The 54,173-nt window shown below is 66.6% G+C and carries 57 protein-coding genes (2 of these 57 only partly in view); 25 read left to right on the plus strand and 32 right to left on the minus strand.

What is annotated here, in order from left to right:
• Both ACM0M4_RS29575 and ACM0M4_RS29580 read left to right on the plus strand, forming a co-directional pair.
• On the plus strand, window positions 1-515 hold the end of the coding sequence (locus tag ACM0M4_RS29575) for a thiamine pyrophosphate-dependent enzyme (RefSeq protein WP_003098265.1). 1,204 nt of this gene lie to the left of the window's left edge; only the last 515 of its 1,719 coding nucleotides appear in the window; the start codon falls outside the window, past its left edge; the stop codon is at window positions 513-515.
• 163 nt (window positions 516-678) lie between these two features.
• Complete coding sequence (locus ACM0M4_RS29580; protein WP_003096508.1) at window positions 679-1,251, plus strand: xanthine phosphoribosyltransferase; 573 nt, start codon at window positions 679-681, stop codon at window positions 1,249-1,251.
• A 7-nt stretch (window positions 1,252-1,258) separates the two neighbouring features.
• On the opposite strand, the gene ACM0M4_RS29585 is transcribed toward ACM0M4_RS29580, so the two are convergent.
• From ACM0M4_RS29585 to ACM0M4_RS29625, 9 genes are all read right to left on the minus strand, one after another.
• Window positions 1,259-3,118 (minus strand): acetyl-CoA hydrolase/transferase C-terminal domain-containing protein, encoded by a 1,860-nt coding sequence (locus tag ACM0M4_RS29585; protein WP_074231240.1) that lies wholly within the window; start codon window positions 3,116-3,118, stop codon window positions 1,259-1,261.
• A 209-nt stretch (window positions 3,119-3,327) separates the two neighbouring features.
• Window positions 3,328-3,756 carry a c-type cytochrome gene (locus ACM0M4_RS29590; RefSeq protein WP_003096511.1) on the minus strand — a complete coding sequence of 143 codons (429 nt, stop codon included), beginning with the start codon at window positions 3,754-3,756 and terminating at the stop codon, window positions 3,328-3,330.
• Between the two features lie 203 nt (window positions 3,757-3,959).
• Window positions 3,960-4,508, minus strand: coding sequence for a cupin domain-containing protein (locus ACM0M4_RS29595; RefSeq protein ID WP_003096513.1), 549 nt, complete (start codon window positions 4,506-4,508; stop codon window positions 3,960-3,962).
• Window positions 4,509-4,658: 150 nt separating this feature from the next.
• A complete protein-coding gene (alr, locus tag ACM0M4_RS29600) occupies window positions 4,659-5,732 on the minus strand; it encodes an alanine racemase (protein ID WP_003096515.1) in 1,074 nt (357 codons plus the stop codon).
• Between the two features lie 90 nt (window positions 5,733-5,822).
• On the minus strand, window positions 5,823-6,176 hold the full coding sequence (locus ACM0M4_RS29605) for a RidA family protein (RefSeq protein WP_003098273.1): 354 nt from the start codon (window positions 6,174-6,176) through the stop codon (window positions 5,823-5,825).
• The gene (gene dadA, locus ACM0M4_RS29610) at window positions 6,151-7,449 is read right to left on the minus strand and encodes a D-amino acid dehydrogenase (RefSeq protein WP_003098274.1); all 1,299 of its coding nucleotides are present in this window, start codon (window positions 7,447-7,449) and stop codon (window positions 6,151-6,153) included. Before dadA ends, ACM0M4_RS29605 begins: the two co-directional genes overlap by 26 nt.
• 356 nt (window positions 7,450-7,805) lie before the next feature.
• Window positions 7,806-8,150, minus strand: a complete 345-nt coding sequence (locus ACM0M4_RS29615; protein WP_003098276.1) for a YdbL family protein — start codon at window positions 8,148-8,150, stop codon at window positions 7,806-7,808.
• A 12-nt stretch (window positions 8,151-8,162) separates the two neighbouring features.
• Window positions 8,163-8,354 carry a YnbE family lipoprotein gene (locus ACM0M4_RS29620; RefSeq protein ID WP_003096523.1) on the minus strand — a complete coding sequence of 64 codons (192 nt, stop codon included), beginning with the start codon at window positions 8,352-8,354 and terminating at the stop codon, window positions 8,163-8,165.
• A gap of 20 nt (window positions 8,355-8,374) precedes the next feature.
• On the minus strand, window positions 8,375-10,942 hold the full coding sequence (locus ACM0M4_RS29625; RefSeq protein WP_004352312.1) for a YdbH domain-containing protein: 2,568 nt from the start codon (window positions 10,940-10,942) through the stop codon (window positions 8,375-8,377).
• 153 nt (window positions 10,943-11,095) lie between these two features.
• Between ACM0M4_RS29625 and dadR the strand changes: the two genes are divergently transcribed.
• The 3 genes from dadR (at window position 11,096) to ACM0M4_RS29640 (ending at window position 14,757) form a co-directional block, all read left to right on the plus strand.
• A complete protein-coding gene (dadR, locus tag ACM0M4_RS29630; RefSeq protein ID WP_003096535.1) occupies window positions 11,096-11,584 on the plus strand; it encodes a transcriptional regulator DadR in 489 nt (162 codons plus the stop codon).
• 178 nt (window positions 11,585-11,762) lie between these two features.
• Window positions 11,763-13,082: an NAD(P)/FAD-dependent oxidoreductase gene (locus ACM0M4_RS29635; RefSeq protein WP_003098280.1), complete on the plus strand. Its 1,320-nt coding sequence runs from the start codon at window positions 11,763-11,765 to the stop codon at window positions 13,080-13,082.
• An 85-nt stretch (window positions 13,083-13,167) separates the two neighbouring features.
• Complete coding sequence (locus ACM0M4_RS29640) at window positions 13,168-14,757, plus strand: phospholipase D family protein (RefSeq protein WP_054375764.1); 1,590 nt, start codon at window positions 13,168-13,170, stop codon at window positions 14,755-14,757.
• A 3-nt stretch (window positions 14,758-14,760) separates the two neighbouring features.
• Here the strand turns inward: ACM0M4_RS29640 and ACM0M4_RS29645 are convergent, their stop codons facing one another.
• Window positions 14,761-15,924 (minus strand): MFS transporter, encoded by a 1,164-nt coding sequence (locus ACM0M4_RS29645; RefSeq protein WP_054375765.1) that lies wholly within the window; start codon window positions 15,922-15,924, stop codon window positions 14,761-14,763.
• Window positions 15,925-16,070: 146 nt separating this feature from the next.
• Window positions 16,071-17,564, minus strand: a complete 1,494-nt coding sequence (locus ACM0M4_RS29650; RefSeq protein WP_003098285.1) for an aldehyde dehydrogenase — start codon at window positions 17,562-17,564, stop codon at window positions 16,071-16,073.
• A gap of 229 nt (window positions 17,565-17,793) precedes the next feature.
• On the opposite strand from ACM0M4_RS29650, the gene ACM0M4_RS29655 reads away from it, so the two are divergent.
• Window positions 17,794-19,128, plus strand: a complete 1,335-nt coding sequence (locus ACM0M4_RS29655) for an aspartate aminotransferase family protein (RefSeq protein WP_004352308.1) — start codon at window positions 17,794-17,796, stop codon at window positions 19,126-19,128.
• A 66-nt stretch (window positions 19,129-19,194) separates the two neighbouring features.
• A complete protein-coding gene (locus ACM0M4_RS29660; protein WP_003096551.1) occupies window positions 19,195-19,557 on the plus strand; it encodes a cupin domain-containing protein in 363 nt (120 codons plus the stop codon).
• A gap of 133 nt (window positions 19,558-19,690) precedes the next feature.
• On the opposite strand, the gene rpmG is transcribed toward ACM0M4_RS29660, so the two are convergent.
• Together rpmG and rpmB are read right to left on the minus strand one after the other, a co-directional pair.
• Window positions 19,691-19,846 (minus strand): 50S ribosomal protein L33, encoded by a 156-nt coding sequence (gene rpmG / locus ACM0M4_RS29665; RefSeq protein ID WP_003096555.1) that lies wholly within the window; start codon window positions 19,844-19,846, stop codon window positions 19,691-19,693.
• An 11-nt stretch (window positions 19,847-19,857) separates the two neighbouring features.
• The gene (gene rpmB / locus ACM0M4_RS29670) at window positions 19,858-20,094 is read right to left on the minus strand and encodes a 50S ribosomal protein L28 (RefSeq protein ID WP_003096556.1); all 237 of its coding nucleotides are present in this window, start codon (window positions 20,092-20,094) and stop codon (window positions 19,858-19,860) included.
• A 354-nt stretch (window positions 20,095-20,448) separates the two neighbouring features.
• Here rpmB and ACM0M4_RS29675 point away from each other — a divergent pair, with 354 nt between their 5' ends.
• Complete coding sequence (locus ACM0M4_RS29675; protein WP_003098288.1) at window positions 20,449-22,029, plus strand: ABC transporter substrate-binding protein; 1,581 nt, start codon at window positions 20,449-20,451, stop codon at window positions 22,027-22,029.
• 25 nt (window positions 22,030-22,054) lie between these two features.
• Window positions 22,055-22,603: a hypothetical protein gene (locus ACM0M4_RS29680; RefSeq protein WP_003098290.1), complete on the plus strand. Its 549-nt coding sequence runs from the start codon at window positions 22,055-22,057 to the stop codon at window positions 22,601-22,603.
• Window positions 22,604-22,619: 16 nt separating this feature from the next.
• On the opposite strand, the gene radC is transcribed toward ACM0M4_RS29680, so the two are convergent.
• Window positions 22,620-23,294 (minus strand): RadC family protein, encoded by a 675-nt coding sequence (gene radC, locus ACM0M4_RS29685; RefSeq protein ID WP_003096559.1) that lies wholly within the window; start codon window positions 23,292-23,294, stop codon window positions 22,620-22,622.
• A gap of 139 nt (window positions 23,295-23,433) precedes the next feature.
• Between radC and coaBC the strand changes: the two genes are divergently transcribed.
• The 4 genes from coaBC to argB are packed head-to-tail and all read left to right on the plus strand — an operon-like array spanning window position 23,434 to window position 28,670.
• Window positions 23,434-24,642, plus strand: a complete 1,209-nt coding sequence (coaBC, locus tag ACM0M4_RS29690) for a bifunctional phosphopantothenoylcysteine decarboxylase/phosphopantothenate--cysteine ligase CoaBC (protein ID WP_003098292.1) — start codon at window positions 23,434-23,436, stop codon at window positions 24,640-24,642.
• Between the two features lie 7 nt (window positions 24,643-24,649).
• Window positions 24,650-25,105, plus strand: a complete 456-nt coding sequence (dut, locus tag ACM0M4_RS29695; RefSeq protein WP_003098293.1) for a dUTP diphosphatase — start codon at window positions 24,650-24,652, stop codon at window positions 25,103-25,105.
• 36 nt (window positions 25,106-25,141) lie between these two features.
• Entirely contained in the window at window positions 25,142-27,748 is a 2,607-nt protein-coding gene (locus ACM0M4_RS29700) for a phosphomannomutase/phosphoglucomutase (protein ID WP_010793641.1), read from the plus strand.
• Window positions 27,749-27,764: 16 nt separating this feature from the next.
• Window positions 27,765-28,670 carry an acetylglutamate kinase gene (argB, locus tag ACM0M4_RS29705; RefSeq protein ID WP_003096572.1) on the plus strand — a complete coding sequence of 302 codons (906 nt, stop codon included), beginning with the start codon at window positions 27,765-27,767 and terminating at the stop codon, window positions 28,668-28,670.
• A 44-nt stretch (window positions 28,671-28,714) separates the two neighbouring features.
• Here the strand turns inward: argB and sphR are convergent, their stop codons facing one another.
• On the minus strand, window positions 28,715-29,785 hold the full coding sequence (gene sphR / locus ACM0M4_RS29710; protein WP_003114360.1) for an AraC family transcriptional regulator SphR: 1,071 nt from the start codon (window positions 29,783-29,785) through the stop codon (window positions 28,715-28,717).
• Window positions 29,786-30,010: 225 nt separating this feature from the next.
• Between sphR and ACM0M4_RS29715 the strand changes: the two genes are divergently transcribed.
• Window positions 30,011-30,961 (plus strand): SphA family protein, encoded by a 951-nt coding sequence (locus ACM0M4_RS29715; protein WP_034024471.1) that lies wholly within the window; start codon window positions 30,011-30,013, stop codon window positions 30,959-30,961.
• A 70-nt stretch (window positions 30,962-31,031) separates the two neighbouring features.
• On the opposite strand, the gene ACM0M4_RS29720 is transcribed toward ACM0M4_RS29715, so the two are convergent.
• The 3 genes from ACM0M4_RS29720 to ACM0M4_RS29730 all read right to left on the minus strand — a co-directional run bounded on the left by ACM0M4_RS29720 (window position 31,032) and on the right by ACM0M4_RS29730 (window position 34,118).
• On the minus strand, window positions 31,032-32,240 hold the full coding sequence (locus ACM0M4_RS29720) for a DSD1 family PLP-dependent enzyme (RefSeq protein WP_012614683.1): 1,209 nt from the start codon (window positions 32,238-32,240) through the stop codon (window positions 31,032-31,034).
• Window positions 32,241-32,322: 82 nt separating this feature from the next.
• Window positions 32,323-33,651 carry a D-arabinono-1,4-lactone oxidase gene (locus tag ACM0M4_RS29725; RefSeq protein ID WP_003098304.1) on the minus strand — a complete coding sequence of 443 codons (1,329 nt, stop codon included), beginning with the start codon at window positions 33,649-33,651 and terminating at the stop codon, window positions 32,323-32,325.
• A gap of 77 nt (window positions 33,652-33,728) precedes the next feature.
• A complete protein-coding gene (locus ACM0M4_RS29730; RefSeq protein WP_115288913.1) occupies window positions 33,729-34,118 on the minus strand; it encodes a c-type cytochrome in 390 nt (129 codons plus the stop codon).
• A 173-nt stretch (window positions 34,119-34,291) separates the two neighbouring features.
• Between ACM0M4_RS29730 and ACM0M4_RS29735 the strand changes: the two genes are divergently transcribed.
• Window positions 34,292-34,756: an acyl-CoA thioesterase gene (locus ACM0M4_RS29735; protein ID WP_044060918.1), complete on the plus strand. Its 465-nt coding sequence runs from the start codon at window positions 34,292-34,294 to the stop codon at window positions 34,754-34,756.
• Here the strand turns inward: ACM0M4_RS29735 and ACM0M4_RS29740 are convergent.
• Both ACM0M4_RS29740 and pyrE read right to left on the minus strand, forming a co-directional pair.
• Window positions 34,736-35,353, minus strand: coding sequence for a hypothetical protein (locus ACM0M4_RS29740; protein WP_003161150.1), 618 nt, complete (start codon window positions 35,351-35,353; stop codon window positions 34,736-34,738). The two genes, ACM0M4_RS29735 and ACM0M4_RS29740, sit on opposite strands and share 21 nt — an antisense overlap.
• A 20-nt stretch (window positions 35,354-35,373) precedes the next feature.
• On the minus strand, window positions 35,374-36,015 hold the full coding sequence (pyrE, locus tag ACM0M4_RS29745) for an orotate phosphoribosyltransferase (protein ID WP_003096586.1): 642 nt from the start codon (window positions 36,013-36,015) through the stop codon (window positions 35,374-35,376).
• Between the two features lie 80 nt (window positions 36,016-36,095).
• Between pyrE and ACM0M4_RS29750 the strand changes: the two genes are divergently transcribed.
• Complete coding sequence (locus tag ACM0M4_RS29750; protein WP_003098313.1) at window positions 36,096-36,875, plus strand: exodeoxyribonuclease III; 780 nt, start codon at window positions 36,096-36,098, stop codon at window positions 36,873-36,875.
• Window positions 36,876-36,933: 58 nt separating this feature from the next.
• On the opposite strand, the gene ACM0M4_RS29755 is transcribed toward ACM0M4_RS29750, so the two are convergent.
• Together ACM0M4_RS29755 and rph are read right to left on the minus strand one after the other, a co-directional pair.
• Complete coding sequence (locus tag ACM0M4_RS29755; protein WP_003096590.1) at window positions 36,934-37,305, minus strand: DUF4870 domain-containing protein; 372 nt, start codon at window positions 37,303-37,305, stop codon at window positions 36,934-36,936.
• Window positions 37,306-37,351: 46 nt separating this feature from the next.
• Window positions 37,352-38,071, minus strand: a complete 720-nt coding sequence (gene rph / locus ACM0M4_RS29760) for a ribonuclease PH (protein ID WP_003096595.1) — start codon at window positions 38,069-38,071, stop codon at window positions 37,352-37,354.
• Window positions 38,072-38,251: 180 nt separating this feature from the next.
• Between rph and ACM0M4_RS29765 the strand changes: the two genes are divergently transcribed.
• The 6 genes from ACM0M4_RS29765 (at window position 38,252) to ACM0M4_RS29790 (ending at window position 43,539) form a co-directional block, all read left to right on the plus strand.
• Window positions 38,252-39,115 (plus strand): YicC/YloC family endoribonuclease, encoded by an 864-nt coding sequence (locus ACM0M4_RS29765; protein ID WP_003098315.1) that lies wholly within the window; start codon window positions 38,252-38,254, stop codon window positions 39,113-39,115.
• A 58-nt stretch (window positions 39,116-39,173) separates the two neighbouring features.
• Complete coding sequence (gene gmk / locus ACM0M4_RS29770) at window positions 39,174-39,785, plus strand: guanylate kinase (protein ID WP_003098317.1); 612 nt, start codon at window positions 39,174-39,176, stop codon at window positions 39,783-39,785.
• A gap of 88 nt (window positions 39,786-39,873) precedes the next feature.
• A complete protein-coding gene (gene rpoZ / locus ACM0M4_RS29775; protein ID WP_003096602.1) occupies window positions 39,874-40,140 on the plus strand; it encodes a DNA-directed RNA polymerase subunit omega in 267 nt (88 codons plus the stop codon).
• Between the two features lie 65 nt (window positions 40,141-40,205).
• On the plus strand, window positions 40,206-42,311 hold the full coding sequence (gene spoT / locus ACM0M4_RS29780) for a bifunctional GTP diphosphokinase/guanosine-3',5'-bis pyrophosphate 3'-pyrophosphohydrolase (RefSeq protein ID WP_003096603.1): 2,106 nt from the start codon (window positions 40,206-40,208) through the stop codon (window positions 42,309-42,311).
• A gap of 61 nt (window positions 42,312-42,372) precedes the next feature.
• Window positions 42,373-42,753 carry a RidA family protein gene (locus tag ACM0M4_RS29785; protein ID WP_003096609.1) on the plus strand — a complete coding sequence of 127 codons (381 nt, stop codon included), beginning with the start codon at window positions 42,373-42,375 and terminating at the stop codon, window positions 42,751-42,753.
• Between the two features lie 54 nt (window positions 42,754-42,807).
• On the plus strand, window positions 42,808-43,539 hold the full coding sequence (locus ACM0M4_RS29790) for a hypothetical protein (RefSeq protein WP_003096611.1): 732 nt from the start codon (window positions 42,808-42,810) through the stop codon (window positions 43,537-43,539).
• Window positions 43,540-43,545: 6 nt separating this feature from the next.
• On the opposite strand, the gene ACM0M4_RS29795 is transcribed toward ACM0M4_RS29790, so the two are convergent.
• From ACM0M4_RS29795 to ACM0M4_RS29805, 3 genes are all read right to left on the minus strand, one after another.
• Window positions 43,546-44,166 (minus strand): LysE family translocator, encoded by a 621-nt coding sequence (locus ACM0M4_RS29795; RefSeq protein WP_031755386.1) that lies wholly within the window; start codon window positions 44,164-44,166, stop codon window positions 43,546-43,548.
• A gap of 66 nt (window positions 44,167-44,232) precedes the next feature.
• Entirely contained in the window at window positions 44,233-45,033 is an 801-nt protein-coding gene (locus tag ACM0M4_RS29800) for an AraC family transcriptional regulator (protein ID WP_003114367.1), read from the minus strand.
• Window positions 45,033-45,884, minus strand: a complete 852-nt coding sequence (locus ACM0M4_RS29805; protein WP_003096618.1) for an SDR family oxidoreductase — start codon at window positions 45,882-45,884, stop codon at window positions 45,033-45,035. The genes ACM0M4_RS29800 and ACM0M4_RS29805 overlap by 1 nt, the downstream gene beginning before the upstream one ends.
• A 137-nt stretch (window positions 45,885-46,021) precedes the next feature.
• Between ACM0M4_RS29805 and oxyR the strand changes: the two genes are divergently transcribed.
• The 3 genes from oxyR (at window position 46,022) to ACM0M4_RS29820 (ending at window position 50,525) form a co-directional block, all read left to right on the plus strand.
• Window positions 46,022-46,954: an oxidative stress transcriptional regulator OxyR gene (gene oxyR / locus ACM0M4_RS29810; protein WP_003096622.1), complete on the plus strand. Its 933-nt coding sequence runs from the start codon at window positions 46,022-46,024 to the stop codon at window positions 46,952-46,954.
• Window positions 46,951-49,026, plus strand: a complete 2,076-nt coding sequence (recG, locus tag ACM0M4_RS29815) for an ATP-dependent DNA helicase RecG (protein ID WP_031755384.1) — start codon at window positions 46,951-46,953, stop codon at window positions 49,024-49,026. The genes oxyR and recG overlap by 4 nt, the downstream gene beginning before the upstream one ends.
• 89 nt (window positions 49,027-49,115) lie before the next feature.
• Window positions 49,116-50,525 (plus strand): HDOD domain-containing protein, encoded by a 1,410-nt coding sequence (locus ACM0M4_RS29820; protein ID WP_003098324.1) that lies wholly within the window; start codon window positions 49,116-49,118, stop codon window positions 50,523-50,525.
• A gap of 71 nt (window positions 50,526-50,596) precedes the next feature.
• Here the strand turns inward: ACM0M4_RS29820 and ACM0M4_RS29825 are convergent, their stop codons facing one another.
• From ACM0M4_RS29825 to glcF, 7 genes are all read right to left on the minus strand, one after another.
• Window positions 50,597-50,989 carry a hypothetical protein gene (locus tag ACM0M4_RS29825; protein WP_003096629.1) on the minus strand — a complete coding sequence of 131 codons (393 nt, stop codon included), beginning with the start codon at window positions 50,987-50,989 and terminating at the stop codon, window positions 50,597-50,599.
• A 135-nt stretch (window positions 50,990-51,124) separates the two neighbouring features.
• Window positions 51,125-51,397, minus strand: a complete 273-nt coding sequence (locus ACM0M4_RS29830) for an HU family DNA-binding protein (protein ID WP_003096630.1) — start codon at window positions 51,395-51,397, stop codon at window positions 51,125-51,127.
• A 201-nt stretch (window positions 51,398-51,598) separates the two neighbouring features.
• A complete protein-coding gene (alkT, locus tag ACM0M4_RS29835; protein ID WP_028681425.1) occupies window positions 51,599-52,753 on the minus strand; it encodes a rubredoxin-NAD(+) reductase AlkT in 1,155 nt (384 codons plus the stop codon).
• Between the two features lie 51 nt (window positions 52,754-52,804).
• A complete protein-coding gene (locus ACM0M4_RS29840; RefSeq protein ID WP_003098329.1) occupies window positions 52,805-52,972 on the minus strand; it encodes a rubredoxin in 168 nt (55 codons plus the stop codon).
• A 183-nt stretch (window positions 52,973-53,155) separates the two neighbouring features.
• Window positions 53,156-53,323: a rubredoxin gene (locus ACM0M4_RS29845; RefSeq protein WP_003098330.1), complete on the minus strand. Its 168-nt coding sequence runs from the start codon at window positions 53,321-53,323 to the stop codon at window positions 53,156-53,158.
• A 133-nt stretch (window positions 53,324-53,456) separates the two neighbouring features.
• The gene (locus ACM0M4_RS29850) at window positions 53,457-53,858 is read right to left on the minus strand and encodes a heme-binding protein (RefSeq protein WP_003098332.1); all 402 of its coding nucleotides are present in this window, start codon (window positions 53,856-53,858) and stop codon (window positions 53,457-53,459) included.
• A 4-nt stretch (window positions 53,859-53,862) separates the two neighbouring features.
• A protein-coding gene (glcF, locus tag ACM0M4_RS29855; protein ID WP_016264032.1) for a glycolate oxidase subunit GlcF crosses the window boundary here: on the minus strand, window positions 53,863-54,173 show its final stretch. Its footprint extends 916 nt past the window's final position; only the last 311 of its 1,227 coding nucleotides appear in the window; its start codon lies beyond the right edge, outside the window — the gene reads right to left on this strand; it ends in the stop codon at window positions 53,863-53,865.

Genomic DNA, 54,173 nt, shown 5'->3' on the forward strand with positions numbered 1-54,173 from the left:
GCCTGGTCCACGGCACCATGGCCAACGCCATGCCCCAGGCGCTGGGGCTGAAGAAGGCCTACCCCGAGCGCCAGGTGATCTCGATCTCCGGCGACGGCGGCCTGGCCATGCTGCTCGGCGACCTGCTGACGGCCATCCAGGAAAAACTGCCGATCAAGGTAGTGGTGCTGAACAATGCCTCGCTGAACTTCGTCGAGCTGGAACAGAAGGTCGAGGGCCTGCTGGACAACTACACCGACCTGCTCAACCCGGACTTCGCCCGTCTCGCCGAAGTGATCGGCTTCCACGGACGCAAGGTGACGCGCTCCGAGGAGCTCGAGGCGGCGGTGCAGGAGTTCCTCGCCCAGCCCGGTCCGGCGCTGCTGGACGTGCATACCAACCCTGCGGAGCTGGTGATGCCGCCGAAGATCGAGTTCGGCCAGGTCGCCGACACCGCGCTCTACGCCGCCAAGGCCGTGCTCAGCGGGCGCTTCAAGGACGTCGAGACGCTACTGGTGAACAACCTGCTGAAATGAGCCGGCAGCGGCGCGGCCCGCCTGCCACGGGGCCGCGCCGGGCAGGCGCGGATTCCTGACCGCTCGATCATGTTCGCTCGTCCGAGAGAACGTCGCGCGCGGCGCCGGCTGGCGGTACAATGCCGCGCTTCATCAGCGACAGCCGCTTCGCAGGAAGCCACCCGTGGACATTCTCAAAGACAAAATCCGCTCGGAAGGCATCGTCCTTTCCGAGCACGTACTCAAGGTCGACGCCTTTCTCAACCACCAGATCGACCCGCAGCTGATGCAGCAGGTCGGTCACGCGTTCGCCATGCGCTTCCGCGACCAGGGCATCACCAAGATCGTCACCATCGAGGCTTCCGGCATCGCCCCGGCGGTCATGGCCGGCCTGGAGCTGGGCGTCCCGGTGATCTTCGCCCGCAAGTACCAGTCGCTGACCCTGAAGGACAACCTGTACATCTCCAAGGTGTTCTCCTTCACCAAGCAGACCGAGAGCACCATCGCCATCTCGGCCAAGCACCTGAACGCCCACGACCACGTGCTGGTGATCGACGACTTCCTCGCCAACGGCCATGCCGCCAAGGCGCTGATCGACCTGATCGGCCAGGCCGGCGCGAGCATCGCCGGGCTCGGCATCGTCATCGAGAAATCCTTCCAGGATGGCCGCGCCCTGCTGGAAAGCGAAGGCTACCGGGTCGAGTCCCTGGCCCGGGTGAAATCGCTGGCCGGCGGTCAGGTCGAGTTCCTCGACTGAGCGCCACTCAGCCCCGCTCTTCCTGGCTGGCTCGCAGGCCGGCCAGCAGCAAGCGCTGGTAGAGTTCCTCGCGAAGCCCCTGCGGATCGTCCAGGTCCATGCGCCGCAGATGCGCCGGGTAGGCTTCTGGCTCCGGCGCATCCAGGGTCGCCTTGCCCAGTTCGAGGATCTCGCTCAGCTTCAGCTTGCGCTTGAGCCAACCCAGCGCCCGCAGCAGGTCCTGCTCGACCTCGTCGAAATCGCTGCCCAGGGGAAACTCCGGCAGCGCCGCTGCGTGGGCCTGGTGCAAGGCCTGCAGGCGCTCCGGGATATTGTTGCGATAGCGTTCGGGCAGGACGAAATCCTTCGGCAGCTTGCCGGCCGACTGGGCCTGCTCGGCCAGCGCCTGCTGGAAGCGTGAGTCGGCGATGGCCAGCAGCGCGGCGATCACTTCCGCGTCATTCTTGCCGCGCAGGTCGGCGATCCCGTACTCGGTCACCACCATGTCACGCAAGTGCCGGGGAATGGTGGTGTGGGCGTACTGCCAGACGATGTTCGAACTGACCTCCCCGCCGGATTCGCGCCAGCTACGCAGCATCAGGATCGAACGTGCGCCCTCCAGCTCGTGAGCCTGGGCGACGAAGTTGTACTGCCCGCCGACGCCACTGAGCACCCGGCCGTCCTCCAACTGGTCGGCGACCCCGGCGCCGAGCAGGGTCACGGTGAAGGCGCTGTTGATGAAGCGCGCGTCGCGCCGCTGCAGACGCTTCAGCTCTTCCTGGCGGTACAGGTTGTTGACGAAGCCGATGCCGGTCATGCCGATCCCGGCGCGCTCTTCCAGCGACATCTCGCGCAGGCGCCGGTAGAACGCCAACGGACCGAGGAAAAAGCCGCCGTGCAGCCACACCCCGCCCTCCACCGGCGCCTCACCGCGCTCGGCGGCACGCTGCCGCGCTTCGTCGGGGTAGACCCGGCGGCTCAGCACGCCGGCCTCGGCCAGCGCCAGCAGACCCGGCACGAACATCTCGCTGCAACCGTAAAGCCCCCGGCGGAACGGCTCCAGGCCACCGTCGCGCTCGATCGTCTCGGCCCAGCGCGCACGCACACCCAGCTCGTCGATCAACGCTCGGTAGGTGGCGTTGTCGCGCTGGCGCAGCAGCAGGGCGGCGGTCAGCGCGTCGCCCATCGAGCCGATGCCGATCTGCAGGGTGCCGCCGTCGCGCACCAGCGCGCTGGCGTGGAGACCGATACAGTGATCCTGCAGGTTGACCGGCATGTTCGGCGTGGAGAACAGCCGGCTGCTTTCCGCCGGCGCGTCGATCAGCAGGTCGAATACCGACTCCTCGACCTCGGCGTCGCCCGGCAGGTAGGGCAGGTCATCGTGGACCACGCCGATGGCGACGATGGTCTCGCCAGCGGCGCGACGCTTCTCCAGCATCGGCAGGAGGTCCAGGGTGATATCCGGGTTGCAGGCCAGGCTCAGCTTGCCCGGCCGCTCGGGATGCCGCGCCACCAGCTGGGCCACCGCGTTGACGCCCTTGGCATTGATGTCGCGGGCGACGTGGCTGTAGTTGCAACTGATGTAGTGCTGCTGCGCCGGCGCGCTGTCCAGCAGGCTGCCGGGCTGCAGGTAGAACTCCTCGACACGGATGTTCGCTGGCAGTTCGTCGCGGCGCAGGGCGTGCAGGTAATCCAGCTCCGGGTAGTCGGCGAAGACCCGTTCGGCGAAAGGCTCGAGGAAACGCCGTTGCAGGTCGCCGCCAGCGGCGGGACGCCCCAGGGAAAGCGCGGTATACAGCGTCAGCTGGCGCTCCGGCAGGGTCCGCAGGCGCTGGTACAACGCATTGACCAGTCGGTTGGGCTTGCCCAGCCCGAGGGGCAGGCCCATGCGAATCGGGCCCTCGATGGTCTGCAGCAAGTGATCGACTGCGGCGTCAATGGAACAGGTTCGGCTCAAGACGATGCCCTCCGGCGAATGGGTAGCCGGAAGTTTGGACCCTGTTTGCCGGCGGGACGATCCGCCAGCGGGAAAAACCCGCACCGCGGATACGAAAAAGCCGCCAGGAGGCGGCTTTTCGCGACACTGTCCCGGCGTTGTTACAGACCGGACATATGCTTGATCGCGGCTTTCAGCTCGTCGTCCGAGCAATCGGCGCAGGTGCCTTTCGGCGGCATGGCGTTGATACCGGAAATCGCCTTGGCCAGCAGGCCATCGAGGCCGCCTTGCTCCTTGGCGCGCTTGCCCCACTCGGCCTTGTCGCCAACCTTCGGCGCGCCCAGCAGGCCGGTGCCGTGGCAGGTGTTGCAGGTCTTGCCGACGATGTCTTCGCCGGAACGCGCACCGCCGCCACCGGCGGCTGCCGCGACGGCGCCGACGCCTTCGCATTCCTTGCCTTGTACGCAGACCTTGCCTACCGGCTCGAGGCGCTTGGCGATCGCATCGTCAGTGGTCGTAGCCTGAGCGCTTACAGCCCACAGGGCCAACACGGCAGCTTGGGCCGCCAGCATTTTTTTAATCAGGTTCACCCTTACACCCTCATCGTGGCTTATCACACCCGGGCACGATACCGATCACTGCGGGCCGCGCGGGCGGGCGCAAGTATAACGGCAAAGAAAGCCCGGCAGAAACAATTGCACACCCTCGCAAAGCCTTGCGGCATTAGGTCGCAGCCCCGCATGCCCCTTGTCGGCCGGCGCCCTTCGGGCCCGGCGGGGTCTTGTGCTTCAGGTCAGAAATTTGCGGGCGTGGTGGCGCTGATCAAGCGTGCCGGCACATCGTAGGGATTGCGAAAACGGTGCGGCTTGTTGCTCTCGAAATAGTAGCTGTCGCCGCGCTCGAGCACATAGGTCTCGCTGCCGACGGTCAGTTCCAGGCGCCCGTCGACCAGCACGCCGGCCTCCTCGCCTTCGTGGTTGAGCATTTCCTCGCCGGTGTCGGAGCCCGGCGGGTAGGTTTCGTCGAGGAAGGCGATCGCCCGGCTCGGGTGCGCCTTGCCCACCAGGCGCATGGACACCGCGCCGCTGGAAATGTCGATCAGTTCGTCTGCCTTGTAGACAACCTGGGTATGGCTGTCCTGCTCCAGGTCCAGGGAGAAGAACTCCACCAGGGACATGGGGATACCGCCCAGCACCTTCTTCAGCGAACTGATGGAAGGGCTCACGCTGTTTTTCTCGATCATCGAGATAGTGCTGTTGGTGACACCCGCCCGTTTGGCGAGTTCGCGCTGGGAAAGACCTTTGAGCTTTCGGATGGTTTGCAGACGAGCACCGACGTCCAAGGGTGGAGTCCTCCTTATTCTTCTGGCAGGCAAGGCAAAACGAGGCCGCACACGGCTGGCGACCCCAAGTCGGCCGTATCATGGCAACACTGTTCAGTATTTACAACAGATCGGTCGACATGCCTGCGCAAAGAATTCGGAAAGTTTTTCTCAAGCCCCGGAATAGACGCGCGGCACCCTTTTCAGGTTGCACAGCAGCTGGTAGGGAATGCTGCCGAACTGCGCCGCCAGGGCGCCGACCGGCACGTTCGGGCCCCATAGTTCGACCCGGCTGCCCAGCCCGGCCTGGGGATGGTCGGTAAGGTCGACGGTGAGCATGTCCATCGATACCCGGCCAACCAGGCGCCCCGGCTTGCCGTCGATGAACACAAGGGTGCCGTCGGCGGCGTGGCGCGGATAGCCATCGGCGTAGCCCATGGCGACCACGCCGATGCGCTGGCTACGCTCGGTGCTGTAGCGCGCGCCGTAGCCGACCGGTTCGCCGGCCGGCAGGTCGCGGACGCTGATCACCTTCGATTCCAGGGTCATCACCGGGCGCAAGCGGTCGGCCAGCGGATGTGCGCGCTCGAACGGCGTGGCTCCGTAGAGCAGGATGCCCGGACGTACCCAATCGCTGGGCACCTTCGGCCAGCCGAGCACGGCTGGCGAATTGCGCAGGCTGATCTCGCCTTCCAGGCCCTGGCTAGCGGCCGCGAAGGCGGCGAGCTGTTCCTCGGTGCGCGGGCAATCCAGTTCGTCGGCGCGGGAGAAGTGACTCATCATCACGATCTTCGCCACCTTGCCGCTGGCCCGCAGGCGCTCGTGGGCGGCGCGGAAGTCCTCGGGGAAGAAGCCGACGCGGTGCATGCCCGAATCCATCTTCAGCCAGACGTTCAGCGGGCGGGCCAGGCTGGCGCGTTCGATCGCCTCCAATTGCCAGGCGCAATGCACCACGCACCAGAAGTCGTGGGCGACGATCAGCTCCAGCTCGGACGCCTCGAAGAAGCCCTCCAGCAGCAGGATCGGCTGGCGGATACCGGCCTCGCGCAGCTCCAGGCCCTCCTCGATGCAGGCCACGGCGAAGCCATCGGCCTCGGCCGCCAGCGCTTCGGCACAGCGCACCGCGCCGTGGCCGTATGCGTCCGCCTTGATCACCGCGAGCGCACGGGCGCCGGTGGCCTCGCGGGCCAGCCGATAGTTGTGACGAAGGGCTTGCAGGTCGATCAGGGCACGGGCGGGGCGCATGGCGACGGGTCTCTCTTCAGCGAGGTGCGGCATCGCGCACCTTTCATCAGGCGAAAAAAAGCCCGGCTCTCCGGCCGGGCCAGACAAAACTCAGGGCAGCGCAGCGACCACCGACATCTCTACCAGGATCTCCGGCTCGCAGAGCTTGGCTTCGACGGTGGCGCGCGCCGGCGCGACGCCGCGCGGCAGCCACTGGTCCCAGACGCGGTTCATGCCTTCGAAGTCGGCGTCGATGTCCTTCAGGTAGATGGTCACCGAGAGGATCCGAGTCTTGTCGGTGCCGGCCTCTTCCAGCAGACGCTCGATGGCCGCCAGGGTCTCGCGGGTCTGCTGCTCGACGCCCGCGGACATGTCCTCGCCCACCTGGCCCGCCAGGTAGACGGTGCCGTTGTGGACGACGATCTGGCTCATACGCTCGTTAGTGTGCTGGCGCTGGATGGGCATTCTTGGCGTTCTCCGGGGAATTGCTGTAGCGGGAAATATCCAGGCCTTCGGTACTGATCTGCGGGCGCTTCTTCGCCATCAGGTCGGCCAGGTAGCGACCCGACCCGCAGGCCATGGTCCAACCCAGGGTGCCGTGGCCGGTATTGAGGAACAGGTTGCGGTAGCGGGTGGCGCCGACGATCGGGGTGCCATCCGGGGTCGCCGGGCGCAGGCCGGTCCAGAAGGTCGCCTGGCTGATATCGCCGCCCTCGGGATAGAGGTCGGTGGTGATCATTTCCAGGGTCTCGCGGCGGCGCGGGTTCAGCGACAGGTCGAAGCCGGCGATTTCCGCCATGCCGCCGACGCGGATGCGCTGGTCGAAGCGGGTGATCGCCACCTTGTAGGTCTCGTCGAGGATGGTCGAGGTCGGCGCCATCTCCGGGTTGGTGATCGGCACGGTCAGCGAATAACCCTTCAGCGGATAGACCGGAGCCTTGATACCCAGCGGCTTGAGCAGTTGCGGCGAGTAGCTGCCCAGGGCCAGCACGTAGTGGTCGGCGGTGAGCAATTCGCCGTTGACCAGCACGCCGTTGATGCGGTCGCCGGCGAAGTCCAGGCGCTCGATGTTCTGGCCGAAGCGGAACTCCACGCCCAGGCCCTTGGCCATTTCCGCCAGGCGGGTGGTGAACAGCTGGCAGTCGCCGGTCTGGTCGTTGGGCAGGCGCAAAGCGCCGACCAGCTTGTCGGCGACCTTGGCCAAGGCCGGCTCTACGCGGGCGATGCCATCGCGGTCGAGAACCTCGTAGGGCACGCCGGAGCGCTCGAGCACGGCGATGTCCTTGCCGGCGGCGTCCAGCTGCGCCTGGGTGCGGAACAGTTGGGTGGTGCCGAGGGTGCGGCCCTCGTAGGCGATGCCGGTCTCGGCGCGCAGTTCGTCGAGGCAATCGCGGCTGTACTCGGACAGGCGGACCATGCGCTCCTTGTTCACGGCGTAGCGCTCGGCGGTGCAGTTGCGCAGCATCTGCAGCATCCAGGCGTACTGGCTGGGATCGGAGGTGAGCTTGATGGCCAGCGGCGCGTGCTTTTCCAGCAGCCACTTCATGGCCTTCAGGGGAATGCCCGGGGCTGCCCAGGGCGAAGCGTAGCCGGGAGACACCTGGCCGGCGTTGGCGAAGCTGGTTTCCAGCGCGGGACCGTCCTGACGGTCGACCACCACCACCTCGAACCCGGCACGGGCCAGGTAATACGCACTGGCGGTACCGATGACACCGCTGCCAAGGACCAGAACTCGCATTGTCGCCTCCCACGTCGCGGAGGAACCGCGGACGTTTGTTATTTTGAGCGTGTAGATGCGCGCAGTATAGGAAGAGGCAGGCAGAAATAATCACCAATTTTAGACGGTTACTCAGGTAAAAAACCGGACAATTAGGGGTTTTACCGAGGCGCATCCACCATAAAACTGGAAAAATACCGCATATTTAAATGATCGAACTCAGGCCGGGAGTCGCTTTTTCGGGAAAGCCTGTCGCAGAAGCCATGGAAAACGGCAGGAGTCCCTGAAGGAACCGCTCGCGACAGGAAAAATTCCGCGGACACTGCCCGGCCCTTGCGACCGGAGCAGCGTCCCAGAGCGCTCGCGGAGCCTTCGCGCTATTTCTTCACCCACTTGCCGCCGACCTGGACGTACTGCCCGGCAGGGGTTCTCTCCATCGCCTTCTTGCCGGCCATGGCCTCCACGTCGGCCAGCGAAGCGCCGCTGCTGTTGGCCACCTTCTGGTATTCGGCACGCCGCGCGGCATTGATCTGCGCGGCGATGTCCGCCGCCTGGCCGCTGTTGCTGACCACGCCAAGGTAGCCGTCCGCCTGCTCGCCGACCAGGCCCTGGGCCTTGGCGCCGCCAAGGGCCGACATGGCCTGGCCGAGGTCCATCGCCATGGCGGAAAGGCTGATGCCGAGGGCCAGCAGGGCGATACCGAGTTTGCTACGGGTTGTCATGGATCCGCTCCTTTAGAACAGGCCGCTGTTCTCGTTGATGATGCCGTCCAGAGCCTTGTCGACCTTGATGTAGATCTCGTGCTCGATTTTCACGTTGAGATTGATGTTGATCGGCTCGCTGGGAGCCGCCAGCTGCACGGTGGGCGTGCAGGCCATCGTCAGGCTGCCCAGCAGCAGGACAGCGAATAGAGCGCAGAGGCGCATCGGGGGTTCTCCTGTATGGCTCATGGCGCCGAAGCCTTGCGTTTCTGCATGCGCTCCTGCACACGTTGGCGAATGGTTTCGCTGACCCGGTCGCTCAGTTGCAGGCTGGTCAGCAGTGCCGGGATATCCTCCTCCAGATTGACGTTGAGGTTGACCGGGCGCCCCTTCTCCAGGTCCGGGTTGCTGCCCTGCAAGCGCAGGCCGAGCAACAGCTTGCCGTTCTCATGATAATCGACGCTGCTTTGCAGGACGTCGTAGTGGAAATCGTCGAGGGCATCGGCGACCAGCTTCATCCCCGGGTTGCTGCGCCCCAGCGCCTCGATCTTCGCCGAGCGGAAGCGCAGGTAGCCGGGCTCGCGGGCCTTGACCTGGCCGCCGGAGACGCTGGGCTTCCAGCGGTTCAGCATCAGCGGCAGCTCGCCGTCCAGGGCGCCTTCGCCGGCCAGGCCCTCCGCCGGATAGACCCGGAAAATCTCGCCGAGTTGTATGCCCTGGATACGCAAGGCGAACTTCTGCTCAGCCTGACCCAGGCGGATGCTCCCCGCGGGGACCGAGGCCTGCCCGCCGAACAGGCCGCTCTGCAACGTCTGCCAGCTCAAACGGCCGCTGCCCGGCGCGGAAAGCGGGGCCTCATAGCGCCCGCGGAAACTCACCGGCCCCAGCGGCAGGCCGGGATTGGCCTCGGCCAGGCTCAGGCCGGGGCTGTCCAGGCTCAACTGACCGCCACGCAGGCGCAAGGCCAGGCTGCCGCCCAGCCCCTTCAGCTCGCTGCGGTCGTAGATACCGTCGAGGCCTTTCAGAGTCAGGTCCAGGTCGAGGGACGAGGCGCCCGCCGCATCGAGCTTCCAGCCGGCCGCGGCGGTCGCTCGCCCATTGCCCAGTTCGAGCAGCCCCGGCCAGTCGGCGAGGGTCGCGGCCAGCGGATTGCCGGTACGGAAGAACACCTCGGCCAGCCTGGCGGAGAGCGCCAGGGGCGTCTTCGCGTCGCGCTGCAGCTGGATGTCCGCCGCCAACCCCGCGCCGTTGCTCAGCCGTCCCTTCAGGCTGGTGCGCTCGAGGGTGGTGTCGAGCGGCCCCTCGAAGGTCCAGGCCAACGGTTTGAGGTTGGCCTGGCGGAGTTGTCCGACCTGCGCCTGCAGCGGCCCGGCGAAATGCAGCGCCAGCGGCTGGTAGGCCAGTTCGAGAGCGGCCCCGGCGAGGTCGAGGCGGGGCTGGCCAAGGTGCAGCGTCGACGGCTCGGCCAGGGACGCCGCCTGCAACCGCGCGCCCCTGCCGAAGGAGAGGTTGGCGCGCTGCCCGTCCAGCCGGCCCTCCAGGGGAATCTCCGCGACCAGTCGCTCGGCTTTCCAGCCCAGGTATTGCAGGCGCGGCGCGTCCACCTGCAAGCGACCCTCCACCAGCCTGGCGGCCCACGGCGAGATGCCCAGCAGGTCGAGCCGCGTCTCCAGCTTCAGCGTACTCGCGCCCTCGCTGGTGAACGCCAGGCGCAACGCGGTGACGCTATCGGCATCGCGCTCCAGCGGCTCGCTGCGCAAGCCCAGCGCGCTCGGCCGCAACTCGGCCGGCAGCGCCTGCAACCACTCGCCGTGCAACTGGCTCAGGCGCAAGTCGCTGCGCAGCTGGCGTGGCAACCAGGCGCCCTCGTCTCCATCCAGTTGGACTTGCAGTTCGCCCTGTACATTACCCAGACCGGGCAGCGGCCAGGCTTGCGGAGCCTGCACCAGCAGCGCCGCCGAGCCACCGCCGTCGAGCACCCGGCGCGGCTCCAGCCAGTCGCTGCCAGGCGCCAGGCGGATCGTCCAGTCCGCTTGCAGATGCAGGGCTTGCGGTGCGTCGGGCAGGCGCTGGGCTTCCGGCAACCAGCGATTGAGCCAGACCACCAGGCCACGGGTGTCCGGCAGGCCGGGCGCCTCCAGGCGCCCCTGCCAGAGGCCGTCGCCATCGGACGGCGCGAGCTGGCTGTCCAGCGTCAGCAGCGCCTGCCGGTCGAGTTGCGCGCGCGTCCGCAGGCGCCAACCGGTAGGCTCCTCGAAGAGCTGGGCGTCGAGCTGGGCCTGCTGCGCCTCCTGTTGCAGGCGCAGTTGCGCAGCCAGCGGAAACAGCGCTCCCGACGGGCGGCCGATGTCCAGCCCGCCGTCCTGCTCGCAGCGGCCGGCGGGACAAGGCAGGTCGAGATGGAAGCGTTCGAGGTGGATCTGTTCCGGCAGCCAGGCGAGGGTCTCGCGCAGGGACGTCCAGTCCAGCGCAGCGGAGTCGTCGTCGGAACTCGCGGCAGCCGGTTGCCAGGCGAGCGCCACTTGCTCCACGCGCAGGCCGGGTAGACGCGGACGCCAACCCGACAGCCCGGGCCAGCGCAGCAGCGCGTGTTCCACGTCCAGTCGCAGGCTGGCGCCATCCGCGCCGCGCCGCTCCAGCGCCAGCCGTCGCAGCCCGATGCCTTCGGCGGACAGGCCCAGGCCTTGCCACTCCAGGCGCTCGACACCCTGCTCGCGCAACAGGCTGCGCCAGGCATGCCAGCCGTAGCCGAACGCCAGCAGCAACAGCACTGCAAATACCAGCAGCAACGTCGTCCTTCTGCGCAAACGCATGTCCTACCTCTGTCCGTTGCCGACCCGGCCAAGGGTGGCGGGGCCCTCGTGCAAGATCAAGGCGTTTTCCCTGGCCAGTGTTTTTCCCTGCTTTCGACGTTATATTGGCGGAAAATTTCCGGATTTTCCGAGCCAGACGGGGAGCCTCCATCCATGCGTACCCAGCATCAGAGCAAGCGCGAGCTGGACAAGATCGACCGCAACATCCTCCGCATCCTGCAGGAGGAAGGTCGCATTTCCTTCACCGAGCTGGGCGAACGCGTCGGCCTCTCGACCACACCCTGCACCGAACGCGTGCGCCGCCTGGAGCGCGAAGGCCTGATCATGGGCTATCACGCCCGGCTCAATCCGCAGCATCTGAAGGCCAGCCTGCTGGTGTTCGTCGAGATCAGCCTGGACTACAAGTCCGGCGATACCTTCGAAGAGTTTCGCCGGGCGGTGCTCAAGCTGCCCCATGTGCTGGAATGCCACCTGGTGTCCGGCCACTTCGACTACCTGGTGAAGGCTCGCATCTCGGAAATGGCGTCCTACCGCAAGCTGCTCGGCGACATCCTGCTGAAACTGCCGCACGTACGCGAGTCGAAGAGCTATATCGTCATGGAAGAGGTCAAGGAATCGCTCGACCTACCGGTTCCGGATTGACCCAAGGCACTTTCCGGGAGTCCGCCAGGACTCCCGGCATAGACGGGAAACACCGTCTTTTCTGTACACGATCCCCGCAACACCTCGCAGTTTTTTTCCTTTTTCGCCCTTGGCGAGCGCCTCGACTGACGTTTATGCTCCGTCAAATTTTCCACACATAATAATCAGGATTTCACACATGAACGCCCGCGTTCACCAGCCGGTGCATACCGCCCAACACGCCCCCTCCTACTACGCCGCCACGCTCAACCGACGCATCGAGTGCCCTCCCCTGGCCGGCGAAGAACAGGCCGACGTGTGCGTCGTCGGCGGCGGCTTCTCGGGAGTGAACACGGCGTTGGAACTGGCCCAGCGCGGCTTCTCCGTGGTCCTGCTGGAAGCGCACCGGATCGGCTGGGGCGCCAGTGGACGCAATGGCGGCCAGTTGATCCGCGGCGTCGGCCATGACGTCGAGCAGTTCCTCCCGGTGATCGGCGCCGACGGCGTGAAGGCACTCAAGCTGATGGGCCTGGAGGCGGTGGAGATCGTCCGTCGCCGGGTCGAGCAGTACGCCATCGACTGCGATCTGCGCTGGGGCTACTGCGACCTGGCGAACAAGCCCGGCGACTACCAGGGCTTCCGCGAGGACATGGAGGAACTCCAGGCCCTCGGCTATCGCCACGAGATGCGCCTGGTGCCGGCCGCGGAGATGCGCAGCGTGGTCGGCTCCGATCGCTACGTCGGCGGCCTGGTGGACATGGGCTCTGGCCACCTGCACCCGCTCAACCTGGTCCTCGGCGAAGCCGCCGCTGCCCAGTCGCTGGGCGTCCGCCTGTTCGAGCGCTCGCCGGTGACGCGGATCGACTACGGCACGGAAGTCCAGGTGCATACCGCCACCGGCAAAGTGCGGGCGAAGACCCTGGTGCTGGGCTGCAACGCCTACATGAACGACCTCAACCCGCTGCTCGGCGGCAAGGTACTGCCGGCCGGCAGCTACGTGATCGCCACCGAACCGCTGGACGAGAAACTGGCCCGCCAACTGCTGCCGCAGAACATGGCGGTGTGCGACCAGCGCGTGGCCCTCGACTACTACCGGCTCTCCGCCGACAACCGCCTGCTGTTCGGTGGCGCCTGCCATTATTCCGGCCGCGACCCCAGCGACATCGCCGCCTACATGCGGCCGAAGATGCTGGAGGTATTCCCGCAACTGGCGAACGTCCGCATCGACTACCAATGGGGCGGCATGATCGGCATCGGCGCCAATCGCCTGCCACAGATCGGCCGCCTGCCGGGGCAGCCCAACGTGTACTTCGCCCAGGCCTATTCCGGACACGGGGTGAACGCCACGCACCTCGCCGGGCAGTTGCTCGCCGAAGCCATCGGCGGCCAGCAGAGCGACGGCTTCGACCTGTTCGCCAAGGTGCCGCACATCACCTTCCCCGGCGGCAAGTTGCTGCGCTCGCCACTGCTGGCGCTGGGCATGGCCTGGTACCGGCTGAAGGAAAAACTCGGTAGCTGAGCCCATCCGAGGCTCGGTGGATTCTGAAAAAATCAGGCGGGGCATCGCTCTTCCGAGGAAAACTCCTAGAATTCGCACGACCGGGATGAGCCGGTCGTTCGAGTTTCCACGGGAGATATCCTTGCTTCGCCGATTCCTCCTGCTGGCCCTCCTGGCCCTCTCCGGCTGCGCCAGCACTCCTCCGCCGCAACCGTCGTCGGCACTGCCCGCCGAGGGTACCTGGCTGGCCAGGCAGGCCGAAATCCAGGGACGCGACCACCCCGGCCAGTCCGGCTTCCACCTCCTGGGCGCCAGCGAGGATGCCTTCGTCGCCCGCGCGGCGCTGATTCGCGCAGCCCAGCGCAGCCTCGACATCCAGTACTACATCGTCCACGACGGACTGACCACGCGCGCCCTCGCCTACGAGTTGCTCAAGGCAGCCGACCGTGGCGTGCGGGTACGCATCCTCATCGACGACACCGCCAGCGATGGCTGGGACTACGAGATCGGTGTGCTCTCCGCCCAACCGAACATCCAGGTGCGCCTGTTCAACCCGTTGCACCTGGGCCGCGCCACCGGCATCACGCGAGGCGTCGGCCGCCTGTTCAACCTGTCCCAGCAACACCGGCGCATGCACAACAAGCTGTGGCTGGCCGACGGCACGGCGGCCATCGTCGGCGGACGCAACCTCGGCGACGAGTATTTCAACGCCAAGCCGGAGATGAACTTCACCGACCTCGACCTGCTCGGCGTCGGCCCCATCGCCAACCAGCTCTCGCACAGCTTCGACCAGTACTGGAACAGCGCCATCAGCCGGCCGATCGAGGATTTCCTCTGGCGCGCGCCCTATCCCGGCGAACTGGAGTCGGCCCGACGCAAGTTGCAGCGCTACCTGCGCAAGGAGTCGGTGAAAGAGTCCGGCTACATCCGCCACCTGTTCGACCGCGGCGACCAGCCACGCCTGGGCAACTGGCTGGAGAATCTCACCTGGGCCCGCGCCGAGGCGATCTGGGATGCGCCGCTGAAGGTATTGAGCCGCGGCGAGCCCGACCCGCACCTATTGCTCAGTCCGCACCTGGCGGGCCTGTTCAAGGGCGTGCAGAAGGAACTGATCCTGGTCTCGGCGTATTTCGTTCCGGCCAAGGACGGTCTCAACTACCTCACCGGCAAGGCCGACAGCGGCGTCCGCGTGCGCCTGCTGACCAACTCCCTGGAAGCCACCGACGTGCCCGCCGTGCATGCCGGCTACGCGCCCTATCGGATGGCGCTGCTTGAGCATGGCGTTAAGCTCTACGAGCTGCGCGCCAATCCCGACCAGCCGCTGAGCGGCGCGCCCTGGCGCCTGCACGGATCGAGCAGCGCCAGCCTGCACAGCAAGGCGATGGTCTTCGACCGGCGCAAGGTATTCATCGGTTCGTTCAACTTCGATCCGCGCTCGATCCTGTGGAACACCGAAGTCGGGGTCATCGTCGACAGTCCGCTGCTGGCCGAGCAGGTCCGCCAACTGGCGCTGGAGGGCATGGCGCCGAGCGTCAGCTACCAGGTGCGCATCGACCGCAGCGGTAGCCGGCCGAAGCTGGTCTGGATCGACGAACGCGACGGCCGGCCCCAGGTCCTGCGCCACGAGCCGGGCAGCCTGTGGCGACGCCTGAACGCCTGGGTCGCGGGAATGATCGGACTGGAAAAGATGCTCTGAGGGTCACTCGGAGGCTTCCAGGCCGGTCGCCTCGTCGCCCGCCGGAATCGCCCCGCGCAGCCGCACCAGCACCACGAAGCCCGCCGCGCCGAGCGCCATCATCAACGGCAGGGCGTGACCGCTGATCCACTGGCTGGCGGCGCCGGTGGCCAGCGGGCCGAGCAGGCAGCCGATGCCCCATAGCTGCGCGACATGGGCATTGGCCCGGACCAGGGCATCGTCTCGGTAGCGCTCGCCGATCAGGATCAGCGCCAGGGTGAACAACCCGCCGGCGCTGGCCCCGAACAGCACCAGCAGCGGCCAGATCAACGACGTCTGCAGCAGCAGGGGAATCGCCAGGCTGCTCAGCAGCAGCACCAGGCCGCAGCCGCCGAACAGGCCGCTGCGCGAGACCCGGTCGGCGAGCCAGCCGATCGGCAGCTGCAACAATGCATCGCCCACCACCACGGTACTGACCATGGCCAGCGCCACCGCTTGCGGAAAGCCCTGGCGCAACCCGTATACCGGCAGCAGGGTGAGGATCATCGCCTCGAAGGCAGCGAACAATACCACCGCCCAGGCGATCGCCGGCAGACCCCGGCAGAAGGCCCACAAACCGCGCCCGGAGGCACTGTGCGGATCGACCCTGGGCGCACCGCTGCGGCCCAGCAGCAGCAACGAGCCAGCAATCAGCAGGCAGACGCCGAACCAGAAGCCACGGTCGTCGGCGGTACCGATGAAGGTCAGCAGTACCGGCCCGGACAGTTGGCTGAGGGCGTAGCCGGTGCCGTACAGCGCGACCAGCCGGCCACGCCACTTCTCCACCGCCAACTGGTTGATCCAGCTTTCCCCGAGGATGAACACCACGGTGAGCTGCACGCCGATCAGCAGGCGCAGCAACAGCCATACCGGGTAGCTCTGCAGCAGCGCCAGCAGGCCGACGGAGGCTGCCCCGGTGAGCAGGCACAACTGCATCAGCCGCGGCGTGCCGACGCGCGCGGCGAGGCGCCCGGCGATCATCGCGCCGAGCAGCACGCCCACTGCCGGCGTGCTGGCCATCACGCCGATGGCGAAACTGCCGTAGCCCCAGCTCTCCAGGCGCAACGAGACCAGCGGCATGGTCAGGCCAAGGGCGAGGCCGATGCTGATGACTGCGGAACAGACGGCGAAATAGCTTCCCCAACGCATTGCGATTCTCCCGTTGGCACCCCGGAAGCCTTGCCGGGGCGAGCGGATATATCCGGCGCACGAAGCACAGCGGCCGGGCTTCCAGAAGGAAACCCGGCCGCGGGTGTGGCTCGAGAGAGCCGGCCCGGAAGGGCCGACCTAGGCGATCAGAGCTTGATCCAGGTCGCCTTCAGCTCGGTGTACTTGTCGAAGGCGTGCAGCGACTTGTCGCGACCGTTGCCCGACTGCTTGAAGCCGCCGAACGGAGCGGTCATGTCGCCGCCGTCGTACTGGTTGACCCAGACGCTGCCGGCGCGCAGGGCCTTGGCAGTCAGGTGCGCCTTGGACAGGTTGCTGGTCCAGACCGCCGCCGCCAGCCCATAGGGCGTGTCGTTGGCGATGCGCACGGCTTCCTCGGCATCCTCGAACTCGATCACCGAGAGCACCGGGCCGAAGATTTCCTCGCGGGCGATCTTCATCGCATTGGTCACGCCGTCGAAGATGGTCGGCTCGACGTAGGTGCCGCCGGTTTCTTCCAGGGTCCGCTTGCCGCCGGCGACCAGCTTGGCGCCGTCGTTGTGACCGGCCTCGATGTAGGACAGCACGGTGTTCATCTGCTGGGTGTCCACCAGCGCGCCGACGTTGGTTTCCGGATCCAGCGGGTTGCCCGGTTTCCAGCCCTTGAGGGCCTCGATCACCAGGGGCAGGAACTTGTCCTTGATGGAGCGCTCCACCAGCAGGCGCGAACCGGCGGTGCAGACTTCGCCCTGGTTGAAGGCGATGGCGCCGGCAGCGGCTTCGGCGGCGGCCTTCAGGTCCGGGGCGTCGGCGAAGACGATGTTCGGGCTCTTGCCGCCGGCCTCCAGCCAGACGCGCTTCATGTTCGACTCGCCGGCATAGACCATCAGTTGCTTGGCGATCTTGGTCGAACCGGTGAACACCAGGGTGTCGACATCCATGTGCAATGCCAGCGCCTTGCCTACCGTGTGGCCATAGCCCGGCAGCACGTTGAACACGCCTTTCGGAATGCCGGCCTCGACGGCCAGCTGGGCGATGCGGATGGCGGTCAGCGGCGACTTCTCGGAGGGCTTGAGGATCACCGAGTTGCCGGTGGCCAGGGCCGGACCGAGTTTCCAGCAGGACATCAGCAGCGGGAAGTTCCACGGCACGATGGCGGCGACCACGCCGACCGGCTCGCGGGTCACCAGGCCCAGCTCGGCATGGGGAGTGGCGGCGACTTCGTCATAGATCTTGTCGATCGCCTCGGCGCTCCAGCGCAGGCTGTTGGCGGCGCTGGCGACGTCGATGTGCAGCGAGTCGCTGATCGGCTTGCCCATGTCCAGGGTTTCCAGCAGGGCCAGCTCCTCGGCGTTCTCCAGCAGCAGATCGGCGAAGCGGATCATCGTCTGCTTGCGCTTGGCCGGCGCCAGGCGCGACCAGGCGCCGGAATCGAAGGCATTGCGGGCGACCTTGACCGCCTGCTCGGCATCGGCCAGGTCGCAACTGGCGACCTTGGCCAGGAAGCGGCCATCCACCGGGCTCAGGCAGTCGAAGGTCTCGCCGGAGGCGGCGTTACTGTATTCGCCGTTGACGAAGGCACGGCCTTCGATCTTCAGGTCTTTGGCGCGGGCTTCCCAGTCGGCGCGGGTCAGGGTGGTCATGACAACGTGTCCTCTTATTGGTGTTCTGGGCGCCTGGGAGACAGGCGCGCTGTCAGATTCTGCAAGGCGGGCGCGCGGCCCGTGGTGTCCGCCACCCTAAACCAGAGCAGCGCCTGTTTTCAATATATTTGACAGGAACCCCTCTAACTCCCTTGTCACGTTCATTATTTTAAACATAGACTCGCCCGGACTAGCGTCTTCATCCCTCGCGTGCAACCTGGGTGGCCCTATGACAATGAATAACGAGCCGCAGTCGAGCAGCCTCGACAACTTCTGGATGCCCTTCACCGCCAACCGCCAGTTCAAGGCGCGGCCGCGCCTGCTGGAAAGCGCCGAAGGCATCCACTATATCGCCCAGGGCGGGCGCCGCATCCTCGACGGCACCGCCGGCCTCTGGTGCTGCAATGCCGGCCACGGCCGGCGCGAGATCAGCGAAGCGGTGGCCCGGCAGATCGCCACCCTCGACTACGCCCCGCCGTTCCAGATGGGTCACCCGCTGCCGTTCGAACTCGCCGCGCGGCTGGCGGAAATCGCCCCGCCGAGCCTGAACAAAGTGTTCTTCACCAACTCCGGCTCGGAATCGGCGGACACCGCGCTGAAGATCGCCCTTGCCTACCAGCGCGCCATCGGCCAGGGCACCCGCACCCGCCTGATCGGCCGCGAACTGGGCTACCACGGGGTCGGCTTCGGCGGCCTGTCGGTAGGCGGTATGGTCAACAACCGCAAGGCCTTCTCCGCCAACCTGCTGCCGGGGGTCGACCACCTGCCGCACACCCTGGACGTCGCCCGCAACGCCTTCACCGTCGGCCTGCCCGAGCATGGCGTGGAAAAGGCCGAGGAGCTGGAACGCCTGGTGACCCTGCACGGCGCCGAGAATATCGCCGCGGTGATCGTCGAGCCGATGTCCGGCTCGGCCGGCGTGGTGCTGCCGCCCAAGGGCTACCTTCAGCGGCTGCGCGAGATAACCCGCAAGCATGGCATCCTGCTGATCTTCGACGAAGTGATCACCGGTTTCGGCCGCGTCGGCGAAGCCTTCGCCGCGCAGCGCTGGGGCGTCGTCCCGGACCTGCTGACCTGCGCCAAGGGGCTGACCAACGGCAGCATCCCGATGGGCGCCGTATTCGTCGACGAGAAGATCCACGCTGCCTTCATGCAAGGCCCGCAGGGCGCCATCGAGTTCTTCCACGGCTATACCTATTCCGGCCATCCGGTAGCCTGCGCCGCCGCCCTGGCGACCCTGGACATCTACCGTCGCGACGACCTGTTCCAGCGGGCCGTCGAACTGGAAGGCTACTGGCAGGACGCGCTGTTCAGCCTGCGCGACCTGCCCAACGTGGTCGACATCCGCGCCGTAGGCCTGGTCGGCGGCGTGCAACTGGCGCCGCACGCGGACGGCCCCGGCAAGCGCGGCTACGACGTCTTCGAGCGCTGCTTCTGGGAGCACGACCTGATGGTCCGGGTGACCGGCGACATCATCGCCATGTCGCCGCCGCTGATCATCGACAAGCCCCACATCGACCAGATCGTCGAGCGCCTGGCCCAGGCCATCCGCGCCAGCGTCTGATCCAGGCGGGCGGCTGGCGCCGCCCTGCCCCCCAACTGGCCAGAACCACAAGAACCGAGAGTCAGCATGAACATCGAACAGATCGTCGACTTCGCCCAGGCCAACAGCGCCCCGGAGCACTACAGCCCGGCGCCGGAGAAAATCCTCAAGGGCGACCCGAAACAGAGCGTGCGCAACCACTACGGCAGCCCCTGCGGGCAGTTCAACGCCGGTATCTGGGAAGGCGCCGTGGGCCAGTGGACGGTGAACTACACCGAACACGAGTACTGCGAGATCATCCAGGGCGTCTCGGTGCTGCGCGACCGGCACGGCAACGCCAAGACCGTGCGCGCCGGCGACCGCTTCGTGATCCCTGCCGGCTTCCAGGGCACCTGGGAAGTGCTCGAAGCCTGTCGCAAGGTGTATGTGATCTTCGAAGCCAAGGCCTGAGCCCCGGCTTCATCCAGAATGCTTGTTACCCTTGCCCGCCACCTGGCGGGCTTTTTTGTGCGCGGCCCGGGGTTCGTACGCCGGAAATGAAAAAGCCCGCCAGGGGCGGGCTTTTCGCAAGGTGCCGGATCAATTACTTGATCTTGGCTTCCTTGTAGATCACGTGCTGACGAACAACCGGATCGTACTTCTTGATCTCGATCTTCTCAGGCTTGGTACGCTTGTTCTTGTCGGTGGTGTAGAAGTGGCCGGTACCGGCGCTGGACACCAGACGAATCAATTCACGCATGATTCAGCTCCTTAGAATTTTTCGCCGCGGGCACGCAGGTCAGCCAGGACGGCCTCGATGCCACGCTTGTCGATGATACGCATGCCCTTGGCGGAAACGCGCAGACGTACGAAGCGCTTCTCGGACTCGACCCAGAAACGGTGGTGCTGCAGGTTCGGCAGGAAACGGCGGCGGGTTTTGTTGTGTGCGTGGGAAATGTTATTCCCGGTAACCGGACCCTTACCGGTTACTTGACAGACTCTAGACATGCCTCAGCCCTCTATAACCTCATGCCCAACCCGGCATGGGTTGGCTGCTTTAACTCAAGTTCGATACTCAGTTTCACCGGGGTCTTACCCGCTGCATCCCGACGAAGGAGAGCGTGGCCCCAGAAAAGAGCGCAGCTTTATATCAGAAAGGCGCCCCGCGCCGCAAGGGTGAAGACCATGGCGCAGCCGCGGCCCGCCTCACTGCGGGCTTCGCACCGCGGCCGTTCGTCGCCTTGCCTCGTTGTCGCTGCCCGCCGCATGGTCTAGGGTAGCGATTCAAGGTCGCCAACGGCCTTGCATGACTGCGCCCAACCGCTGCGGATGGGCATGTTAACCGTTCGAATGGAGCCCGTCATGCGCCTCGCCGCTTTCTCCCTGTTCCTCGCCCCCCTGCTGCTCGCCCAGCCCGCCGCCGCTGCCGCCTTGAGCGTGTGCACCGAAGCCAGCCCCGAGGGCTTCGACGTGGTCCAGTACAACTCGCTGACCACCACCAACGCCTCGGCCGATGTGCTGATGAATCGCCTGGTCGAGTTCGACGCCGGCAAGGGGACGGTGGTGCCCTCGCTGGCCGAGCGCTGGTCGGTGTCCGACGACGGCCTGAGCTATCGCTTCGACCTGCGCCAGGGTGTGCACTTCCACAGCACCGCCTACTTCAAGCCGAGCCGTACGCTCGACGCCGACGACGTGGTGTTCAGCTTCCAGCGCATGCTCGATCCGGCCAATCCCTGGCACAAGGTGGCGCAGAACGGCTTCCCGCACGCCCAGTCGATGCAACTGCCGGAGCTGATCAAGCGGGTGGAGAAAAGCGGCGACCACCAGGTGCTGTTCGTTCTCGACCACCCCGACGCGACCTTCCTGCCGATGCTGAGCATGGGCTTCGCCTCCATCTATTCGGCGGAATACGCCGACCAGTTGATGAAGGCCGGAACCCCGGAAAAGCTCAACGCCGAGCCGATCGGCAGCGGCCCGTTCGTGTTCAAGCGCTTCCAGAAGGACGCGGTGGTGCGCTACGCCGCCAACCCCGAGTACTTCGCCGGCAAGCCGGCGGTCGACGCGCTGATCTTCGCCATCACCCCGGACGCCAACGTGCGCCTGCAGAAGTTGCGCCGCGGCGAATGCCAGATCGCCCTGTCGCCGAAGCCGCTGGACGTGGAGAGCGCGCGCAAGGACGCCAGCCTGAAGGTCGAGCAGACGCCGGCCTTCATGACCGCCTTCGTCGCCCTCAATACCCAGCATCCGCCGCTGGACGATCCCAAGGTGCGCCAGGCGATCAACCTGGCCTTCGACCGCACCAGCTACCTGCAGGCGGTATTCGAAGGCAGCGCCAGTGCCGCCACCGGCATCTATCCGCCGAACACCTGGAGCTATGCCAGGGATATTCCCGCCTACCCGCACGCTCCCGAACAGGCGCGCAAGCTGCTGGCCGGCAAGCAGCTTCCCGAGCTGAACATCTGGACCCGCCCGTCCGGCAGCCTGCTCAACCCCAACCCGAGCCTCGGCGCCCAACTGCTCCAGGCCGACCTGGCGGAGGCCGGGATCAAGGCCAACATCCGCGTCATCGAATGGGGCGAGTTGATCCGTCGCGCCAAGAACGGCGAACACGACCTGCTGTTCATGGGTTGGGCAGGCGACAACGGCGATCCGGACAACTTCCTCACTCCGCAATTCAGCTGCGCCAGCGTCAAGTCGGGGCTCAACTTCGCGCGCTATTGCGACCCCGGCCTGGACAAGCTGATTGCCGACGGCAAGGCCGCCAGCAGCCAGGAACAACGCACCGGCCTGTACCACCAGGCGCAGAAACTGATCCACGAACAGGCGCTCTGGCTGCCCCTGGCCCACCCGACCGCCTTCGCCCTTACCCGCCAGGAGGTGCAGGGCTACCAGGTCAATCCGTTCGGTCGCCAGGATTTCTCTCGGGTCGCCGTGAAACGCTGAAGGCCACGCCCGGGAGAACCCAGCGATGGATCTCGACCGTCTCTACCTGCCGCATTGGCAGTTCAGCGAACACCACCAGCGGCTGATCGACGCGCCGGCCGCAGCGGTACTCGACGCGGTGGAAGACCTGCTGCGCTTCGACGACCCGCTGGTGCGCGCCTTCCTCGTCCTGCGCGAAGCGCCGGGAAGGCTGGCCGGCCTGCTGGGCCGGCGCAACGACCTGGCCGGCCGCCCACGCTTCGGCCTGCATGAGTTCACCCGCCTGGAGCGCCGCGCCGACCAGGCCATCGCCTACGGCCTGGTCGGCCGCTTCTGGCGCGCCGACTTCGCCCTGGAACGCATCGCGGACGGCGAGCATTTCCGCTGCTACGACCAGCCCGGAGTGGCCAAGCTCGTGCTGTGTTTCCGTTGCACGCCCAGCGCCAGCGGTACCCTGCTGCACACGGAAACCCGGGTGTTCTGCCCCGATCGCGCCAGCCGCCTGCGCTTCACCCCCTACTGGTTGGCGATCCGCCCGGTCAGCGGGCTGATCCGCCGGCGCCTGCTGGCGGGCATCGAGCGGCGCCTGGGCTGAGCCCTTCGTCGAACGCTCACAGCCAACCGTATTCGGCCAGCGACAGCGGCTCGCCGTCGCCGATGATGAAGTGGTCGAGCACCCGCACGTCGATGAGCGCCAAGGCTTCCTTGAGGCGCGCAGTGAGCTGGCGGTCGGCGAGACTCGGACGGGCGTCGCCGGAGGGGTGGTTATGGGTCAGGATCAGCGCCGCCGCGTTGTGCGCCAGGGTGCGCTTGACCACCTGGCGCGGGTAGACGCTGGCGCCATCGATGCTGCCCTGGAACAGCACCTCGAACGCCAGGACCCGGTGCCTCGTGTCGAGGAACAGGCAGGCGAACACCTCGTGCTGCTCGTGGCGCAGGCGCGCCTTGAGATAGTCGCGCACCGCCTGCGGGCTCTCCAGTATCGAATCGCGACGCAGGCGCTCGGCCAGGTGGCGCCGGCCCATCTCCAGCACGGCCTGCAATTGCGCATACTTGGCCACGCCGAGCCCGAGATGGCCGCAGAACGAGGCGAGGTCCGCCTCGAGCAGGGCACGCAGCCCGCCGAACTCGCTCAACAGCCGCCGCGACAGCTCGACCGCACTACAACCGGTCACTCCCGTACGCAGGAAGATCGCCAACAGCTCGGCATCGGAAAGGGCCGCCGCGCCCTGCTCCAGAAGCTTCTCCCGAGGCCGTTCGGCTTCGGGCCAATCGCGGATGCTCATTCGCTTTCCCCATCGAGCCCGCCCGCTGTTCCCGTGCGGACGCTGTGCTATCTTAGCCCATCCTTTTTGCGCGGCAGACGATCTGGGGAGGCGCGTTTGCCGAAGCGCATGTCATCCATTTCCTTATTAAGGCAAGCCTATGCAGCGGCTCTATCGGAAACGCATCGTCCTCGGCGTGGGCGGCGGCATTGCCGCCTACAAGAGCGCCGAACTGGTCCGCCGCCTGCGCGACCAGGGCGCTGAAGTCCGAGTGGTGATGACCCAGGGCGGCCGCGAGTTCATCACGCCCCTGACCCTCCAGGCGTTGTCCGGCCATCCGGTGCATACCGATCTGCTGGACCCGGCGGCGGAAGCCGCGATGGGCCACATCGAACTGGCCCGCTGGGCCGATCTGGTGCTGATCGCACCGGCTACCGCCGACCTCATGGCGCGCCTGGTCCAGGGCGTGGCCAACGACCTGCTGACCACCCTGGTGCTGGCCACCGACGCGCAAATCGCCCTGGCACCGGCGATGAACCAGGCCATGTGGCGCGACACCGCGACCCAGGCCAACGCCGAGCTGCTGCGCCAGCGCGGCTTCCACCTGTTCGGTCCGGCAGCGGGCAGCCAGGCCTGCGGCGACGTCGGCCTCGGACGCATGCTCGAAGCCGAGGAACTGGCGCAGCGCGCCGCCGACTGCTTCCAGCGCCAGGCGCTGACCGGCGTGCATGTGCTGATCACCGCCGGCCCGACCCAGGAAAACATCGACCCGGTGCGCTACATCACCAACCACAGTTCCGGAAAGATGGGCTTCGCCCTCGCCGAGGCGGCGGTGGAAGCCGGCGCACGGGTGACCCTGGTCACCGGCCCGGTGCACCTGCCCACGCCCGACCGGGTGCAGCGCGTCGACGTGGTCAGCGCCCGCGACATGCTGGCCGCCTGCGAGGCGGCGATGCCCTGCGACCTGCTGATCGCCTCCGCGGCGGTCGCCGACTACCGCCCGGAAGTGGTCGCCGCGCACAAACTGAAGAAAGACCCTACCAGCGGCGAGGGCTTGCTCTTGCAGCTGGTGCGCAATCCCGACATTCTCGCCACCCTCGCACAGCGCGAGGATCGTCCCTTCAGCGTGGGCTTCGCCGCAGAAACCGAAAACCTGCTGGACTATGCTGCACGCAAGCTGAAGGACAAGAACCTCGACCTGATCGTCGCCAACGACGTGGCCAACCCCTCGATCGGCTTCAACAGCGACGAGAACGCGATCACGGTGATCGACCGCGACCTGCATCCGAGCACCTTCGCCCAGACCAGCAAGGGCAAGATCGCTCGCCAGCTGATCGCCTTCATCGCCGACCGCCTCAACCAGCAATGAGTTACTGATGCACTCTCTCCAAGCCAAGATCCTCGACCCCCGCCTGGGCTCCGACTTCCCGCTCCCGCAGTACGCCACGCCAGGCTCGGCCGGCCTGGACCTGCGCGCCATGCTCAAGGAAGACAGCGTCCTCGGCCCGGGCCAGACCCTGCTGATTCCCACCGGCCTGTCCATCTACATCGCCGATCCCGGCCTCGCCGCCCTGGTCCTGCCGCGCTCCGGCCTGGGCCACAAGCACGGCATCGTGCTGGGCAACCTGGTCGGCCTGATCGACTCGGACTACCAGGGCGAGCTGATGGTGTCCTGCTGGAACCGCGGCGAGTCGCCGTTCACCATCGCCGTCGGCGAGCGCATCGCGCAGTTGGTACTGGTGCCGGTGGTGCAGGCGCATTTCGAGCTGGTCGAGGCGTTCGACGAAAGCCAGCGCGGCGCCGGCGGCTTCGGCCATTCCGGCAGCCACTGACCCCGAACACAGGACGAGACGCCGAGGAGACGCGGCATGAAGCTTTTCCAGCGCACCGCCAAGGATGGGAACGAGTTGGGCGACCTGCTCGAACCGGAAAAGAAGCCGCGCAAGGCAGCGTCCGAAGGCGCTGACGGCAAGGACCTGCTGCCCGGCATAGGCGCCAGCCTGCTGGGCGTGGCGGCTGCCGGCGCCCTGCTCTGGTTCGGCGTCTTCGGCGGCGCCGGTGAGGCGCAGCAGCGCCAGTTGGACGCGGCCTGGGCCGAAGGCCAGGCCGGCGCCTTGCGCCAGGCCTTGCAGCAACTCGCCGCCGACACCCGCGCCGCCGCGGCCAGCCCCCTCGCCCTCGAAGCCCTGCAAAGCGGCGACGCCACCCGCATCGAGGCCGCCCAGCGCAGCCTGCTGGCCTGGGACGGCGTGGTCGATGCCCACCTGAACGCGCCCGGCCAGGCCGCCCAGGACAACGACAGCCCCGGCCCGGTCAGCTTCGCCGCCCTGGATATCCTGCACCGGGTGGAAAGTGGCCAGAACGTCGCCGCCGAAGCCTACAAGGTCGGCCAGCGCTGGCTGCTGTACAGCGCCGCGCCGGTGCGCGGCGCCGACCAGAGCCTGCAAGGCACGCTGCTGCTGGCGGTCGACCTGCAACGGCTGCTGCGCGCCCTGCCGCCCTTGCCGGGCGATGCCGGCCAGGTACAACTGGTCCAGCAGTTCTCCGGCGCACCGGCCCAGGTGCTGCTGCAACGCGGTACGCCGGCGCCGGGCAAGGGTGCGCAAGCGCTGGACAGCGGCAATCCGAACTGGAAACTGAACTACACGCCCGGCAGCGTCGCTTCGACCCAGGCCTCGCCGCTGCTGCTGGCACTCGCGGCGCTGCTGGCGCTGCTCGGCGGCATCCTCGGCACCTACCTCACCCGTTCGTCGCTGTTGCGCCGCCTGCATCAGGATGTCCTGACCCTCGGTCAGTATCTTCAGGAACTCGGCGGGCAACGCACTGCCAAACCCCCTGTGCCTAGCCTGCCGGGCTTCGCCCCGCTGATCCAGGCATTGGCCCGCCAGCCGCGGCGCAAGCCGGAGCCGACCAGCGTGCCCAGCCCTGCCAAGGCAGCGCCGGTGGCGCCGGTGGCGGTGGCGAAAGCGCCTCCTCGCGAGGAGCCGGCATTGGCAGATCCGTTGTTCCAGAACACCGACATTCTGGATATCGACATTCTCGATGAAGACCAGGACCTCCTGGGATTGGAGCAAACCCCCATCATGAGCACTGCAAAAGCACCGACGCTGCCCGCCAGCATCTTCCGCGCCTACGACATCCGTGGCGTGGTAGGCGATACCCTCACCGCCGAGACCGCCTACTGGATCGGTCGCGCCATCGGCTCGGAAAGCCTCGCCCGCGGCGAACCGTGCGTCGCTGTCGGCCGCGATGGCCGCCTGTCCGGTCCCGAGCTGGTCAAGCAGCTGATCCAGGGCCTGGTGGACTGCGGTTGCCAGGTCAGCGACGTGGGCATGGTGCCTACCCCGGTGCTGTACTACGCGGCCAACGTGCTCGAGGGCAAGTCCGGGGTGATGCTGACCGGCAGCCACAACCCGCCGGACTACAACGGCTTCAAGATCGTGGTCGCCGGCGAGACCCTGGCCAACGAGCAGATCCAGGCCCTGCGCGAGCGCATCGAGAAAAACGACCTGGCATCCGGCGTCGGCAGCGTAGAGCAGGTCGACATCCTGCCGCGCTACTTCAAGCAGATCCGCGACGACATCGCCATGGCCAAGCCGATGAAGGTGGTGGTCGACTGCGGCAACGGCGTGGCCGGGGTGATCGCCCCGCAGTTGATCGAGGCCCTGGGCTGCAGCGTGATCCCGCTGTACTGCGAGGTCGACGGCAACTTCCCGAACCACCATCCGGACCCGGGCAAGCCGGAGAACCTGAAGGACCTGATCGCCAAGGTCAAGGCCGAGAACGCCGACCTGGGCCTGGCCTTCGACGGCGACGGCGATCGCGTCGGCGTGGTCACCAATACCGGTACCATCATCTATCCGGACCGTCTGCTGATGCTGTTCGCCAAGGACGTGGTCTCGCGCAACCCGGGGGCCGACATCATCTTCGACGTCAAGTGCACCCGCCGTCTGATCGCCCTGATCAGCGGCTACGGCGGCCGTCCGGTGATGTGGAAGACCGGCCACTCGCTGATCAAGAAGAAGATGAAGGAAACCGGCGCCCTGCTGGCTGGCGAGATGAGCGGCCACGTGTTCTTCAAGGAGCGCTGGTTCGGCTTCGACGATGGCATCTACAGCGCCGCCCGCCTGCTGGAAATCCTCAGCCAGGATCAGCGTGACAGCGAGCACGTGTTCTCGGCCTTCCCGAGCGACATTTCCACCCCGGAAATCAACATCACCGTCACCGAGGACAGCAAGTTCGCCATCATCGAGGCGCTGCAACGCGACGCCCAATGGGGCGAAGGCAACATCACCACCCTCGACGGCGTGCGGGTCGACTACCCCAAAGGCTGGGGCCTGGTACGCGCCTCCAACACCACTCCCGTGCTGGTCCTGCGCTTCGAAGCGGACACCGAGGAAGAGCTGGAGCGCATCAAGACCGTCTTCCGTAACCAACTGAAGGCAGTGGATTCCTCGCTGCCCGTGCCCTTCTGACATGTCGGAGCTCCCCATGACCCTGAGTCGCGATGACGCCGCCCAGGTTGCCAAGGTCCTTTCCGAGGCCCTGCCCTACATTCGCCGCTTCGTCGGCAAGACGCTGGTGATCAAGTACGGCGGCAACGCCATGGAGAGCGAGGAGCTGAAGGCCGGCTTCGCCCGCGACGTGGTGCTGATGAAAGCGGTCGGCATCAACCCGGTGGTGGTGCATGGCGGCGGCCCGCAGATCGGAGACCTGCTCAAGCGCCTGTCGATCGAGAGCCACTTCATCGACGGCATGCGCGTCACCGACGCGGCGACCATGGACGTGGTGGAGATGGTCCTCGGCGGCCAGGTGAACAAGGACATCGTCAACCTGATCAACCGCCACGGCGGCAGCGCCATCGGCCTGACCGGCAAGGACGCCGAGCTGATCCGCGCGAAGAAGCTCACCGTGACCCGCCAGACCCCGGAGATGACCAAGCCGGAGATCATCGACATCGGCCACGTGGGCGAAGTCACCGGGGTCAACGTCGGGCTGCTGAACATGCTGGTCAAGGGCGACTTCATTCCGGTGATCGCGCCGATCGGCGTGGGCAGCAACGGCGAGTCCTACAACATCAATGCCGACCTGGTGGCCGGCAAGGTGGCGGAAGCGCTGAAGGCCGAGAAACTGATGCTGCTGACCAACATCGCCGGCCTGATGGACAAGCAGGGCCAGGTGCTGACCGGGCTGTCCACCGAACAGGTCAACGAGCTGATCGCCGACGGCACCATCTACGGCGGCATGCTGCCGAAGATCCGCTGCGCCCTGGAAGCGGTGCAGGGCGGCGTGACCAGCGCGCACATCATCGATGGCCGGGTGCCGAATGCCGTGCTGCTGGAAATCTTCACCGACAGCGGCGTCGGCACCCTGATCAGCAACCGCAAGCGTCACTGATCGCCCGCCACGGCGCGCTCCGGCGCGCCATGGCGGTTCCTCCATTAGCGTCGCGCGGCCAGCGTGAAGACCTGGTCCAACGGGCTCGTGCCCTCGCTACGGAAGGTCGCCGGGCTCACTCCCGTCCAGCGCTTGAACGCGCGCCTGAAACTGCGGATGTCACGGTATCCCACTTCCTCGGTGATGCGTTCGATGGACATCCCGGGGTTGCCCAGCAGGCTCATCGCCCGCCCTCGTCGCACCTGTTCCAGCAACGCCTCGAAGGTCAGCCCGTGTTCGGCCAGCCGGCGCCGCAGGGTGCGGCTGCTCATGTTCAGTTCGGCGGAAATCCTTTCGATCTGGCTGCCCAGGCTGAGGTCGCGGGCGATGGCCCGTTCCACCGCCTGGACCAGGTCGAGTTTCCGGTGCACCTGGGTGCTTTCCTGCTCCAGCAGGGCCAGCGCCTGGCGCAACGCCGGCAGGTTGTGGTTGGGCAGGCGCATGTCCAGCCAGTGGCTGGCGATCGCCATGCGGTTGTGCAGGCAGCCGAAGCGTACCTGGGGGCCCAGCAGGCGCAGGTACTCGCCCGCGTAGGGCGGAGCGGCATGGATGAGTTCGATGCCCAGCGGTTCGAACGCCGGGCTGACCAGGGCACGCCCATACACCAGCAGGCTGGCGAAGAACTCCTCGATGGCGAACACCTGCACCTCGCTGCTGGGCAGGTGGCATTCGACCTCGACGAAGAAGGTGTCGCCCTGCTGGTAGACGCTGGAGGTGACGATACCGCCCGAGCTGTGCTGGTAGCGCACGCCGATGTCGAACGCGTCGCGCAGGGTCCGGCACAACGACAGCACATGGCCCAGAAGGCCAAGGGTGCCGAGCACGTTCTGGTGTCCGACCCACAGCCCCAGCCCCCGCTCCGGCAGGGCCTGGAGGGCACGCTGGATCATGCTCACGGCCTGGCGGTAGGAGATGCGCTGGGTAGGGTCCTGCAGGTCTTCGACGGTGAAGCCCAGGCCCCGGCACAGCCGCGCGGGATCGACGCCATGGCCTTCGACCACCTCGGCCAGCGTCTGCAGCAGGAAGGTGGATACCTGGGCGAGTTCGTAGCGCGCATCGGCGGCATTGTTGTGCATGGGCGAAATCCTGAGCCGGTCTCGGCTTCGTTCTTGTTCTGGCGGTGGATCGCGACATGGGATGAGCGTCCCATCATATAGCGTTCCGCACAGATGTAACAAAGCATTGCACGGTGTCCGCAAATCCCCCCCTCGCTGACCGTCAATGCCCTGCCTCGGCCTGTCGATAGGGCTTATTCCTATGCCGTACCCCGAGCCACGCCAAACAATAATAAGAGCCCGCCCATGAATCCGACCCACCCCCGCAGGCCCCTGCGCCTGGCCGCCTGCATCACCCTCGCCTTCAGCTGCTGCACCCATGCCAGCGAAGGCGGCGTGGACAACATAGGTCCAGGAACCGACGGTTTCTTCACCCTGCCACTGGACGTCGACAACCTCCCGGACCACATGTTCGCCTTCAACGTCTACTACAACCACTACGAAGCCAGGAAGCTGAACATCAGCTCCTTCGGCGGCAAGGTGTCCGACGTGAAGATCAGCTCGGATGCGATCATCCCTCGCCTGGACTACCTGAGCCCGCTGCGGATCTTCGGCGGGCGCCTGGGCGGCTACATCGCCCAGCCCTATCTCCGCCAACGCGTGGCCGCGTTCGGCCTGAGCGACGAACGGGAAAGCATGGGCGACACCACCTTCGCGCCGATCATCCTCTGGGACATGGGCAAGGACCTGACCCTGGCCGCCGCCGTGGAGGTCACCGTGCCCACCGGCAAGTACGATGCCGAGCGGCTGGCCAACACCAGCAACAACTTCTACACCTACAAGCCGCTGTTCTCCTTCACCTGGCTGCCCACCGAACGCACCGAGCTGTCGCTGAAGGCCACCTACAGCTTCAACATGGAAAACCACGACACCGACTATCGCTCGGGGCAGATCTTCCATTTCGACTATTCCGCCAGCTACCGGGTGACCGACAACCTGCGCCTCGGCCTGAACGGCTACTACCTCAAGCAGACCACCGACGACAAACAGAACGGCGAGACCGTACGGGTGTTCGGTTTCGGCGAGGAAGTCGACGACGGCGTACGCGGCCAGGTCTTCGCCATCGGCCCGGCCGTGCACCTGACCTTCCTCAAGTACGCCAGCGCGGAGATCCGCTGGGCCAAGGAATTCGACGTGGAGAACCGCCCCGAGGGCGACATGCTCTGGGCCAAGCTGACCATTCCGTTCGAACTCTGAGGCATCGGAACGAAGCGGCAGCCCGGTATCCGCGGGCTGCCGCCATCGACTAGGAAAAGCGCCAGGCGTCCTAGGCGTAAACCGGCCAGCGCTCGACGATCCGCCCGCCGCGCAGCGCCAGCAGGTCGCCGAATTGCAGCAGCACCGACTCGCTCTGGGTCGGCCGCAGGAAGACCTGGTCGTCCACCTCCAGGCCCACCGAAGGCGAGCCGTTGACCATTTCCTGGTTCGAGCTGCGCCCGTAGATGCCGTTGCTGCGCAGTCCCTCGGGCGAGGCGAAGTCGGCCATCCAGTTGCCGCCGTAGATGAAGAAGGTGCCGCGCTGGTTGGGGTCCCACCAGGAAAACAGCCGGGACTTGCCGTCCAGCGCCGGGATCTGCACCGCGCCGGTGCTCTTGAGTACCGGCGTGGCGATGTAGACGGCCGGCACATGCTCGGCCAGGGACGCCAGGTCGTAGTGGCTCGGCTTGAGCATGGCGGTGCCCACCGAGACCTCGCTGCTCAGCGTTTCCTTCTCGTGCATGCGATAGCTGGGGCTGCCGGCGGTATTCAGGGTCAGCTGTGGTGTCCACAGCGCGGCGAAGCGCTGGCGGGCGAAGTCGACATGTCCCTGGTAGAGCGCCATGACCTTGGCGAACAGCTCCTCGGGCGAACCGAGGATGCCCGGCACCCCCATTCCGACGAAGGGGTCGTAGCCCATGAAGCCAGCGAACTCCAGGTACTGCGGATGCGCCGCGATCAGCGCCAGCAATTCGCCCAGCGCGGCCTGGTCGGCCACCCCGCCGCGATGCAGGCCGACGTCCAGTTCGATGTTGACGCGCATCCGGGTACCCAGCCCCTGGGCCAGCGCCAGGTACTGACGCAAGCGCTGCGGCGTATCGATCAGCCATTGCAGCTGCCGCGCCGGGTCGAACGCACCCTTGTGCTCGCGGTAGAACAGTTCCGCCGAACGCACCGGCAACGGCTTGCCGAGGAGGATGTCGGCATCCGCAAAAGCGACCGCGTCGTGGTTGAGGAACGGTTGGTGGAAGGACATCAGCCGCCGGGTGCCGGCGCGCCTGGCGATGTACGCCAGCAGGCCGGGCGAAGGCAGCGATTTCTCCACCAGCCGCAGATGCTTGCCGCCGCGGCGGACCGAACGCATCACCACATCGATGTTGTGGTCCAGGCGATCGAGGTCGATGAGCAGCACCGGGCACATCGGGCCATTGGCCTTGAGTTCGCGGTTCAGCGCGCGGAAATAGTCGTCGTACGGCCAGCCACGGTCGGCGGGACGCATCCAGGCGGCAGTTCCCGCCAGCAGCGCGCCGGCCCCGAGGCCGGCGAACATGAACTTGCGTCGATTCACGGCGTCGCTCCTTTCAGGTCACGCCCAGGATGGAAGAGAGGTGCGCATTGAGGAACCGCCCGCGGGGATCCAGCGCCTGGCGCACCTCGGCGAATGCCTTCCAGCGCGGATAGAGCCCCTGCAACTGGTGCGCGTTGAGACCATGCAGCTTGCCCCAGTGCGGCCGCCCGGCGTATTTCCAGAAGATCGGTTCCACCGCGGCGAAGAAGTTGTGGTGGTCCATGCTGTAGTGCTGATGCACGGAAATGGAACAACTGTCGCGGCCCTCGAACATGCTCAGGGGAATGTCGTCGGCCTTCACGTAGCGGTACTCGATGGGAAACCAGGTGCGCAGGTCCTTGTCGCGGATCAGCGCGAGGATCTCCCGCAGGCAGGCGGGGCCATGCTCGGCGGGGACCGAATACTCCATCTCGTTGAAGCGCACGTTGCGCACGTTGGCGTAGACCGCATAGGAATCGTCGACCCGCTCGTCGAAGCGGGCGAAGTGGCGCAGGCTGTTGAGCAGGGTGCGGCGGGTCTCCGGGAAGTCGCTGAGGTACTTGTCGAGACCTTCGATCAGGCCGACGAACTCGTTGCCGCCTTCCTTCGCCGGGTCCAGGGGCGGGGTCTTCGGCTCGTCGGTCTCGTTGAGGGCGATCGACAGGGCGTAGTCGGAATGGGTCACCACCAGCATCTCCCAGTGCTGGTTCTCGCGCGTATTCTTCTCCACGTCTTCCAGCAATTCTTCGGTCCGGGCGATCCACTGCCGTTCACGCAGGCGGTAGGCCGCGCGGTTCTGCAGGCGCACCCGGGTCACGACGCCCAGCGCCCCCAGCGAGACCCGCGCGGCATCGAACACCTCCACGTTGCGCTTGGCGTCGCACTCGAGCACCTCGCCGCTCGCGGTGACCAGTTGCAGACCGCGAACCTGGGCGGAATAGGAACCGAAGCCGACCCCGGTGCCATGGGTGGAAGTAGCGATGGCGCCGGCCAGGGTCTGGTAATCGATATCGGCCATGTTCACCAGCGCCTGGCCGATCTCCTTGAGCGGAGCGCCCATCTGCGACATCGGCGTACCGCCGCCGAACTCGGCCTGGAGGGTCGCGCTGTCGTGGCTGAGCAAGCCGCTGAAGTAGGCGAGTGAGAGCAGGGTGCCGTCGGTCGGGACCAACGCGCTGAACGAATGCCCGGAGCCCACCGGGCGGATCCTGCCGGACGCCTGGCGGATGATCCGGACCAGTTCGTCGAGGTCTTTCGGTGCCTCCCGCGCCAGGGGCAGGCAGCTTTGCGCGCCGGACCAGTTGCGCCAGGGAATCAGGCGCGGTGCGCGGAGCAACTCCGCCAGCGCGGGGTTTCCCACCATGGCGGCGAACGCACCGAGCGCTCCCGCCCGTTGCAGGAGCTGGCGTCGCGACAGATGACTTGGCATGCCGGTATCCCCTATCGGTCCTGCGCTGCGGACATGAAATCGATCAAAGCCCGGAACTGTACTTCCGAGCACTGCATGCACATGCCCATGGGTGGCATGCCCTTGTAGCCGTTGATGCTGTGGTCCAGCAGGGTGTCGATGCCCTGCGCCAGGCGTGGCGCCCAGGCAGCGGCATCGCCGGTCAGCGGCGCGCCGGAGGCGGGATTGGCGTGACAGAGCTTGCAACTGGCGGAATACACCTGCGCCAACGCAGGGTCCGCAGGGACACGCTGGGAATCGGCGGCCCGCGCCGGCGGCTCCGTGGATTCTCCGCAGGCCACCAGCATCAGGCCCAGGGCAAGCAGCAACCCCGGGCGGCAAAGGCGCGAGTTGCCCGGTCCGGGGCGGAGCGTGGACGACATGGTGTTCCTCTCTCGTTGCGCACGGCGTGCGTTCTCGTCGAACAACACTAAGGCCGCGACGCCCCGAGGATGAGGGCAATGCGGGCCAGCGACGGGGGGTTCTGCGGCCAGCCCTTTCGCACCGCGCGATGGCGGTCTAGAGTCGATGTCTGCAGCAGCGTCGAGGAGCCGGCATGAACAGCGCAGCACAGCGCCAGAACTACACCTTCTTCCATTCCCTGCGGGTTCGCTGGGCGGAGGTCGATCCGCAGGGCATCGTCTTCAACGGCAACTACCTGACCTATCTCGACGTCGCCACCACCGAGTACTACCGCCAGCTCGGCATGTCCTACCCGGCCGACCTGCTGCGCGGCGGAGGCGACCTGTTCGCGGTGAAGAGCACCCTGGAATACCGCGCCCCGGCGCATTTCGACGACTGGCTGGACATCGGCACCCGCGTGGCGCGGCTGGGGCGCAGCAGCCTGGTTTTCGAGCTGGGCATCTGGCGCGACGAGCAGTTGCTCACCGTCGGCGAGCTGGTCTACGTCTATGCGGATGCGAACGAGCGACAGAGCCAGCCCCTGCCGGACTGGCTGCGCGAGAAGATCAGGGCGTTCGAGCGACAGTCGCCAGTGGAATCAGGGACTCACGCCGAGTAGCTGGGAGAGCCGCGCGCGGTCGGCGGCATAGGTTCTTTCCGCGTCTTCGCGGGCCTTCTGGAAACGCCCGATCTCGCCCTGCAGGCGCTTTTCCTCCTGCTTGAGATCGTCCAACTGGTCCACCAGCGCCTGCGCCACCGGACGTCCGGCACGCTCCTGGTTGGCCGCCTGGCCTTGCAGGTTGGCCTGTTGCAGCTTGAGCGACTGCAGGTTGCCGCGCGCCACGCTGCTCAGCCCGTCCAGTTCCGCCAGGCGCCGTTCGCGAGCGCGGTCGACGTCCTCGAGGCTGGAATACAGGCGCAGCAGCTGCGCATCGGAGCTGGCCTGGGCTTGGGCCGCCTTGCGCTGCCGCAGTTCCTCGGCGGTCGGCGCCGGCGGTACGGTGCGGATAACCCGGCCCTGGTCGTTGAGGACCTGGTAGCCCTTGCCGATGTACTGCGGCGGCACACCCTGGCGGTCGAGCACCACCACGCCCTTGTCGTTGACGTAGCGGTACAGCTCCACCGCTCCGCCCGGCGCCGCCTGGGCGCCGAAGGAAAGCCCCTGGAGCACCAGCCCCAGGGCCATCAGGCAACGCATTACATCCTGTCCGACCATGCCAGTCCCTTGTGAAAGGTTCAGATACCGTATTGGGCGCGATAGGCCTCTACCGCCGGCAGATGCTTCTTCAGTTCAGCATCTTCGGCAAGATATTCCAGCACCTGCTCCAGGGAAACGATGCTCACCACCGGCATGCCGAAGTCGCGCTCGACCTCCTGGATCGCCGACAGCTCGCCCTTGCCGCGCTCCTGGCGGTTCAGCGCGATCAGCACGCCCGCGGCCCTGGCGCCCTGGGCGTCGATGATCTGCATCACTTCGCGGATCGCGGTGCCGGCGGTGATCACGTCGTCGATGATCAGCACCCGGCCGCTCAGCGGCGCGCCAACCAGCGTGCCGCCTTCGCCGTGGTCCTTGGCTTCCTTGCGGTTGAAGCACCAGGGCAGGTCGCGTTGGTGCTGCTCGGCGAGGGCCACCGCGGTGGTGGCGGCCAGGGGAATGCCCTTGTAGGCCGGGCCGAACAGGACGTCGAAGTCGATTCCGCTGTCGATCACCGCCTCGGCGTAGAAGCGTCCCAGGCGGGCCAGCGCCAGGCCGCTGTCGAACAGGCCGGCATTGAAGAAATAGGGGCTGGTGCGCCCGGACTTGAGGGTGAACTCACCGAAGCGCAGAACCCCGCGCTCGATGGCGAAACGAATGAAATCGCGCTGATACGCCTGCATGAATGACACCAAGCCGCATGAATTTAGCTAAACCGTTTGAGCTCGGGTATCATACACGCACGTGATTTTGGGGGCCATTTATGCGGATCATCAGTGTGAACGTGAATGGTATTCAGGCTGCGGCCGAGCGCGGTTTGCTCAGTTGGCTACAAGCACAGAATGCCGACGTGATCTGCTTGCAGGACACCCGAGCCTCCGCCTTCGATCTGGATGACCCGTCCTTCCAACTGGACGGCTACTTCCTTTATGCCTGCGATGCCGAGCTACCCGAACAGGGCGGTGTCGCACTCTACAGCCGTTTGCAGCCCAAAGCTGTGATCAGCGGCTTAGGTTTCGAAACGGCCGATCGTTACGGGCGCTACCTGCAAGCCGACTTCGACAAGGTGAGTATCGCCACCCTGCTGCTGCCTTCCGGGCAGAGCGGAGACGAGAGCTTGAACCAGAAATTCAAGTTCATGGACGACTTCACCCATTACTTGAGCAAGCAGCGTCGCAAGCGCCGCGAATACATCTATTGCGGCTCGCTATACGTCGCCCATCAGAAGATGGACGTGAAGAACTGGCGCGAATGCCAGCAGATGCCGGGCTTCCTCGCGCCCGAACGGGCCTGGCTGGACGAAGTGTTCGGCAACCTCGGCTATGCCGACGCCCTGCGCGAAGTCAGCCGCGAAGGCGACCAGTTCAGCTGGTGGCCGGACAGCGAACAGGCCGAGATGCTCAACCTCGGCTGGCGCTTCGACTACCAGGTGCTGACCCCCGGCCTGCGCCGCTTCGTGCGCAACGCCAAGCTGCCGCGCCAGCCGCGCTTCTCCCAGCATGCGCCGCTGATCGTCGACTACGACTGGCAGTTGAGCATCTGAGCCCTGTCAGACATGAAAAAGCCGGCGCATGCGCCGGCTTTTCTATTCCACGTGCGGCCTACTTGATCAGCCGCAGGCAGAACGGATAGCGATAGGCCTTGCCTTCGTTGGCCTTGATGCCGGCGATGATGGTCAACACCAGCGCCGCCAGGCAGACCAGGCCGAGCAGGAAGAAGCCGATCACCACCAGCATCAGCAGGAAGCTGACGAACATCGCCAGCGCCACGGTGATCTGGAAGTTCAGCGCTTCCTTGCCCTGGGCGTCGACGAACGGATCGCTCTCGCGCTTGAGTTGCCAGACGATCAGCGGCCCGAGCAGGCTGCCGAAGGGAAACACCAGGCCGATGAATGCCGCGAAATGGCAGAACATCGCCCATTGCCGGGCTTCCTGGCCGGGGGTCGCGGCGACCTCTTCGGATACATCGTTCATGTAGCGCTCCTTCTCCGGGGCCCGGCAGGCAGTGCCGGGCGTCTGCTCATTCGGCCAGCGCGGCGCGCTGAAGTTCGAACAGCTCCTGCATGCCCTGCTGAGCCAGTTCGAGCATGGCGTTCAGCTCGGCGGGACGGAACGGCGCGCCTTCGGCGGTTCCCTGCACCTCGATGAAGCCGCCGGCATCGGTCATCACTACGTTCAGGTCGGTTTCCGCGGCGGAATCCTCCAGGTAGTCCAGGTCGAGGACCGGCACGCCCTGGTAGATGCCCACGGAAACGGCGGCGACCATCTGCTTCAGCGGATTGCCCTTGAGCGCGCCACGCTTCTTCAGCACCGCCAGGGCGTCGATCAGCGCCACGGTGGCGCCGGTGATCGAGGCGGTGCGGGTGCCGCCGTCGGCCTGGATCACGTCGCAGTCGATGTACAGGGTGTTCTCGCCGAGCTTGCTGAGGTCCAGCGCCGCTCGCAGGGAACGGCCGATCAGGCGCTGGATCTCCAGGGTACGACCGCCCTGCTTGCCGCGGCTGGCCTCGCGCTGGTTACGCTCGCCGGTGGAGCGCGGCAGCATGCCGTACTCGGCGGTCAGCCAACCCTGGCCCTGGCCCTTGAGGAAGCGCGGCACCCCGGACTCGGCGCTGACGGTGCAGATCACCTTGGTATCGCCGAACTCGACCAGCACCGAACCTTCTGCGTGCTTGGTGTAATGGCGGGTGATGCGGATCGGGCGCAGCTGGTCGGCGGCACGGCCACTGGGACGATTCATCGTGGATATCCTGTACTGAGAAAGCGGAATTGGCCGCCATTATAGAGGCCAGCCCGGGCTCTCAACCACCGTCGGCGTGCGGGCCCCGCCGGACGTGGGTTACAATGCCCGGCTCGAATCACGGCAGCCGCGCGCGTCCGGCGCCGAACGCACTCCCCACACGACTATCGAGGTAGACCCATGGTGCACAGCATGACCGCCTTCGCCCGCGTCGAGCAGGCCGGTACCCACGGCACCCTGAGCTGGGAGCTGCGCTCGGTCAACCACCGTTACCTGGAGCCCCACCTGCGCCTGCCCGACGCCTTCCGCGACCTCGAAGGCGCGGTGCGCGAGGCGCTGCGCCAGGGCCTGTCGCGTGGCAAGGTGGAATGCACCCTGCGCTTCGCCGAGGAAACCGCCGGCAAGAGCCTGCAGGTCGACCAGGAGCGCGCCCGCCAACTGGTCGCCGCCGCCGAAGGCGTAGCCGCCCTGATCCGCCAGCCGGCGCCGCTCGATCCGCTCGCCGTGCTGGCCTGGCCCGGCGTACTGGTGGCCGACTCGGCCGATCCGCAGGCGCTCAACGCCGCCGCCCTGGAAGCCTTCGGCCAGGCCCTGGAGCAACTCAAGGCCGGCCGCTCGCGCGAAGGCCTGGAGCTGGCGAAGCTGCTCAACGATCGGCTCGACGCGATGCTGGTGGAAGTCGGCAACCTGCGCGAACTGGTGCCGACCATGCTGGCCAACCAGCGGCAGAAGATCCTCGACCGCTTCGCCGAACTCAAGGCCGAACTCGATCCGCAGCGCCTGGAGCAGGAACTGGTCCTGCTGGCGCAGAAGAGCGATGTCGCCGAGGAGCTGGACCGCCTCGCCACCCACGTCGGCGAGGTCCGCCGGGTCCTCAAGGCCGGCGGCGCCGCCGGTCGGCGCCTGGACTTCCTGATGCAGGAACTCAACCGGGAAGCCAACACTCTAGGCTCCAAGGCGTTCGACCCGCGCTCGACCCAGGCGGCGGTCAACCTCAAGGTCCTGATCGAGCAGATGCGCGAGCAGGTCCAGAACATCGAATGACCGGCGGGCGCCTCCGCCCGATCTCTTTCCAACCCGTACGAAGCACCAGGAACACCTCATGTCCGGCACCCTGTACATCGTTTCCGCTCCCTCCGGCGCCGGCAAGACCAGCCTGGTGAAGGCCCTGCTCGACGCCGCCCCCGAGGTCCGCGTGTCCGTCTCCCATACCACCCGCGGCATGCGTCCGGGCGAGGTGGACGGGGTCAACTACCACTTCACCAGCCGCGAGGAATTCCTCGCCATGCTCGAGCGCAACGAGTTCCTCGAGCATGCCGAAGTCTTCGGCAACCTCTACGGCACCTCGCAGCGCTGGGTCGAGAAAACCCTCGCCGAAGGCCTCGACCTGATCCTCGAGATCGACTGGCAGGGCGCCCAGCAGGTGCGCCGGCTGATGCCCGAGGCCCAATCGATCTTCATCCTCCCGCCGAGCCAGGAAGCCCTGCGCCAGCGCCTGACCAACCGCGGCCAGGACAGCGACGAGGTGATCGAGCGGCGCATGCGCGAAGCCGTCAGCGAAATGAGCCACTACGTGGAGTACGATCACCTGGTGATCAACGACGATTTCGCCCACGCCCTGGACGACCTCAAGGCGATCTTCCGCGCCCGCCAGTTGCGCCAGGACGCCCAGCAGCAACGCCACGCCGAACTGCTCGGTCGTCTGCTCGCCTAAATCGGCTCTTCCATAAAGATTGGCGATTTTTTAGACTATTCAGTCCGCCCGGCAAACGTCGGGCTCACTTTTCGTTACGAGGAACACCATGGCCCGCGTCACCGTTGAAGACTGCCTGGACAACGTCGATAACCGTTTCGAGCTGGTCATGCTCGCCACCAAGCGCGCCCGTCAGCTGGCTACCGGCGGCAAGGAGCCGAAAGTGGCCTGGGAAAACGACAAGCCGACCGTCGTCGCCCTGCGCGAGATCGCTTCCGGCCTGGTCGATGAGAACGTCGTCCAGCAGGAAGACATCGTCGAGGACGAACCGCTGTTCGCAGCGTTCGACGACGAGGCCAACACCGAGGCCCTGTAAGCCATGGCCTCGGCTCGACGTCGCCTGCGAGCGCCGCAACCCGCCTACGGGCAGGGGGTGAACCCTTGCCGGGCATAGACGCCTTCGCCGACAGACTGTCGAGCTACCTCGGGCCGGACCAGGTCAACCTGGTCCGCCGCGCCTACTACTACGCCGAGCAGGCCCACGACGGGCAACGCCGCCGCAGCGGCGAACCGTACGTGACCCACCCGCTGGCGGTCTCCAACATCCTCGCCGACATGCACATGGACCATCAGAGCCTGATGGCCGCGATGCTGCACGACGTGATCGAGGACACCGGCATCGCCAAGGAAGCGCTCACCGCGCAGTTCGGCGAGACGGTTTCGGAACTGGTCGACGGGGTCAGCAAGCTGACCCAGATGAACTTCGAGACCAAAGCCGAGGCCCAGGCCGAGAACTTCCAGAAGATGGCCATGGCCATGGCCCGCGACATCCGCGTGATCCTGGTCAAGCTGGCCGACCGCCTGCACAACATGCGCACCCTCGAGGTGCTGTCCGGCGAAAAGCGCCGGCGCATCGCCAAGGAAACCCTGGAAATCTACGCGCCCATCGCCAACCGCCTGGGCATGCACACCATGCGCGTGGAGTTCGAGGACCTCGGTTTCAAGGCCATGCACCCGATGCGCGCCGAGCGCATCCGCCAGGCGGTGAAGAAGGCCCGCGGCAACCGCCGCGAGATCGTCGGCAAGATCCAGGAGTCGCTGGTCAACTGCCTCGCCCGCGAAGGCATGGAAGGCCAGGTGATCGGCCGCGAGAAGCACCTCTACAGCATCTACCAGAAGATGCGCGGCAAGCGTAAGGCGTTCAACGAGATCATGGACGTCTACGCCTTCCGCATCATCGTCGACAAGGTCGATACCTGTTATCGCGTGCTGGGCGCCGTGCACAGCCTGTACAAGCCGTTCCCCGGACGCTTCAAGGACTACATCGCGATTCCCAAGGCCAACGGCTACCAGTCGCTGCATACCACCCTGTTCGGCATGCACGGGGTGCCCATCGAGATCCAGATCCGTACCCGCGAGATGGAAGAGATGGCCAACCACGGGATCGCCGCTCACTGGCTGTACAAGTCCAACGACGAGACGCCCAAGGGCACCCATGCCCGCGCCCGGCAATGGGTGAAGGGCGTGCTGGAACTGCAGCAGCGCGCCGGCAACTCGCTGGAATTCATCGAGAACGTGAAGATCGACCTGTTCCCGGACGAGGTCTACGTGTTCACGCCCAAGGGCCGCATCATGGAACTGCCCAAGGGTTCCACCGCGGTCGACTTCGCCTACGCGGTGCACACCGACGTCGGCAACAGTTGCATCGCCTGCCGCATCAACCGTCGCCTGGCGCCGCTCTCCGAGCCGTTGCAGAGCGGCCAGACGGTGGAAATCGTCACCGCCCCGGGCGCCCGGCCGAACCCGGCCTGGCTGAGCTTCGTGGTCACCGGCAAGGCGCGCACCCATATCCGCCATGCGCTCAAGCTGCAACGCCGCTCCGAGTCGATCAACCTCGGCGAGCGCCTGCTGAACAAGACCCTTACCGGCTTCGACAGCCACCTCGAGAAGATTCCCCAGGAACGCATCCAGGCCGTGCTCGCCGAGTACCGCATGGAAGTCTTCGAGGACCTGCTGGAAGAGATCGGCCTGGGCAACCGCATGGCCTACGTGGTCGCCCGCCGCCTGCTGTCCAGCGAGGGCGAGGAAGCGCCAAGCGCCGAGGGTCCGCTGGCGATCCGCGGCACCGAAGGCCTGGTCCTGAGCTACGCCAAGTGCTGCACGCCGATTCCCGGCGACCCGATCGTTGGCCACCTGTCCGCCGGCAAGGGCATGGTGGTGCACCTGGAAAGCTGCAAGAACATCAGCGAAGTACGCCACAACCCGGAAAAATGCATCCAGCTCAGCTGGGCCAAGGATGTCACCGGCGAATTCAATGTCGAACTGCGCGTCGAGCTGGAGCACCAGCGTGGCCTGATCGCCCTGCTCGCCACCAGCGTCAACGCGGCCGACGGCAACATCGAGAAGATCAGCATGGACGAGCGCGACGGTCGCATCAGCGTGGTCCAACTGGTCGTCAGCGTGCACGATCGCGTCCACCTGGCCCGCGTCATCAAGAAGCTGCGCGCCCTCAAGGGAGTGATCCGGATCACCCGCCTGCGCAGCTGACCCACTTTTTCCTGTGTCATCCGGCGCCCCCGCGCCCACTCGATTTCAGCAAGGAGTTCCCATGACCAAGACCGTTATCCACACCGACAACGCCCCGGCCGCCATCGGCACCTACTCCCAGGCCATCAAGGCCGGCAATACCGTCTACGTGTCCGGGCAGATCCCGCTGGACCCGAAGACCATGGAACTGGTGGAAGGCTTCGAGGAGCAGACCGTTCAGGTATTCGAGAACCTCAAGGCGGTGATCGAGGCTTCCGGCGGCTACCTGCACGACGTCGCCAAGCTGAACATCTTCCTCACCGACCTGTCGCACTTCGCCAAGGTCAACGAGATCATGGGCCGCTACTTCACCCAGCCCTACCCGGCGCGCGCCGCCATCGGCGTGGCCGCCCTGCCGAAGGGTGCACAGGTGGAAATGGACGCCATCGTCGTCCTCGAGTAAGCCGGATGTTCGCGACGGGGCCCAAGGCCCCGTCGCTCTGCATGGAGTAGCACGATGCGCCGCGTGATTTTCCTCGCCGCAGCCGCCACCCTGCTGGCCGGCTGCGCCGGCACGGCCGATCCGTCCGGCACCTGGATCAACCAGGCCGCGATCGACGCCGCGAGCAAGGACGGCAAGCTGCGCGAGGCCCTGCTCGCCTATGGCCCGAACCTGGAGTGGAAGCTCGACAGCAAGGCAGGCGAAGCCACCTTCAGCAACGGCTTCGAACTGGGCGAAGGGACCCTGAGCAAGAGCGATGACGAGCACTGGAAGGTTGCCTTCTATGGCGACGACAACCAGGAGAGCCTCGAACTGGACGGCAAGGAGCTGATCCAGCAGGCCAGCGCCAACGGCCCGGAACAGCGTTTCCGCCGTCTCGACCCGCAACCCGCGGCCAACAGCCCTGCCGGCAGCGGTTTCGAGCGGGCCTTGTACGGCAGCTATCTGAAGGGCAGCTGGAAGATCCGCGAAGGCCAGGGCCAGGGCGGCAAGGTCGAGTTCCAGGCCAATGGCCTGGTCAGCGGTCTGCCCGGCGCCGAACGCTACGCGCTGTGCCTGGCCGGCGATTGCGCGGCGATGAGCGGCGACAACGACAGCATCTGGCTGCAACAAGGCAACCGCGGCCGCGAACTGCTGTTCAGCCTCGACGACGACGAGCTGCAACTGTTCGAGGCGGTCAACACCGCCGGCGCCAACGAGATGCCCAGCTACGTGCCCGGCAAGCGCGTCTGGCTACTGGAGCGCTGACGCCTCTCAGAGGGCGGCCAGCACCAGCCAGCCGCCCAGCGCCAGCAGCAGAACGCCGCACAGCCGGTCCAGCGCACCTACCCGCCGTTGCAACCAGCCGCGCCAGCGCGGCCTGTCCAGCAGGCGCACCAGCGCCATGTCCCAGCACAGCACCGCCAGGCTCATCCACGCCAGGCACAGGGCCAGCGCCCAGCCCGGCAGGCTGAAGCGCGCCAGCACGCCGAACAGCCCCGCATAGAAGATCGGCAGCTTGGGATTCAGGCTGCTCGCCAGCAGGCCGTCGCGCAGCCCGCGCAGATAGCCGCCGCGGGACGGGACGTCGCGCTGCGCCGGCATTTCCAGTCGCCGCTGCGCAAGCAGCGCCTGGCCCGCCAGCCAGAGGAAGTACAGTCCGCCGAGCACCTGCAGCCAGCGCAAGGCGCTGTGCGCCGAGTCCGGCACGCTGGCCAGCAGGCCGAGCACCAGCAGCATGCTCAGGAGGTTGGCCAGGGCGATGCCGGCGGCCACCCCGTCGGCCTGGCGCCGGTCGCGCAGCAGGGCGGCGCGTACCAACAGGAAGAAGTCCGGCCCCGGCGACAGCAGGGCAGCGAAATGGGTACTGGCGACAAGGACGAACGCGGCGAACATGAAGGTCCCTCGAAACGCGAAGGCCTCCAGTCTGTGCAGCGCGGCGGGCGCCGTATTGGAAAAAACTCAGGTCTTGGCGCTGCGCCGGAACTGCCCCGGAGTGACCCCGGTGAAACGCCGGAAGGTCGTGGAGAAGTGCGCCTGGTCGTAGAAGCCGAGGTGCTGGGCGAGTTCCGCCAGCGGCCGTTCTTCCAGCAACAGGCGCTTGGCCTGGCGCACCCGGCATTGCAGTTGGTAGGTATGCGGAGGTACGCCGTAGGCACGCCGGAAAGCCTCGATCAGATGGCGCGGGTGGCGCTGCAGCAACTGCGCCAGTTGGTCCAGACCGAGCGCCTCGGTGGCATGCGCTTCCAGGTAATCGCGCAGGCGTGCGGTGGTTCCGCCGTCGCGGGGCGCCGCAGCCGCCGGGCGCAAGCCGCCGTGGCGCACGAAGACCTGTTCGAGCAAGGCCAGCAGGCGGCTTTCCAACCCCAATGCGTCGCTGCGCTGGAAATCCTCGGCCAGCCACGCCAGGCCAGCCGCCACGCTGCCGTCGTCGGCCGGGTTCAGTTCGCCGAAGCCGCGCGGCAACTGTTTGCGGCCGAGCAGGCCGAGCAGGCGCGTTTCCTCGACATAGAGCATCCGGTAGACCAGCCGCTCGGATTCGGCGTGCCCGGTATGTGGCTCTTCCGGGTTCATCAGCGACAGGGTGCCGGCCGGCAGCGCATGGCGCCGCCCGCGGCACTGGTAGCCGCCGACGCCGTGGAGGATCGAGCCGATGGCGAAGGCCGAATGGCTGTGGCGGCCGAACGCCTGGCCGGAGAAGTCCGCATGGAACAGTTCCACGCCAGGCAGCCAGGGACGCGCCAACAACCGGTTGGCAGCCATCAGGCGTCCCCGAGCACCGCCGCGTAGCCCTCGCGGTAGCTGGGATAGCGCGGCACCCAGCCGAGCGCCCGGGCGCGGCGGTTGCTGCAACGCTTGCTGCCGGCGCGGCGTACCGAATGTTCGTCGGCCCATTGGCTGACGCCCAGGCGCTGGCGCAGGTAGTCGACCACCTCGTGCATCGCCACGGGCGCGTCGTCGACACCGATGTAGCAGTCCTCCAGCGCCTGGCCGCCGGCATCGGCGCGCAACAGGAAGGCCAGCAGCCCGGCCGCATCGTCGGCGTGGATCCGGTTGGCATACAGGGGCGGCTCGCTGACCACCCGGTACCCCTGGCGCACCTGGTTGAGCAGCCACTCCCGCCCCGGACCGTAGATGCCGGCCAGGCGCACGCGGGTAGCCGGTATCCCGCTGTCCAGCGCGACCTGCTCGGCGTCGAGCATGATCCGTCCGGAATAGGCCTGGGAAAGCGCCGGCGACTCCTCGTCGATCCAGCCGCCATCGGTCTGCGCGTAGACCCCGGTGCTGGAGACGAACAGCAGGCGCCTGGGCCGCTGGCCGTGGGCCTGCAACCAGCCCAGCACATGGCGCAGGCCGTCGACGTAGGCGGCACGGTAGCCAGCCTCGTCGTGCTGACTGGCGGCGGCGCTGTACACCAGGTAGTCGAGCGGCTCGCTCGGCCACTGCGCGGGACACTCCGGAGCCTGCAGATCGCCAGCCACCGGCAGGATCCCCTGCGGCAAGGCGTCCACCGAGCGACGCAGGCCATGGACCCGCCAGCCATCGGCCAGCAGCGCCTCGCCGAGGCGCCCGCCGACATCGCCGCAGCCGGCGATCATCACTGTTTGCGACATGAAGCCGTCTCCTTCCTACAACAAGGCGGGCAGTGTAGGCGTCGAATCGTCTGCAATGCACGCCCGATCATGCCCCCGGAGGTTGGTTCGCGGCGGTGCAGCCGCTATGCTTGGCCGATCTTAACGGATGAGCAGCCATGACCCTCACCGAACTGCGCTACATCGTCACCCTCGCCCAGGAACAACACTTCGGCCGCGCCGCCGAGCGTTGCCACGTCAGCCAACCGACCCTCTCGGTCGGCGTGAAGAAGCTCGAGGACGAGCTGGGGGTGCTGATCTTCGAGCGCAGCAAGAGCGCCGTGCGCCTGACGCCAGTGGGCGAAGGCATCGTCGCCCAGGCGCAGAAGGTCCTCGAACAGGCCCAGGGCATCCGCGAGCTGGCCCAGGCCGGCAAGAACCAGTTGGCCGCGCCGCTGAAGGTCGGCGCCATCTACACCATCGGTCCCTACCTGTTCCCGCACCTGATTCCCCAGCTGCACCGGGTCGCGCCGCAGATGCCGCTGTACATCGAGGAGAACTTCACCCATATCCTCCGCGACAAGCTGCGTACCGGCGAACTCGACGCGATCATCATCGCCCTGCCGTTCCAGGAAGCCGACGTCCTGACCAAGCCGCTGTTCGACGAGCCCTTCTATGTGCTGATGCCGGCCGACCATCCCTGGACCGCCAAGGCCAGCATCGATTCCGAGCTGCTCAACGACAAGAGCCTGCTCCTGCTCGGCGAAGGCCACTGCTTCCGCGACCAGGTGCTGGAAGCCTGCCCGACCGTGCGCAAGGGCGACGAGAACAAGCACACCACGGTGGAGTCCTCGTCGCTGGAGACCATCCGCCACATGGTCGCCTCCGGACTGGGCGTCTCGGTGCTGCCGTTCTCCGCGGTGGACAGCCACCACTACGCGCCGGGCGTCATCGAAGTGCGCCCGTTCAGCGCGCCGGTGCCGTTCCGTACCGTTGCCATCGCCTGGCGCGCCAGCTTCCCGCGTCCACGCGCCATCGAAGTGCTGGCCGACTCGATCCGCCTGTGCTCGGTGGCCCGTCCGCAAACCCAGGAACAACCGCAAATAGCATGACCGAGCTGTCCAGGGTCCCGGTCACCGCGCTAAAGGGCGTAGGCGCCGCGCTGGCGGAGAAGCTCGCTCGGGTAGGCCTGGAAACCCTGCAGGACATCCTGTTCCACCTGCCCCTGCGCTACCAGGACCGTACCCGCGTCACCGCCATCGGCGCCCTGCGGCCAGGGGCCGACGCGGTGGTCGAGGGCGTGGTGGCCGGCGCCGACGTGGTGATGGGGCGCCGCCGCAGCCTGCTGGTGCGCCTGCAGGACGGCAGCGGCACCCTGAGCCTGCGCTTCTACCATTTCAGCCAGGCGCAGAAGGACGGTCTCAAGCGCGGCACCCACCTGCGCTGCTACGGCGAAGTCCGGCCGGGTGCCTCGGGCCTGGAGATCTACCATCCGGAATACCGCGCGCTGAACGGCGACGAGCCGATTCCGGTGGAGCAGACCCTGACGCCGATCTACCCGACTACCGAGGGCCTCACCCAGCAGCGCCTGCGCCAGTTGAGCCAACAGGCCCTGGCCATGCTCGGCCCCAGCAGCCTGCCCGACTGGCTGCCGGCGGAACTGGCCCGCGATTACCAACTTGGCCCGCTCGACCAGGCGATCCGCTACCTGCACCGGCCGCCGCCGGATGCCGACATCGAGGAACTGGCCGAAGGCCGGCACTGGGCGCAGTTGCGCCTGGCCTTCGAAGAACTGCTGACCCACCAGTTATCCCTGCAGCGCCTGCGCGAAGCCGTGCGCTCGCAGGCAGCGCCGCGCTTGCCGGCGGCCAGCCGCTTGCCGAAACGCTTCCTTGCCAACCTCGGCTTCCAGCCGACCGGCGCGCAACGCCGGGTCGGCGCGGAGATCGCCTACGACCTGGCCCAGGACGAACCGATGCTGCGCCTGGTGCAAGGCGACGTCGGCGCCGGCAAGACCGTGGTCGCCGCCCTCGCCGCCCTGCAAGCCATAGAGGCCGGTTACCAGGTGGCGCTGATGGCGCCGACCGAGATCCTCGCCGAGCAGCATTTCCTCAACTTCAGCAAGTGGCTCCAGCCGCTGGACATCGAAGTCGCGTGGCTGGCCGGCAAGCTCAAGGGCAAGGCCCGCGCGGCGGCACTGGAACGCATCGGCGACGGCGCGCCGATGGTGGTCGGCACCCACGCGCTGTTCCAGGATGAAGTGAAATTCAAGCGCCTTGCACTGGCGATCATCGACGAACAGCACCGCTTCGGCGTGCAGCAGCGCCTGGCCCTGCGCCAGAAGGGCGTGGACGGCAGGCTCTGCCCACACCAGTTGATCATGACCGCCACGCCGATCCCGCGGACCCTGGCGATGAGCGCCTATGCCGACCTCGACACCTCGATCCTCGACGAGCTGCCGCCCGGGCGTACCCCGGTGAATACCGTGCTGGTGGCCGACAGCCGCCGTATCGAGGTGATCGAGCGAGTCCGCGCGGCTTGCCGCGAAGGGCGCCAGGCCTACTGGGTGTGTACCCTGATCGAAGAGTCCGAGGAGCTTACCTGCCAAGCCGCCGAGACCACCTACGAAGAGCTTTCCTGGGCGCTGGGCGAACTGCGTGTCGGCCTGATCCACGGGCGCATGAAGCCGGCGGACAAGGCCGTGGTGATGGAGGCCTTCAAGGAAGGCATGTTGCAACTGCTGGTGGCGACCACGGTGATCGAGGTCGGCGTCGACGTGCCCAACGCCAGCCTGATGATCATCGAGAACCCCGAGCGCCTTGGCCTGGCCCAACTGCACCAGCTACGCGGCCGGGTTGGCCGGGGCAGCGCCGCCAGCCACTGCGTGCTGCTCTACCACCCACCGCTGTCGCAGATCGGCCGCGAGCGGCTGGGCATCATGCGCGAAACCAGCGACGGCTTCGTCATCGCCGAGAAGGACCTGGAATTGCGCGGCCCCGGCGAAATGCTCGGCACCCGCCAGACCGGCCTGCTGCAATTCAAGGTCGCCGACCTGATGCGCGACGCAGACCTGCTGCCGGCGGTCCGCGATGCCGCCCAATCCCTCCTGGCGCACTGGCCGCAGCATGTCAGCCCGCTGCTCGAACGGTGGTTGCGCCACGGCCAGCAATACGGTCAAGTGTGATCTATTTCGCTCTCGCTGACCGGCGTAGGTCTCAGTCTTGAAGCAGCTCTGGTTATACTGAGGGAAAATCCAGCTCGCATGGTCTCGTCATGACAGAAGCCGCCCTGGCCTCCGCCGATGCTCCGCACGCCCCCCAGGTCATCCTCCAGCTGCTCGCCAAGCTAGGCATCGCCTGCCGCGAGGTCAGCGACAGCGCGGAGCTGCCTGCCGCCCGCCGGGTCCAGGCGGTGCTGCTGGACGACGCCGTCGGCACCCTGCTGGTGCTGTTCCCGCAGAGCCAGTTGCTGGACCTCGCCCGGCTCACCGAACTGACCGGCCGCAAGCTGCTGGCGATCAAGCCCGAGCGCCTGGAGCGAATGCTCGGCAAGCACGAGTTGCACCGCCTGCCGGCGTTGCCGCCCCTGACCAGTTCGCCCTGCCTGTACGACGAGCGCCTGTTGCAGGAACCGCGCCTGCTGATCGAGTCCGGCCAGCCCGGCATCCTCCTGGAGATCGCCAGCAACGACTTCCGCGGCCTGCTGGGCAAGGCCAGCGCCGCGCGCTTCGGCGAACCGCTGGAAAACATCAACCTGAACCTTGACCGCCCGGACGACGACCGCGCGGAAATCAGCCAGGCCGTGCAGGCCTTCACCGCCCGGCGCATCCAGCAGCGCCTGGAGCAGACCATCGAGATTCCACCGCTGCCGCAGACGGCGCAGAAGATCATCAAGCTGCGGGTCGACCCCAACGCCAGCGTCGACGACATCACCGGCCTGGTGGAAACCGATCCGGCGCTCGCCGCCCAGGTGGTCAGTTGGGCGGCCTCGCCCTACTACGCCGCGCCGGGCAAGATCCGCTCGGTGGAAGACGCGATCGTCCGCGTCCTCGGTTTCGACCTGGTGATCAACCTGGCCCTCGGCCTCGCCCTGGGCAAGAGCCTGAGCCTGCCCAAGGACCAGCCACAGCAGGCCACGCCCTACTGGCAGCAAGCGATCTACACCGCAGCGGTGATCGAGGGCCTGACCCGCGCCATGCCGCGCGAGCTGCGCCCGGAGTCCGGCCTGAGCTACCTGGGCGGCCTGCTGCACAATTTCGGCTACCTGGTCCTGGCGCATGTCTTCCCGCCGCATTTCTCGCTGATCTGCCGGCACCTGGAGGTCAACCCGCACCTCGGCCATGCCTATATCGAACAGCACCTACTGGGGATCACCCGCGAGCAGATCGGCGCCTGGCTGATGCGCGTCTGGGACATGCCTGACGACCTCTATTGCGCCCTGCGCTTCCAGCAGGACCCCAGCTACACCGGGCCGAACGCGGTCTACGCCAACCTGATCTGCCTGACCAACCGGTTGCTGCGCAACAGCGGCATCGGCGATGGCCCGCAGCAAGCGATTCCGGCGGCATTGTACGAGCGCCTAGGGATCACCCCGGAGAAGGCCGGGGACGCCGTGAAAAAGGTGCTGGAAGCGGAAGCGGCCCTGCGCGAACTGGCGGCCCAGTTCAATCGCTTGCCGGGGTGACCGGGTAGTCCGCTGCGAAACGCACTACCGAAAGGCTGCGGCCGCAGCCCGGATGAGATCGAAAGCCGCCCTCAGGCGGCTTTCTTCTCCGGAGCCTTCTTCTTCGGCTTGAGGTACTTCACCAGACCCTGGAACCAGATCACCAGCGCCGGATTGCCCTGTATCTGGATGTCCTTGTTCTGGATGCCCTGCATGAAGGCCAACTGCGGGTTCTTCGAAGTCATCGCGGCGAAACCGTAGGCTCCGTCCTTGAACCCCAGGGAAAAAGCCGGTTGCGGATGGGTACCGCGCTTGCTGCTGACGCGCAGGTCCCTGACCAGGTAGTGGCGCGCCACCTTGCCGTCGAGGGTATGCAACTGGAACACCAGGTCCTTGCCCTCGAGCTGCTTCTGGAAAGCGGGATTGTCGCGGCTGGCCTTGGCCATCAGGCGACCAAGCATCCACAGGAGAAGACGAAATTTCATGCACGCGCCTCGATATCCGGGGAGATGAGCGGCGCATTGTAGCTGTTCGCGAGGAGGACTACAGCTGTCCTTTCGATGAGCGCGGAAGCGTCTTCGACGAAGCCCGGAGCCGCTCTGACTCCGGGCTCTCGGCGGTCAGTTGACCGCGTCGCGCAGGGCCTTGCCCGGCTTGAAGGCGACGGTGTTGCTGGCCTTGATCTTCACCGGCTGGCCGGTCTGCGGGTTCTTCCCCGTGCGGGCTCCGCGATGGCGTTGCAGGAAGGTGCCGAAACCGACCAGGGTCACGCTGTCCTTGCGGTTCAGCGCGCCGGTGATTTCATCCAACAGGGCGTTGAGAACGCGATTGGCCTGTTCCTTGGTGAGATCGGCCTTTTCGGCGATAGCGGCGGCTAGTTCTGGTTTACGCATAGTTGCCTCTTTGACGGTTTGTTGTTTTTGTGTCCGTGCTGTCTTCCCAGCAGCGCTCAAAGGCACCGCAGTCCACCGGAACCATAGGCTCTAGACTGCGGTAGACGCGATGGAGGATGGCATGCTCCCGAGGACTGCGCCAGTATCGTCCGACAATTTTGCCGCAAGTCTCGACGGCATAACGGCCGGAACCAATGGCATTCAAGCCATGAGGCCGGGTAACTCTTTGTTCAGGGCCAATTTTTCGTTCACCGCCGCTCCGGTCAGGGCATAACCGATCACTCGACCAGCGGTATCCCGGCACAGGACCTTGAGGTCCGTTCCAGAGCCTTCCACTAGCCATTGGCCATCCATTCCGCGGGGCGGCGGCGACACCACCAGCGGGCAGGCCGGGGTCTTCACCGTCACCGGCATGGGACCGTAGGCCACCTGGCTGGGGTTGCCGGCGAGGGTCTGCGCCAGCGCGCGTGCGCAAGCCATCAGCGGCATCACATAGAGCAGGTTGAGGCCGTCCACTTCGGCGCAGTCGCCCAGCGCGTAGATGTTGGCGTGGGAGGTGCGCAGCGAGCGGTCGACGACGATCCCGCGGTTGACCGCCAGCCCGGCGGCGAAGGCCAGTTCGGTGCGCGGACGCAGGCCGACGGCGGAGACCACCAGGTCGCAGGGAATCACCTCGCCATCCGAAAGATGCGCTTCCAGCCCCTCGCCGGCCTTCTTCAGGCTGGCCAGCACCGGCCCCAGGTGGAAGCGCACGCCGAGGCCTTCCAGGCCTGCCTGCACGGCCTTCGCCGCGGCCGGGTGGAGCAGGCCCGGCATGACCTGCTCGCAAGGCGCCACCACGTCGAGCTGGTAGCCGCCGCTGGAGAGGTCGTTGGCGAATTCGCAACCGATCAGCCCCGCACCGAGCAGCAGTACCCGGCGCTTGCCGGCAGCCGCCTGGCGGAAGCGCGCGTAGTCTTCCAGGTCGTTGATCGGGTAGAGCGCTTCCTGGGCATCGCCCTCGACCGGCACCCGGATCGGCTCCGCGCCCCAGGCCAGGACCAGGTCGCGATAACGCACCTCTTCCTCGCCGATCCAGATCCGCTGATGGCCGGGATCGATACCGGTGACCCGGGTATGGGTCAGGATGCGTGCGTTCAGTTGCTCGGCCATGGCGCCCGGTTCGGCCATGGCCAGGCCGTCGGCGTCCTTGTTCTTCGAGAAGCCGGTGGAGAGCATCGGCTTGGAATAGGAACGGCCGTCGTCGGCGGTGATCATCAGCAGCGGCGTCTCGCTGTCCAGCTTGCGCCACTCGCGGGCCAGGTTGTAGCCCGCCAGGCCGGTTCCGATGATTACCAGGGGCGCACGCTCGCTCATTTCCGTTCCTCTGTGATTGCCGGCGCCGGGCGCCGCTTCTGTGGATTTCGCTCAGGCGATCTCGATCATCTCGAAATCGATCTTGCCGACACCGCAATCCGGGCAGACCCAGTCCGCCGGGATGTCTTCCCAACGGGTTCCCGCCGGAATGCCTTCTTCGGGCAGGCCCAGGGCTTCGTCGTAGATGAAGCCGCAGACCACGCATTGCCACTTGCGCATAGCCACCCTCCTCGTTCGTCGAACCTAGCTCAGCGTCGGTGGCCGGCCAACGGCAAGGCTGCCGGGCGTTCCCGGCAGGACAGTCAATGACCGGACCCAAGTCCCAAGGATAACTCCTGGACGGCCGCTGGCCAGGCATGAAAAAAGGCGGCCAGGGCCGCCTTCTTCGCCGGCGAGCGGGGCTCAGCCGATTTCGATCATCTCGAAGTCCAGCTTGCCGACGCCGCAGTCGGGGCACAGCCAGTCTTCAGGCACGTCTTCCCAGCGCGTTCCCGCCTCGATGCCTTCTTCCGGCCAGCCTTTGGCCTCGTCATAGATCAGTCCACACACCACGCATTGCCACTTCTTCATTGTTTACCTCGGGCGGGTTACCACGGTTCAGCGCCGGCAACCTATAACAAATCCACCCTGTCCGCCAACCTGCCCGAAAGGCAAGGTGGTGCCGAACGGGCCAACCAAAGATGGGTGGTGCCCACCGGTCGCCTCACAACCCCTCGGCTCCGATCCGCGCCACCCGGGCGTCCTCTTCGGCGCGTACGCCGGAAACCCCGACCGCGCCGACCACCTGTCCGTCCACCAGGATCGGCACACCGCCCTCCAGGGTGGCCTGCAGCAGCGGCACCGAGAGGAAGGCGCTGCGTCCGCCGTTGATCATGTCCTCGTAGCGCTTCGTTTCCCGGCGTCCCAGGGCGGCGCTGCGGGCCTTTTCCGTCGCGATGTAGGCACCGATCGGCGCGCAGCCGTCGAGGCGCTCCAGCGCCAGCGGGTGGCCGCCGTCGTCGACCACCGCGATGCTCACCGCCCAGCCTTGGCGCTGTGCCTCCTCGCGGGCCGCGCCAAGGACGCGGGCGACCTCCTCGCGGCCTAGTACCGGCTTGCTGTGCATGGTTTCACTCTCCTCCGGGCAAGGCCTGGTCGAGCAGCTCGATCCAGTGGCGTACCGGGGTCCGTCCGGCCCCGTCGAGATGGGCCTGGCAACCGACGTTGGCCGTGGCGATGACATCCGGCGCGCCGCTTTCCAGGGCGTCCAGGCGGTTGTCGCGCAGACGCCGGGACAGCGCCGGCTGGGTCAGCGAGTAGGTGCCGGCGGACCCGCAGCAGAGATGACCGTCGGCCACCTCGGTGAGATGGAAGCCCAGTCGCCGCAGCACCGCCTCCACGGCCCCGCCCAGTCGTTGCGCGTGCTGCAGTGTGCATGGGC

The sequence above is a fragment of the Pseudomonas sp. 18-147 genome, from assembly GCF_051048045.1.
GTDB lineage: Bacteria > Pseudomonadota > Gammaproteobacteria > Pseudomonadales > Pseudomonadaceae > Pseudomonas > Pseudomonas aeruginosa.

Coding starts and splice junctions, on each gene's coding strand:
- ACM0M4_RS29585 (WP_074231240.1), bottom strand. CDS start 3,118: ATGGGCCTGCCCCTCGGGCTGGGCAAGCCCAACCGACTGGTCAATGCG.
- alr (WP_003096515.1), bottom strand. CDS start 5,732: ATGCGCCCCGCCCGTGCCCTGATCGACCTGCAAGCCCTTCGTCACAAC.
- ACM0M4_RS29605 (WP_003098273.1), bottom strand. CDS start 6,176: ATGCCCATCCAGCGCCAGCACACTAACGAGCGTATGAGCCAGATCGTC.
- dadA (WP_003098274.1), bottom strand. CDS start 7,449: ATGCGAGTTCTGGTCCTTGGCAGCGGTGTCATCGGTACCGCCAGTGCG.
- ACM0M4_RS29615 (WP_003098276.1), bottom strand. CDS start 8,150: ATGACAACCCGTAGCAAACTCGGTATCGCCCTGCTGGCCCTCGGCATC.
- ACM0M4_RS29620 (WP_003096523.1), bottom strand. CDS start 8,354: ATGCGCCTCTGCGCTCTATTCGCTGTCCTGCTGCTGGGCAGCCTGACG.
- ACM0M4_RS29625 (WP_004352312.1), bottom strand. CDS start 10,942: ATGCGTTTGCGCAGAAGGACGACGTTGCTGCTGGTATTTGCAGTGCTG.
- dadR (WP_003096535.1), top strand. CDS start 11,096: ATGCGTACCCAGCATCAGAGCAAGCGCGAGCTGGACAAGATCGACCGC.
- ACM0M4_RS29635 (WP_003098280.1), top strand. CDS start 11,763: ATGAACGCCCGCGTTCACCAGCCGGTGCATACCGCCCAACACGCCCCC.
- ACM0M4_RS29640 (WP_054375764.1), top strand. CDS start 13,168: ATGAGCCGGTCGTTCGAGTTTCCACGGGAGATATCCTTGCTTCGCCGA.
- ACM0M4_RS29645 (WP_054375765.1), bottom strand. CDS start 15,924: ATGCGTTGGGGAAGCTATTTCGCCGTCTGTTCCGCAGTCATCAGCATC.
- ACM0M4_RS29650 (WP_003098285.1), bottom strand. CDS start 17,564: ATGACCACCCTGACCCGCGCCGACTGGGAAGCCCGCGCCAAAGACCTG.
- ACM0M4_RS29655 (WP_004352308.1), top strand. CDS start 17,794: ATGACAATGAATAACGAGCCGCAGTCGAGCAGCCTCGACAACTTCTGG.
- ACM0M4_RS29660 (WP_003096551.1), top strand. CDS start 19,195: ATGAACATCGAACAGATCGTCGACTTCGCCCAGGCCAACAGCGCCCCG.
- rpmG (WP_003096555.1), bottom strand. CDS start 19,846: ATGCGTGAATTGATTCGTCTGGTGTCCAGCGCCGGTACCGGCCACTTC.
- rpmB (WP_003096556.1), bottom strand. CDS start 20,094: ATGTCTAGAGTCTGTCAAGTAACCGGTAAGGGTCCGGTTACCGGGAAT.
- ACM0M4_RS29675 (WP_003098288.1), top strand. CDS start 20,449: ATGCGCCTCGCCGCTTTCTCCCTGTTCCTCGCCCCCCTGCTGCTCGCC.
- ACM0M4_RS29680 (WP_003098290.1), top strand. CDS start 22,055: ATGGATCTCGACCGTCTCTACCTGCCGCATTGGCAGTTCAGCGAACAC.
- radC (WP_003096559.1), bottom strand. CDS start 23,294: ATGAGCATCCGCGATTGGCCCGAAGCCGAACGGCCTCGGGAGAAGCTT.
- coaBC (WP_003098292.1), top strand. CDS start 23,434: ATGCAGCGGCTCTATCGGAAACGCATCGTCCTCGGCGTGGGCGGCGGC.
- dut (WP_003098293.1), top strand. CDS start 24,650: ATGCACTCTCTCCAAGCCAAGATCCTCGACCCCCGCCTGGGCTCCGAC.
- ACM0M4_RS29700 (WP_010793641.1), top strand. CDS start 25,142: ATGAAGCTTTTCCAGCGCACCGCCAAGGATGGGAACGAGTTGGGCGAC.
- argB (WP_003096572.1), top strand. CDS start 27,765: ATGACCCTGAGTCGCGATGACGCCGCCCAGGTTGCCAAGGTCCTTTCC.
- sphR (WP_003114360.1), bottom strand. CDS start 29,785: ATGCACAACAATGCCGCCGATGCGCGCTACGAACTCGCCCAGGTATCC.
- ACM0M4_RS29715 (WP_034024471.1), top strand. CDS start 30,011: ATGAATCCGACCCACCCCCGCAGGCCCCTGCGCCTGGCCGCCTGCATC.
- ACM0M4_RS29720 (WP_012614683.1), bottom strand. CDS start 32,240: ATGCGTCCCGCCGACCGTGGCTGGCCGTACGACGACTATTTCCGCGCG.
- ACM0M4_RS29725 (WP_003098304.1), bottom strand. CDS start 33,651: ATGGTGGGAAACCCCGCGCTGGCGGAGTTGCTCCGCGCACCGCGCCTG.
- ACM0M4_RS29730 (WP_115288913.1), bottom strand. CDS start 34,118: ATGTCGTCCACGCTCCGCCCCGGACCGGGCAACTCGCGCCTTTGCCGC.
- ACM0M4_RS29735 (WP_044060918.1), top strand. CDS start 34,292: ATGAACAGCGCAGCACAGCGCCAGAACTACACCTTCTTCCATTCCCTG.
- ACM0M4_RS29740 (WP_003161150.1), bottom strand. CDS start 35,353: ATGGTCGGACAGGATGTAATGCGTTGCCTGATGGCCCTGGGGCTGGTG.
- pyrE (WP_003096586.1), bottom strand. CDS start 36,015: ATGCAGGCGTATCAGCGCGATTTCATTCGTTTCGCCATCGAGCGCGGG.
- ACM0M4_RS29750 (WP_003098313.1), top strand. CDS start 36,096: ATGCGGATCATCAGTGTGAACGTGAATGGTATTCAGGCTGCGGCCGAG.
- ACM0M4_RS29755 (WP_003096590.1), bottom strand. CDS start 37,305: ATGAACGATGTATCCGAAGAGGTCGCCGCGACCCCCGGCCAGGAAGCC.
- rph (WP_003096595.1), bottom strand. CDS start 38,071: ATGAATCGTCCCAGTGGCCGTGCCGCCGACCAGCTGCGCCCGATCCGC.
- ACM0M4_RS29765 (WP_003098315.1), top strand. CDS start 38,252: ATGGTGCACAGCATGACCGCCTTCGCCCGCGTCGAGCAGGCCGGTACC.
- gmk (WP_003098317.1), top strand. CDS start 39,174: ATGTCCGGCACCCTGTACATCGTTTCCGCTCCCTCCGGCGCCGGCAAG.
- rpoZ (WP_003096602.1), top strand. CDS start 39,874: ATGGCCCGCGTCACCGTTGAAGACTGCCTGGACAACGTCGATAACCGT.
- ACM0M4_RS29785 (WP_003096609.1), top strand. CDS start 42,373: ATGACCAAGACCGTTATCCACACCGACAACGCCCCGGCCGCCATCGGC.
- ACM0M4_RS29790 (WP_003096611.1), top strand. CDS start 42,808: ATGCGCCGCGTGATTTTCCTCGCCGCAGCCGCCACCCTGCTGGCCGGC.
- ACM0M4_RS29795 (WP_031755386.1), bottom strand. CDS start 44,166: ATGTTCGCCGCGTTCGTCCTTGTCGCCAGTACCCATTTCGCTGCCCTG.
- ACM0M4_RS29800 (WP_003114367.1), bottom strand. CDS start 45,033: ATGGCTGCCAACCGGTTGTTGGCGCGTCCCTGGCTGCCTGGCGTGGAA.
- ACM0M4_RS29805 (WP_003096618.1), bottom strand. CDS start 45,884: ATGTCGCAAACAGTGATGATCGCCGGCTGCGGCGATGTCGGCGGGCGC.
- oxyR (WP_003096622.1), top strand. CDS start 46,022: ATGACCCTCACCGAACTGCGCTACATCGTCACCCTCGCCCAGGAACAA.
- recG (WP_031755384.1), top strand. CDS start 46,951: ATGACCGAGCTGTCCAGGGTCCCGGTCACCGCGCTAAAGGGCGTAGGC.
- ACM0M4_RS29820 (WP_003098324.1), top strand. CDS start 49,116: ATGACAGAAGCCGCCCTGGCCTCCGCCGATGCTCCGCACGCCCCCCAG.
- ACM0M4_RS29825 (WP_003096629.1), bottom strand. CDS start 50,989: ATGAAATTTCGTCTTCTCCTGTGGATGCTTGGTCGCCTGATGGCCAAG.
- ACM0M4_RS29830 (WP_003096630.1), bottom strand. CDS start 51,397: ATGCGTAAACCAGAACTAGCCGCCGCTATCGCCGAAAAGGCCGATCTC.
- alkT (WP_028681425.1), bottom strand. CDS start 52,753: ATGAGCGAGCGTGCGCCCCTGGTAATCATCGGAACCGGCCTGGCGGGC.
- ACM0M4_RS29840 (WP_003098329.1), bottom strand. CDS start 52,972: ATGCGCAAGTGGCAATGCGTGGTCTGCGGCTTCATCTACGACGAAGCC.
- ACM0M4_RS29845 (WP_003098330.1), bottom strand. CDS start 53,323: ATGAAGAAGTGGCAATGCGTGGTGTGTGGACTGATCTATGACGAGGCC.
- ACM0M4_RS29850 (WP_003098332.1), bottom strand. CDS start 53,858: ATGCACAGCAAGCCGGTACTAGGCCGCGAGGAGGTCGCCCGCGTCCTT.